Annotated in this window: 54 protein-coding genes and 1 pseudogene; 42 read left to right on the top strand and 13 right to left on the bottom strand. The window is 71.3% G+C overall.

Annotation, left to right across the window (positions count from 1 at the left end; translation table 11 throughout):
• Positions 1-132: 132 nt before the first annotated feature.
• Positions 133-1,713 (bottom strand): NlpC/P60 family protein, encoded by a 1,581-nt coding sequence (locus ACWCHM_RS26775; RefSeq protein ID WP_454220298.1) that lies wholly within the window; start codon positions 1,711-1,713, stop codon positions 133-135.
• A 246-nt stretch (positions 1,714-1,959) separates the two neighbouring features.
• Here ACWCHM_RS26775 and mqnE point away from each other — a divergent pair, with 246 nt between their 5' ends.
• From mqnE to ACWCHM_RS26760, 3 genes are all read left to right on the top strand, one after another.
• Positions 1,960-3,129: an aminofutalosine synthase MqnE gene (gene mqnE / locus ACWCHM_RS26770; protein ID WP_204958637.1), complete on the top strand. Its 1,170-nt coding sequence runs from the start codon at positions 1,960-1,962 to the stop codon at positions 3,127-3,129.
• Between the two features lie 23 nt (positions 3,130-3,152).
• A complete protein-coding gene (locus tag ACWCHM_RS26765; RefSeq protein ID WP_204958638.1) occupies positions 3,153-3,593 on the top strand; it encodes a hypothetical protein in 441 nt (146 codons plus the stop codon).
• A gap of 115 nt (positions 3,594-3,708) precedes the next feature.
• Complete coding sequence (locus tag ACWCHM_RS26760) at positions 3,709-3,996, top strand: DUF4229 domain-containing protein (RefSeq protein WP_454220296.1); 288 nt, start codon at positions 3,709-3,711, stop codon at positions 3,994-3,996.
• Between the two features lie 153 nt (positions 3,997-4,149).
• On the opposite strand, the gene ACWCHM_RS26755 is transcribed toward ACWCHM_RS26760, so the two are convergent.
• Positions 4,150-5,544, bottom strand: a complete 1,395-nt coding sequence (locus ACWCHM_RS26755; RefSeq protein WP_454220294.1) for a C39 family peptidase — start codon at positions 5,542-5,544, stop codon at positions 4,150-4,152.
• Positions 5,545-5,748: 204 nt separating this feature from the next.
• On the opposite strand from ACWCHM_RS26755, the pseudogene ACWCHM_RS26750 reads away from it, so the two are divergent.
• The 4 genes and pseudogenes from ACWCHM_RS26750 to ACWCHM_RS26735 form a co-directional block, all read left to right on the top strand.
• A pseudogene (locus tag ACWCHM_RS26750) lies at positions 5,749-7,056 on the top strand (M14 family zinc carboxypeptidase); the annotation flags it as partial.
• 360 nt (positions 7,057-7,416) lie between these two features.
• Positions 7,417-8,358: an ABC transporter substrate-binding protein gene (locus ACWCHM_RS26745; protein WP_421489642.1), complete on the top strand. Its 942-nt coding sequence runs from the start codon at positions 7,417-7,419 to the stop codon at positions 8,356-8,358.
• Positions 8,359-8,455: 97 nt separating this feature from the next.
• The gene (locus ACWCHM_RS26740; RefSeq protein WP_204958959.1) at positions 8,456-9,490 is read left to right on the top strand and encodes a FecCD family ABC transporter permease; all 1,035 of its coding nucleotides are present in this window, start codon (positions 8,456-8,458) and stop codon (positions 9,488-9,490) included.
• Complete coding sequence (locus tag ACWCHM_RS26735) at positions 9,487-10,278, top strand: ABC transporter ATP-binding protein (protein ID WP_204958643.1); 792 nt, start codon at positions 9,487-9,489, stop codon at positions 10,276-10,278. The genes ACWCHM_RS26740 and ACWCHM_RS26735 overlap by 4 nt, the downstream gene beginning before the upstream one ends.
• A gap of 14 nt (positions 10,279-10,292) precedes the next feature.
• Here the strand turns inward: ACWCHM_RS26735 and ACWCHM_RS26730 are convergent, their stop codons facing one another.
• The 6 genes from ACWCHM_RS26730 to ACWCHM_RS26705 all read right to left on the bottom strand — a co-directional run bounded on the left by ACWCHM_RS26730 (position 10,293) and on the right by ACWCHM_RS26705 (position 16,057).
• On the bottom strand, positions 10,293-11,054 hold the full coding sequence (locus ACWCHM_RS26730; RefSeq protein ID WP_454220293.1) for a VOC family protein: 762 nt from the start codon (positions 11,052-11,054) through the stop codon (positions 10,293-10,295).
• Positions 11,055-11,147: 93 nt separating this feature from the next.
• The gene (locus ACWCHM_RS26725; RefSeq protein ID WP_204958645.1) at positions 11,148-11,885 is read right to left on the bottom strand and encodes an ABC transporter permease; all 738 of its coding nucleotides are present in this window, start codon (positions 11,883-11,885) and stop codon (positions 11,148-11,150) included.
• Positions 11,886-11,897: 12 nt separating this feature from the next.
• Positions 11,898-12,821 carry an ABC transporter ATP-binding protein gene (locus tag ACWCHM_RS26720; protein ID WP_454220291.1) on the bottom strand — a complete coding sequence of 308 codons (924 nt, stop codon included), beginning with the start codon at positions 12,819-12,821 and terminating at the stop codon, positions 11,898-11,900.
• Positions 12,818-13,129 carry a transcriptional regulator gene (locus ACWCHM_RS26715; protein WP_454220290.1) on the bottom strand — a complete coding sequence of 104 codons (312 nt, stop codon included), beginning with the start codon at positions 13,127-13,129 and terminating at the stop codon, positions 12,818-12,820. Before ACWCHM_RS26715 ends, ACWCHM_RS26720 begins: the two co-directional genes overlap by 4 nt.
• Positions 13,126-13,752 (bottom strand): transporter, encoded by a 627-nt coding sequence (locus tag ACWCHM_RS26710; protein WP_454220289.1) that lies wholly within the window; start codon positions 13,750-13,752, stop codon positions 13,126-13,128. Before ACWCHM_RS26710 ends, ACWCHM_RS26715 begins: the two co-directional genes overlap by 4 nt.
• Before the next feature lie 109 nt (positions 13,753-13,861).
• Entirely contained in the window at positions 13,862-16,057 is a 2,196-nt protein-coding gene (locus tag ACWCHM_RS26705) for a HelD family protein (protein WP_454220287.1), read from the bottom strand.
• Positions 16,058-16,273: 216 nt separating this feature from the next.
• Between ACWCHM_RS26705 and ACWCHM_RS26700 the strand changes: the two genes are divergently transcribed.
• Positions 16,274-16,831, top strand: coding sequence for a Uma2 family endonuclease (locus ACWCHM_RS26700; RefSeq protein ID WP_281901219.1), 558 nt, complete (start codon positions 16,274-16,276; stop codon positions 16,829-16,831).
• 110 nt (positions 16,832-16,941) lie between these two features.
• Positions 16,942-17,793: a menaquinone biosynthetic enzyme MqnA/MqnD family protein gene (locus ACWCHM_RS26695; protein ID WP_422753744.1), complete on the top strand. Its 852-nt coding sequence runs from the start codon at positions 16,942-16,944 to the stop codon at positions 17,791-17,793.
• A 34-nt stretch (positions 17,794-17,827) separates the two neighbouring features.
• Here ACWCHM_RS26695 and ACWCHM_RS26690 read toward each other — a convergent pair whose 3' ends face one another.
• Together ACWCHM_RS26690 and ACWCHM_RS26685 are read right to left on the bottom strand one after the other, a co-directional pair.
• Positions 17,828-18,778, bottom strand: coding sequence for a serine hydrolase (locus tag ACWCHM_RS26690; protein WP_281901217.1), 951 nt, complete (start codon positions 18,776-18,778; stop codon positions 17,828-17,830).
• Positions 18,778-19,761 carry a hypothetical protein gene (locus ACWCHM_RS26685; protein WP_204958651.1) on the bottom strand — a complete coding sequence of 328 codons (984 nt, stop codon included), beginning with the start codon at positions 19,759-19,761 and terminating at the stop codon, positions 18,778-18,780. The genes ACWCHM_RS26690 and ACWCHM_RS26685 overlap by 1 nt, the downstream gene beginning before the upstream one ends.
• A 368-nt stretch (positions 19,762-20,129) precedes the next feature.
• On the opposite strand from ACWCHM_RS26685, the gene paaA reads away from it, so the two are divergent.
• The 5 genes from paaA to paaE are packed head-to-tail and all read left to right on the top strand — an operon-like array spanning position 20,130 to position 23,874.
• The gene (paaA, locus tag ACWCHM_RS26680; protein WP_454220286.1) at positions 20,130-21,203 is read left to right on the top strand and encodes a 1,2-phenylacetyl-CoA epoxidase subunit PaaA; all 1,074 of its coding nucleotides are present in this window, start codon (positions 20,130-20,132) and stop codon (positions 21,201-21,203) included.
• The gene (paaB, locus tag ACWCHM_RS26675; protein ID WP_204958653.1) at positions 21,200-21,511 is read left to right on the top strand and encodes a 1,2-phenylacetyl-CoA epoxidase subunit PaaB; all 312 of its coding nucleotides are present in this window, start codon (positions 21,200-21,202) and stop codon (positions 21,509-21,511) included. The genes paaA and paaB overlap by 4 nt, the downstream gene beginning before the upstream one ends.
• Positions 21,508-22,233, top strand: coding sequence for a 1,2-phenylacetyl-CoA epoxidase subunit PaaC (gene paaC / locus ACWCHM_RS26670; RefSeq protein ID WP_454220284.1), 726 nt, complete (start codon positions 21,508-21,510; stop codon positions 22,231-22,233). The genes paaB and paaC overlap by 4 nt, the downstream gene beginning before the upstream one ends.
• A 25-nt stretch (positions 22,234-22,258) precedes the next feature.
• Positions 22,259-22,735 (top strand): 1,2-phenylacetyl-CoA epoxidase subunit PaaD, encoded by a 477-nt coding sequence (paaD, locus tag ACWCHM_RS26665; RefSeq protein ID WP_421489636.1) that lies wholly within the window; start codon positions 22,259-22,261, stop codon positions 22,733-22,735.
• On the top strand, positions 22,732-23,874 hold the full coding sequence (gene paaE / locus ACWCHM_RS26660; RefSeq protein WP_454220283.1) for a 1,2-phenylacetyl-CoA epoxidase subunit PaaE: 1,143 nt from the start codon (positions 22,732-22,734) through the stop codon (positions 23,872-23,874). The genes paaD and paaE overlap by 4 nt, the downstream gene beginning before the upstream one ends.
• Before the next feature lie 132 nt (positions 23,875-24,006).
• Here the strand turns inward: paaE and ACWCHM_RS26655 are convergent, their stop codons facing one another.
• Positions 24,007-24,369 (bottom strand): hypothetical protein, encoded by a 363-nt coding sequence (locus ACWCHM_RS26655; RefSeq protein ID WP_421489634.1) that lies wholly within the window; start codon positions 24,367-24,369, stop codon positions 24,007-24,009.
• Positions 24,370-24,551: 182 nt separating this feature from the next.
• On the opposite strand from ACWCHM_RS26655, the gene ACWCHM_RS26650 reads away from it, so the two are divergent.
• From ACWCHM_RS26650 to ACWCHM_RS26530, 25 genes are all read left to right on the top strand, one after another.
• Positions 24,552-25,400 carry a helix-turn-helix domain-containing protein gene (locus ACWCHM_RS26650; protein WP_421489633.1) on the top strand — a complete coding sequence of 283 codons (849 nt, stop codon included), beginning with the start codon at positions 24,552-24,554 and terminating at the stop codon, positions 25,398-25,400.
• Positions 25,401-25,407: 7 nt separating this feature from the next.
• Positions 25,408-25,608 (top strand): DUF397 domain-containing protein, encoded by a 201-nt coding sequence (locus ACWCHM_RS26645; RefSeq protein ID WP_421489632.1) that lies wholly within the window; start codon positions 25,408-25,410, stop codon positions 25,606-25,608.
• 844 nt (positions 25,609-26,452) lie between these two features.
• Positions 26,453-27,799, top strand: coding sequence for a hypothetical protein (locus tag ACWCHM_RS26640; RefSeq protein ID WP_454220282.1), 1,347 nt, complete (start codon positions 26,453-26,455; stop codon positions 27,797-27,799).
• Positions 27,796-28,557 (top strand): endonuclease/exonuclease/phosphatase family protein, encoded by a 762-nt coding sequence (locus tag ACWCHM_RS26635; protein ID WP_421489630.1) that lies wholly within the window; start codon positions 27,796-27,798, stop codon positions 28,555-28,557. Before ACWCHM_RS26640 ends, ACWCHM_RS26635 begins: the two co-directional genes overlap by 4 nt.
• A 31-nt stretch (positions 28,558-28,588) precedes the next feature.
• Complete coding sequence (locus tag ACWCHM_RS26630) at positions 28,589-29,281, top strand: hypothetical protein (protein WP_454220281.1); 693 nt, start codon at positions 28,589-28,591, stop codon at positions 29,279-29,281.
• Positions 29,282-29,440: 159 nt separating this feature from the next.
• A complete protein-coding gene (gene mqnC, locus ACWCHM_RS26625) occupies positions 29,441-30,631 on the top strand; it encodes a cyclic dehypoxanthinyl futalosine synthase (RefSeq protein ID WP_454220280.1) in 1,191 nt (396 codons plus the stop codon).
• A gap of 490 nt (positions 30,632-31,121) precedes the next feature.
• Entirely contained in the window at positions 31,122-32,375 is a 1,254-nt protein-coding gene (locus tag ACWCHM_RS26620; protein ID WP_454220278.1) for an LPXTG cell wall anchor domain-containing protein, read from the top strand.
• Positions 32,376-32,535: 160 nt separating this feature from the next.
• Entirely contained in the window at positions 32,536-33,246 is a 711-nt protein-coding gene (locus tag ACWCHM_RS26615) for a demethylmenaquinone methyltransferase (protein ID WP_454220277.1), read from the top strand.
• Positions 33,247-33,313: 67 nt separating this feature from the next.
• Entirely contained in the window at positions 33,314-33,535 is a 222-nt protein-coding gene (locus tag ACWCHM_RS26610; protein ID WP_204958662.1) for a hypothetical protein, read from the top strand.
• Positions 33,536-33,669: 134 nt separating this feature from the next.
• On the top strand, positions 33,670-34,944 hold the full coding sequence (locus ACWCHM_RS26605; protein ID WP_454220276.1) for a geranylgeranyl reductase family protein: 1,275 nt from the start codon (positions 33,670-33,672) through the stop codon (positions 34,942-34,944).
• Positions 34,945-35,080: 136 nt separating this feature from the next.
• Complete coding sequence (locus tag ACWCHM_RS26600; protein ID WP_067300536.1) at positions 35,081-35,446, top strand: NADH-quinone oxidoreductase subunit A; 366 nt, start codon at positions 35,081-35,083, stop codon at positions 35,444-35,446.
• A gap of 14 nt (positions 35,447-35,460) precedes the next feature.
• On the top strand, positions 35,461-36,138 hold the full coding sequence (locus ACWCHM_RS26595) for a NuoB/complex I 20 kDa subunit family protein (protein WP_067300532.1): 678 nt from the start codon (positions 35,461-35,463) through the stop codon (positions 36,136-36,138).
• The gene (locus ACWCHM_RS26590) at positions 36,135-36,866 is read left to right on the top strand and encodes an NADH-quinone oxidoreductase subunit C (protein WP_204958664.1); all 732 of its coding nucleotides are present in this window, start codon (positions 36,135-36,137) and stop codon (positions 36,864-36,866) included. Before ACWCHM_RS26595 ends, ACWCHM_RS26590 begins: the two co-directional genes overlap by 4 nt.
• On the top strand, positions 36,863-38,188 hold the full coding sequence (locus tag ACWCHM_RS26585; protein WP_204958665.1) for an NADH-quinone oxidoreductase subunit D: 1,326 nt from the start codon (positions 36,863-36,865) through the stop codon (positions 38,186-38,188). Before ACWCHM_RS26590 ends, ACWCHM_RS26585 begins: the two co-directional genes overlap by 4 nt.
• Complete coding sequence (gene nuoE, locus ACWCHM_RS26580; protein ID WP_454220274.1) at positions 38,185-39,285, top strand: NADH-quinone oxidoreductase subunit NuoE; 1,101 nt, start codon at positions 38,185-38,187, stop codon at positions 39,283-39,285. The genes ACWCHM_RS26585 and nuoE overlap by 4 nt, the downstream gene beginning before the upstream one ends.
• Positions 39,282-40,598, top strand: coding sequence for an NADH-quinone oxidoreductase subunit NuoF (nuoF, locus tag ACWCHM_RS26575; RefSeq protein ID WP_204958667.1), 1,317 nt, complete (start codon positions 39,282-39,284; stop codon positions 40,596-40,598). Before nuoE ends, nuoF begins: the two co-directional genes overlap by 4 nt.
• A gap of 40 nt (positions 40,599-40,638) precedes the next feature.
• Positions 40,639-43,065, top strand: coding sequence for an NADH-quinone oxidoreductase subunit G (locus ACWCHM_RS26570; protein ID WP_204958668.1), 2,427 nt, complete (start codon positions 40,639-40,641; stop codon positions 43,063-43,065).
• A complete protein-coding gene (gene nuoH, locus ACWCHM_RS26565; protein ID WP_204958669.1) occupies positions 43,062-44,411 on the top strand; it encodes an NADH-quinone oxidoreductase subunit NuoH in 1,350 nt (449 codons plus the stop codon). The genes ACWCHM_RS26570 and nuoH overlap by 4 nt, the downstream gene beginning before the upstream one ends.
• A 1-nt stretch (position 44,412) precedes the next feature.
• Positions 44,413-45,051, top strand: coding sequence for an NADH-quinone oxidoreductase subunit NuoI (nuoI, locus tag ACWCHM_RS26560; protein WP_067300509.1), 639 nt, complete (start codon positions 44,413-44,415; stop codon positions 45,049-45,051).
• On the top strand, positions 45,048-45,818 hold the full coding sequence (locus ACWCHM_RS26555; protein ID WP_204958671.1) for an NADH-quinone oxidoreductase subunit J: 771 nt from the start codon (positions 45,048-45,050) through the stop codon (positions 45,816-45,818). Before nuoI ends, ACWCHM_RS26555 begins: the two co-directional genes overlap by 4 nt.
• 115 nt (positions 45,819-45,933) lie before the next feature.
• The gene (nuoK, locus tag ACWCHM_RS26550; RefSeq protein ID WP_067300503.1) at positions 45,934-46,233 is read left to right on the top strand and encodes an NADH-quinone oxidoreductase subunit NuoK; all 300 of its coding nucleotides are present in this window, start codon (positions 45,934-45,936) and stop codon (positions 46,231-46,233) included.
• A 12-nt stretch (positions 46,234-46,245) separates the two neighbouring features.
• Positions 46,246-48,204: an NADH-quinone oxidoreductase subunit L gene (gene nuoL / locus ACWCHM_RS26545; RefSeq protein WP_454220272.1), complete on the top strand. Its 1,959-nt coding sequence runs from the start codon at positions 46,246-46,248 to the stop codon at positions 48,202-48,204.
• 64 nt (positions 48,205-48,268) lie between these two features.
• Complete coding sequence (locus ACWCHM_RS26540; RefSeq protein ID WP_454220271.1) at positions 48,269-49,801, top strand: NADH-quinone oxidoreductase subunit M; 1,533 nt, start codon at positions 48,269-48,271, stop codon at positions 49,799-49,801.
• A 64-nt stretch (positions 49,802-49,865) separates the two neighbouring features.
• Positions 49,866-51,419, top strand: a complete 1,554-nt coding sequence (nuoN, locus tag ACWCHM_RS26535; RefSeq protein WP_204958674.1) for an NADH-quinone oxidoreductase subunit NuoN — start codon at positions 49,866-49,868, stop codon at positions 51,417-51,419.
• A gap of 90 nt (positions 51,420-51,509) precedes the next feature.
• Positions 51,510-52,592, top strand: a complete 1,083-nt coding sequence (locus ACWCHM_RS26530) for a polyprenyl synthetase family protein (protein ID WP_454220269.1) — start codon at positions 51,510-51,512, stop codon at positions 52,590-52,592.
• 27 nt (positions 52,593-52,619) lie between these two features.
• Here ACWCHM_RS26530 and ACWCHM_RS26525 read toward each other — a convergent pair whose 3' ends face one another.
• Entirely contained in the window at positions 52,620-53,801 is a 1,182-nt protein-coding gene (locus ACWCHM_RS26525; RefSeq protein WP_421489620.1) for an MFS transporter, read from the bottom strand.
• Between the two features lie 158 nt (positions 53,802-53,959).
• On the opposite strand from ACWCHM_RS26525, the gene ACWCHM_RS26520 reads away from it, so the two are divergent.
• Complete coding sequence (locus ACWCHM_RS26520; RefSeq protein WP_088646144.1) at positions 53,960-54,742, top strand: IclR family transcriptional regulator; 783 nt, start codon at positions 53,960-53,962, stop codon at positions 54,740-54,742.
• Between the two features lie 309 nt (positions 54,743-55,051).
• Here the strand turns inward: ACWCHM_RS26520 and ACWCHM_RS26515 are convergent, their stop codons facing one another.
• Positions 55,052-55,300, bottom strand: a complete 249-nt coding sequence (locus ACWCHM_RS26515; protein WP_454220268.1) for a flavin reductase — start codon at positions 55,298-55,300, stop codon at positions 55,052-55,054.
• Positions 55,301-55,494: 194 nt separating this feature from the next.
• Between ACWCHM_RS26515 and ACWCHM_RS26510 the strand changes: the two genes are divergently transcribed.
• Positions 55,495-55,701 carry a helix-turn-helix transcriptional regulator gene (locus ACWCHM_RS26510; RefSeq protein WP_454220267.1) on the top strand — a complete coding sequence of 69 codons (207 nt, stop codon included), beginning with the start codon at positions 55,495-55,497 and terminating at the stop codon, positions 55,699-55,701.
• Positions 55,702-55,870: 169 nt separating this feature from the next.
• Complete coding sequence (locus tag ACWCHM_RS26505) at positions 55,871-56,053, top strand: hypothetical protein (RefSeq protein WP_454220265.1); 183 nt, start codon at positions 55,871-55,873, stop codon at positions 56,051-56,053.
• Positions 56,054-56,575 lie beyond the last annotated feature (522 nt).

The following is a 56,575-nucleotide window of genomic DNA, read 5'->3' as shown; positions in this document are numbered from 1 at the left end:
GATCGCCCTCCGTGCACCCTCGCATCCGCCTCCCGCGAACGGTGACCGGATGTGCCTCGTGTCACCGTGCCACATCTCGTCCCGTCGGCACAGCCGGAGTGCCGATGGGACGGTCGGGGCGGTGCCGGCCGGTCAGTTCCCGGTGCCCGCCGAGGCTCCCGCCGACGCCGGGGCGGACGCCGACCGGCTGCTCTCCACGGTGCCGCTGTCCTCCGGGTCCGGGGTGCCGGAACCGGTGAGGCTCGGCGTCGGGTCGGCGGTCCTGGTCGGCGTGGGGGTCGGCGTCGCCGTGGTGGCCGACGGCCTCGGGGTGACCGGCGGCTTCGTCGGCGCGGTGGTCGACCCGCCGGTCGGCCGGGGCGTGGGCGTGGTCGGCTTCGGTGACGCCGTGGTGGGCTTCGGAGTGGGGGTGGTGGGCTTCGGCGAGGCCGTGGTGGGCTTCGGGGTGGGCGGCGGGGGCTGGGTGACCGGGGCCCCGGGGGTGGTCACCGCGCCGACGACCCGGGTGGAGGCGTAGAGGCCGGACCACCGCACCTGGGAGATCTTGACCACGTCCCCGCTGCGCGGCGCCTGCACCATCCGACCGTTGCCGATGTACATCGCGACGTGGTGGATGGTCGTCCAGCTGCTGCCCGAGGCGAAGAAGAGCAGGTCGCCGGGGAGCAGGGCGCTCTGCGAGACAGTCCGGCCACGGGTGGCGTAGTACTGGTCGCGGGCGACCCGGGGCAGGTCGTAGTAGCCGGCCGACCGGTAGGCCGCCCACATCAGACCGGAGCAGTCGAACCGGTCCGGCCCCTCGGCCGCCCAGAGGTACGGGTCGCCGAGCTGCGCCAGCGCGTACCGCACGGCGGCGAGCGCCTGCGGGCTGGCGTTCAGGCCGCTGCTGCTCTGCCCCTCGACGTACGCCGACCCGAGCTTCTGCTCGGCGGCCTCCTGCTGCTTCTCCAGGGCGATGAGCTGGGCCTGGTTGTCGGCCCGCAGCTTGGCGATCTTGGCATCGTTGTCGCGCAGCGCCTTCTGCACCGCGGCGAACTGGTCCTCGGCCCGCCGGACCCGGTCGGTGGCGGCGGTGACCGCCTGGGCGGCGACCTGCTCGGCCGTACGGGCCCGGGAGAGCTCGCCGGAGGCCGCCGTGGTCTCGCCGTCGGCCTGCTCACCCCGGGAGACCCGTTGCAGGACGCTCAGCCCGTGCAGGTCGCGGGCGAACTCGCCGGGCGGCAGGGCGGCGGCGGCCTTGAAGGCGTCCGCGGCGACGGCGTTGGCCCGTTGCTCGGCAACGGTCAGCGCGCTCCGGGCCCGGGTCAGCTCGCCCTGCACACCGGTGAGTTGCACCCGGGCGTCGTCGCGCTGCTTTTCGAGCTGGAGGAGTTGGTCGGCGAGCTGGCCGTTCTGCGCGGTCAGGGTGTCGATCTGGGACAGCAGCGGGCTGGTCGGCAGCCCGCCGACGGGCAGCGCGGTCGAGCTGCCCGGCTGGCCCACGGTCGGGTAGCCGGGGGCCGCCGCACCGGGCAGTCGCAGCGTGCCTGTCGCCACCGGTCGGGAACCGGTGTCCGGAACGGTGTTGGGCAGTGCCGGGTCGGCGTAGACCGGGGTGGCCAGGGCCATCGCGGCGACCGCGCCGAGCAGCGCCGACCAGAGCGCCGGCCGCAGCACCGGGGAGACCACCGGGACCCTGCGTCGTCGCTGTCGTCGCCCGTGCCCGCTGTCGACCATTCCGCTCCCTGTGCCGCGTGATGGTGTCACCGCGTGAGGTGGGGCGCGGCGACCCGGAACGCCGCCGGTGTGCGCCGCGTCCCATCCTGTCTTACCGCACCGGGACAACGATGTCGATGCGGAGACGGCTTGGAGAAGCCTGGGAGTACGGGTGAGGTAGGTCGCTGGCGGTGCCCGTCCTGCCGACCTGTCGGTCGTCCGACGTAGGCTCGATCGGACCGCAGGTGGAAGGGACGTGGCTTTTCGATGGACGCCGGACTCAAGCGTGAGCTCGAAGAGAAGGTGTACGCGGGGGAGCGACTGACCCGCTCGGACGGGATCGCCCTCTATGAGAGCGACGACCTGACCTGGTTGGGCCGGTTGGCCCACCACCGGCGTACGGAGTTGAACGGCGAACGGGTGATGTTCAACGTCAACCGGCACCTCAACCTGACGAACGTCTGTTCCGCCTCGTGTGCGTACTGCTCGTTCCAGCGCAAGCCGGGCGAGAAGGACGCGTACACGATGCGGATCGAGGAGGCGGTCCGCAAGGCCAAGGAGATGGAGGACGAGCAGCTCACCGAGTTGCACATCGTCAACGGCCTGCACCCCACCCTGCCCTGGCGCTACTACCCCAAGGTGCTGCGCGAGCTGAAGGCGGCGCTGCCCAACGTCAAGCTCAAGTGCTTCACCGCGACCGAGGTGCAGTGGTTCGAGAAGATCAGCGGCCTGTCGGCCGACGAGATCCTCGACGAGCTGATGGACGCCGGCCTGGAGTCGTTGACCGGCGGCGGCGCGGAGATCTTCGACTGGGAGGTCCGCCAGCACATCGTCGACCACGCCTGCCACTGGGAGGACTGGTCGCGGATCCACGCGCTGGCCCACGCCAAGGGCATGAAGACCCCGGCGACGATGCTCTACGGCCACATCGAGGAGCCCCGGCACCGGGTCGACCACGTGCTGCGGCTGCGCGAGTTGCAGGACCAGACCGGCGGGTTCGCCGTCTTCATCCCGCTGCGCTACCAGCACGACTTCGTCGACTCGGCGGACGGCAAGATCCGTAACCGGATCCAGGCGCGCACCACCATGGCGTCGCCGGCCGAGTCGCTCAAGACGTTCGCGGTCTCCCGGCTGCTGTTCGACAACGTCCCGCACCTGAAGAACTTCTGGGTGATGCACGGCCTGTCGGTGGCCCAGCTCTCGCTCAACTTCGGTGTGGACGACCTGGACGGCTCGGTCGTCGAATACAAGATCACCCACGACGCCGACTCGTACGGCACCCCGAACACCATGCACCGTGACGACCTGCTGCACCTGATCTGGGACGCCGGTTTCCAGCCGGTGGAGCGGGACACCCGCTACAACGTCGTCCGCGAGTACGACCGGGCGCCGTCGCTTTCGTCTCGGCGTGCCGAGCCGCAGCAGGTCTGGGCCTGACCCGGCCGTATGCTCGGCACACCATGACCGGACAGCAGCCGACCGCGCAGCAGCGCAGCGGGTTTCCCCGCCGGGACGCCGAGGGACGCATCCTGACCCTGGGTGACCTGCTCGGGGTGAGCCTGGCCGGCTGGCTGATCGGCCTGCTGGCGCTGGTGCTCTTCGACTGGGCGTTCGCGGTGGCCGGCGCGGGTGACTTCGGCCGGACCAACGGCTGGCTCGCGGTGATCCTGCCGGCCTGGCTGTTCTGGGACGACTTCCGGGCCTGGGACTTCGGCGCGGCCCGGGTGGTCGCGGCGTTGTCCGCCGCGGTGGTCGCGGTGCTCGCCGGGCTGCTGGTGGCGGGCCTGGCGGCCGGGCTCGCGCCGCTGTTCACCGGCGGGCTGGCCGCGCTCGCGTTCACCGTCGGGTACGCGGTGCTCTGGTTCCAGGGCGTGCACTGGCTGGCCCGACGGACGGGCTGAGTCACACCCGACGGCGGCGTTCCGACGCCGAAGCGCAGAAGCAAGGAGTGGGCAACGTGGGCGCGAGCAGCGAGCGGGGTGTGCGAGCCCTGCGGTCGCGGATGAGGATGGTCCGGTGAGCGCGGCGGTGAAGTACACGCTGGCCCGGATCGGGCTGTTCCTGGTGGTCGTGGCGGCGTTGTGGCCGGTCGGGATGAACCTCTTCCTGAAGCTGATGGTGGCGTTGATCTTTTCCGCCGCCGCGTCGTTCTTCCTGCTCCGGGGCTGGCGGGACCAGATGGCCGAAGAGGTGGCCGCCGCCGCCGAGCGGCGACGCGCGGAGAAGGATCGGCTCCGCTCCGCCCTGGCCGGCGACGACCACCCCGGCGACGACCACCCCGGCGGGGACGCCCCGCGCCCCTGATCCCCCCCCCCCCCCCCCCCCCCGCGGACACGCCCCGCGCCCTCTCCGGCCCCCGCCCGCCCCGGTGATCAAGAGGTTTGCGTCAACTTCGATCTTCAACCTGACGCAAATCTCTTGATCACCGGGCATCAGCGACGCCTCGCCCGGCAGGGGTCACCAGTTGGTCGAGCCGGGGACGATCGGCCAGGGGCGGTCGGTCGGCTTGATCAGGTAGGCGATGCCGCCCGACCCGCCGGCCACCGTGCCGTCGGCCCGGTGCCGCTTGGTCCGCAGCCAGATCTGCTCGAACTGGTCGCGTCGGTAGACGTTGCGCACCTCGGCGTTGGACGCGGACGCCGGGTCGTTGACGATCACGTCGCCGTCGGCGGTGAAGCCGACGACCACGAACAGGTGCCCGGAGGTGCCGTAGTTGGAGCCGTCCAGCTCGGTGTCGAGGAAGGACTGTGAGGTGACCACGGGGATGCCGGCGCGGATGAAGCGTTCCACCTCGTCGAGGGAGTGCAGCCGGGTCACCCGGGCCTCGATGCCGGGGAAGCTGGCCGCGTATGCGGTGTTGAACGGCCAGTTGCCCGCGCCCTCGTACTCGTTATCCCAGGTCATCCGCGCGGCCTGGACAACCTGCGGGTCGGGGTGGGCGGGGTCGATCCAGGACAGGTCGGCCGCCGACGGGAGCCTGCCGTAGTACTCCAGCACCATCGCGGTGGACGTCGGACTGCACCAGACCTGGCCGCCGCCGCCCCACTCGGGGTAGCTGCCCCGGTGGATCATCTGGGAGCGGGCGGGCACCGGCAGTTCGGTGCCCCAGGCGATGCGGCCCCGGCTCGGCGTGACGGTGAACCGGTCCGGCACGGACGAACTCATCGCGCCGAGCATCCGGACCCGGGGTGCGGCGGCCTGGCCGGGCGCGCGGTAGAGGGTCAACCGGAGCTGGTACGACCGCAGCAGCACCCCGGCGTCGGCGTCGTCGATGGCGAACGTGTCGGTCCACACGCTGGACCAGGGGTCGCCCTGGCCGTCCAGGGTGGCCCGGGCGATGTCCCGGTCGCCGGAGGCCCAGCGGGCCATCACGTACCACGGGGTGTTCTGGCCGGTGGAGTAGGTGCCCTGGAGTTCGACCTGGAGCCAGGTGCCGGCGGGGGTGTCGGCGTTCCAGGAGGCGACCAGTTCGGTGGCGTCGAAGCCGATCGGGGTGAGCGGGGAGGTCCAGGTGGCGTATTCCCAGGTGCGGGTGGTGCCGGTGTGTTCGTCGGTGAACTCGGTGGTGCCGGCGGGTCGGCCCATGGTGAGGCCGGCGTGGTCGCCGGGTACGGCGTGGGTGCCCCGGTGGGTGCCGGCCCGCCAGTCGGGGTAGCGGGACCACTCCTGGAAGGTGATCTGCTCGTCGTGCCCACCGGCAGGCGGGCGGTCCCCGGCGGGTGGACGGTCCCCGGCAGGTGGGTGCGCCCCGGCGGGCGTGGGGCCGCCGGCCCGGACGGGTGCGGTGCTGGCGAGCAGGGTGAGGGTGGCGACGCCGACCAGGGCGACGGTGCGCAGGGCTCTGCTGGACATGGCAACTCCGCAGGGTGGGGAATCGTTGCCGTTCACTGTCCCGCCTGGCAGGAAGTTTCGCCAGAGGGTGTCGTCAGGAAAACCATTGCCGATATGACGATCCGGTCGGGATGGTGGGAGATAGTCACGGATATTGATATGACCATGTGACTGCTGGTGAAGTGGGCGCACAGCGGGATACCCCGTACCCCGAGGAGGACGTCCATGGCCTTCCGCACCTCCCCCTTCCGGCGTCGCCTGGCGCTGGCCGTCGTCGCCGGCCTCGGCCTCACCGCCGTCGCCACCGGGCCGGTCTCCGCCCGCCCGGCCCCGGAGCCCGAGCCCACCGCCGTCAGCTACCGCGTGCTCGGCCCGCGTACCCTCGCCGACCGCAACGCGGTCGCCCGCACCGGCGCGGCCATCGACTCCGCCGAGCATGGCGTGCTGTACGTCTCGGCCAACCGGTCCGAGGCCGCCGCCATCACCCGGCTCGGCTTCCGGCTGGAACGGGAGGTCGAGCCGGCCCGCGCCGAGGGTGCCCGCGCCAACGCCTTCCCGCCGGCCGACTCGAACTACCACGACTACGCCGAGCTGACCACCGTGGTCAACCAGGTGGTCGCCGACCACCCGGCGATCGCCCGCAAGATCAGCATCGGCCGGTCGTACGAGGGCCGCGACCTGATGGCGGTGAAGATCTCGGACAACGTCGGCACCGACGAGGCCGAACCGGAGATCCTGTTCAACGCCCAGCAGCACGCCCGCGAGCACCTGACCGTCGAGATGGCGATCTACCTGCTCAACCTGTTCACCGACAGCTACGGCAGCGACTCGCGGATCACCAGCATCGTCAACTCCCGGGAGATCTGGATCGTCCCCACGGTCAACCCGGACGGCAGCGAGTACGACATCGCCACCGGCTCCTACCGGTCCTGGCGTAAGAACCGGCAGCCCAACAGTGGTGCGGCGGCGGTCGGCACCGACCTGAACCGCAACTGGGGCTACAACTGGGGCTGCTGCGGCGGCTCGTCCGGCACGCCGTCGTCGAGCACCTACCGGGGGCCGTCCGCGTTCTCCGCGCCGGAGACCAAGGCGCTGCGGGACTTCGTCAACAGCCGGGTCGTCGGCGGGGTGCAGCAGATCAAGGCCAACATCGACTGGCACACCTACTCGCAGCTGGTGCTCTGGCCGTTCGGCTACACCACGGCGAACACCCCCAGCGGGATGACCGCTGACCAGTACAACACCTTCGCCACCCTCGGACAGCGGATGGCGGCCACCAACGGCTACACCCCCGAGCAGTCCAGCGACCTCTACATCACCGACGGCGACAGCCTCGACTGGATGTGGGCGACCCACAAGATCTGGGCGTACACCTTCGAGATGTACCCCGGGGAGTCCGGGGCCGGCGGCGGCTTCTACCCGCCCGACGAGGTGATCCCCGCGCAGACCTCCCGCAACAAGGAGGCGGTGCTGCTCCTGTCCGAGTACGCCGACTGCCCCTACCGGGTGATCAACAAGCAGAGCACGTACTGCTGACCCAGCTGACCTGACTCCGGGTGGGGTCCCGTAAGCCCCCGACGGGACCCCACCCACCCCCTCCGTCCGGACGATCTTCGCTGGTCGTGCGCTACCGTGACACCCGATCGACCGCAGCGAAGCCGGTGCGAAACCGGCGCTGTCCCGCAACTGTGATGACCCACCGAGGCTCCCCGCCCTGCGCCGGAGCCGCCGCGACGCCCGGCCCGACGTGGCCGGCGTCGCCGTGTGTGGGGACGAGCCAGGTCGCCTGTGGTCGGTCGCGACACGCGCTCTCGAGGAAGGGCGCCTCGCGGACGGGCGCGCACACGCTCCCTGTCGGCGAAGCACCACGCTCCTCGACCGACAGGAGGCCAGATGTTCCGACGTACCCCCCGGTTGTTCGCCGCGACCCTCGCGGTGGCGGCCCTCGCCCTCGGCGCGTGCGCCGAGAAGACCTCGGACGACACCCCCGCCACCGGCGGCAGCAGTTCAGGCGCGGCGGCCTTCCCGGCCACGGTGGGCAACCTCACCCTCGACAAGCGGCCCGAGAAGATCGTCTCGCTGTCGCCCACGGCGACCGAGATGCTCTTCGCCATCGGCGCGGGCAAGCAGGTCACCGCCGTCGACGACCAGTCGAACTACCCGGCCGACGCGCCCAAGAGCGAGCTGTCCGGCTTCCAGCCCAACGCCGAGGCGATCGCCGGCAAGAACCCCGACCTGGTGGTCCTCGCCAACGACACCAACAAGATCATCGCCCAGCTCACCGCGCTGAAGGTGCCGGTGCTGCTCACCCCGGCGGCGACCACCCTCGACGACACCTACCGGCAGCTCGCCGACCTGGGTACCCTCACCGGCCACCCGACCGAGGCCGCCGACGTCACCGCCCGGATGAAGGACGAGATCGGCAAGCTCACCAAGGACCTGCCGCAGCGGTCGACGAAGCTGACCTACTACCACGAGCTGGGGCCGGAGCTGTACAGCGCGACCAGCAAGACCTTCATCGGCTCGATCTACGCGCTGGCCGGCCTGGAGAACATCGCCGACGCCTCCGACGCCGACGGCAAGAACGGCGGATACCCGCAGCTCTCCCAGGAGGTCATCGTCAAGGCGAACCCCGACTTCGTCTTCCTCGCCGACGTCAAGTGCTGCCAGCAGAGCGCCGACACGGTCAAGGCCCGCAGCGGCTGGGCCGGCGTCACCGCCGTCAAGAACAACCAGGTCGTCGCGCTCGACGACGACGTCGCCTCGCGCTGGGGCCCGCGCGTGGTCGACCTGCTCCGGTCGATCGTCGACGCCACCGCCAAGGTGCCCGCGTGACGGTCCGGTGACCGTGCGGTCCACCACATCCGCACCGGCCGGGACGCGCGACGCGTCCCGGCCGGCCCGCGTCACCGGTACGCCCCGGCCGGCCGGCCTGCGCAAGCGCTGGCTCGCCGCCGGGGTGCTCGCCGTGCTGGTGGCCCTCGTAGCCGGAGTGTCCCTCGGGCCGGTCAGCCTGCCGCCCGGCAGCGTCGCCGCCGAACTGCTCAACCTGCTGCCCGGAGTACGCCTGGACAGCGGGCTCACCGAACGCGAGATCGCGATCGTCACCGAGCTGCGGCTGCCCCGGGTGGTGCTCGGCCTGCTCGTCGGCGGTCTGCTCGCCCTGGCCGGCGGCTGCTACCAGGGGGTGTTCCGCAACCCGCTGGCCGACCCGTACCTGCTGGGGGTGGCGGCCGGCGCGGGATTCGCGGTCACCGCGGTGATCACGCTGGGCGGCATCGGGGCGGGCGGCGCGCTGACCGGGATGCCGGTCACCATTCCGCTCGCCGCGTTCGTCGGCTCGCTCGGTGCGGTCGCCCTGACGTACCTGCTCGGGGCGGCCGGCGGGCGGGACCGCTCCCCGGCCACCCTGATCCTGGCCGGGGTCGCGGTGTCCGCGTTCCTCGCCGCCGGGCAGACGTACCTGCTGCAACGGCACTCCGACAGCATCCAGCAGGTCTACTCGTGGCTGCTCGGCCGGCTCGGCACCGCCGGCTGGGGTGACGTGCGGCTGATCCTGCCCTACTTCGTGCTGACCACCGTGGTGGTGCTGCTGCACCGGCGGGAACTCGACGTGCTCTCCGTCGGCGACGACGAGGCGAGCAGCCTCGGGCTGCACCCGCAACGCTCCCGCTACCTGCTGATCGCTGCCGCCTCGCTGGGCACCGCCGCCGCCGTCTCCGCCTCGGGGCTGATCGGCTTCGTCGGGATCATCGTGCCGCACACCGTACGGCTGCTCGCCGGGTCGAGCCACCGGGTGATCCTGCCGCTGTCGCTGCTGTTCGGCGCGGCGTTCCTGGCGCTGACCGACGTGGTCGCCCGGACCGCCGCCGCCCCCGCCGAGATCCCGATCGGCGTGGTCACCGCACTGCTCGGCGGCCCGTTCTTCGTCCTGGTCCTGCGCACCGCCCGCCGGGTATTTCCATGAGTGTGCCGGCGGTGCAGGTGCGGGGGCTGCACGTGCGGCTCGGTGGGGAGGTGATCCTGGCCGGCGTCGACCTGACGGTCGACAGCGGCGAGTGGGTCACCGTGATCGGGCCGAACGGCGCCGGCAAGTCGACCCTGCTGCGCGCCGTCGGCGGCCTGCTGCCCGCCCCGGGCGCGGTCTCCCTGTTCGGTACGCCGTCCGGCGCGCTGCGTCGCCGGGAGCGGGCCCGGGTGGTGGCGACGGTGGCGCAGTCCCCGGTGGTGCCGGCGGGGATGTCGGTGTTCGACTACGTCCTGCTGGGGCGCACCCCGTACGTCGCGCCGCTGGGCCGGGAGTCGGCGGCCGACCTGGCGGTCGTGCACGACGTCCTCGACCGACTCGACCTGACCGGGTTCCACGGGCGGGAGCTGGCCACCCTCTCCGGCGGGGAACGGCAGCGGGTGTTCCTGGCCCGCGCCCTCGCCCAGGGTGCCACCCTGCTGCTGCTCGACGAGCCGACCAGCGCGCTGGACATCGGCCACCAGCAGGAGGTGCTGGAGCTGGTCGACCAGCTCCGCCGCACGCACGGCCTGACCGTGCTGGCCACCATGCACGACCTCTCCGTCGCCGGCGAGTACGCCGACCGGATGGTGCTGCTCGCCGACGGCCGGGTCGTCGCGGCGGGCCCGCCCGACCAGGTGCTCACCGAGGAGTTGCTGTCCCGGCACTACCGGGCCCGGGTCCGGGTCGTCCCCGGCGACCACGGTCCGCTGGTGGTGCCCAGCCGACCCGGCCCACCGCGCCGCTGACCTGCGGCGCGTCGTCAGGCGGGTTCGGTGGCGGGGCACAGCAGGGAGAACCGGGCCCCTGCGGGGTCCCGCAGGGTGCTCCGGCGGCCCAGCAGGGTGTCCCGGGGCGGGGTGATTATGGTGCCGCCGAGGGTGGTGGCGCGGGCGGTGGCCATGTCGACGTCGGCCACCGCGAAGAACACCGACCAGTACGCCGGCCGCGCCGGGTCGGGGGTGGGCAGCATCCCGGCCACGATCCGGGCCCCGCACCGCCAGCCGGTGTAGCCGGGTCCGCCGGCGGGCTGCTCCTCCGGGTGCCAGCCGAAGACCAGCTCGTAGAAGACCTTCGCGCCCTCCGGGTCGGGGCTGACCAGCTCGTTCCAGCACATCGCCCCGGGCGCGTCGAGCAGTTCCGCCCCGGGCGTCCGCATCGGCTGCCAGACGCTGAACACCGCGCCGGCCGGGTCGGCGAAGACCGCCATCCGGCCGGCGTGCAGGACGTCGAACGGGGTGACCAGCACCTGCCCGCCGGCCGCCTCGACCCGGGTGCTGACCAGGTCGGCGTCGTCGGTCGCCACGTACGTCGACCAGACCGGCTCCCGGCCCGGGTCGGCAGGTGGGCCGGCACCCGCCACCGCCCGGCCGTCCCGGTGGAAGGTGGTGTAGCCAGCCCGCTCGGGTTCGGGCGCGATCCGGCCGGTCCAGCCGAACAGCTCCGGGTAGAACCGCCTGGCGGCGTCCAGGTCGGGGGTCGCCAGGTCGGTCCAGCAGGGCGTGCCCGCGGCGACGGTGCGCACGTCGGCCCCTCTCGGCTGTGGGGCGTACGGGTGGACGCCCTGCCGGCATCGTGGCACCGGGCGGCGGCCACCCGGGCCGAAGCGGCGTACAGGTCAGCTGAACCGGCGACCCTCGTCCCGCCGGTACGCCCAGCCGGAGACCGTGGCGAGCAGCACGATCCAGACCCCGAGCATGGCCAGGGCGAGCGGGTCGGGCCGCCAGTCGCCGACCGCCGCCCACATCAGTTCGACCGCGCCCCGGGTGGGGAGGAACGGGGCGATCGTCTGGATGAAGCCGGGCGCGTCGCCCGGCGCGGAGAGCAGGCCGCCGCCGAAGGCCAGCGGGAAGAAGATGACCTGCGCGACGACGATCGCCGCCTTGCTCGGCAGCGAGTAGCCGATGGCGAGCCCCAGCAGGGTGAACGGCACCGACACCACGGCCACGGTGGCCGCGCCGAGCAGCAGCCCGACCGGGGTGACCCGGGCGGCCGTGGCGACCGCCGCGATGACCACGACGGGCAGCATCGACAGGTAGGTCAGCACCAGCCCGGCCAGGATCCGCCCGGCCAGGCGGGGTCCCGGCCCGGCCGGCAGGGTCCGGGTGTACGGGTTCCACGGCTGGTCGCGGTCCTCGGCGACGCCGATCCCGTACTGGAAGATGTTGGCGCTCATCACCGCGAAGGTGACCATCGCGGCGGTGGCGTAGGTCGCGCCGGTCGGATCGTCCCCGGCGAACGGGACGACGAAGAAGAGCATCGCGGCGGCGGGGAAGAACGCGCTGCCGACCACGGCGACGGGGATGCGGAGGGTCTCCAGGAGCTGGTAGCGGGCGTGGACCAGGGTGAGCGGCACGGCGTCGACTCCTCAGGCGGTGGGTCGGGCGCCGGCGGCGGCGCTCGCGGTGGTGGCCGGGCCGGTGGTGGCCGGGTCGGCGGTGATGGCGAGGAACGCCTCTTCCAGCGAGGTGGGGCGGACCTCCAGCTCGCGGAACGTCACCCCGGCGGTGACCAGGTCGCGGACCAGTTGGTCGGCGTCGGTGGTGAGCAGGTGGGTACGTCCCTCGGTGTGTTCGGTGGCGACCACGCCGGGCAGCGCGGGCAGGTCGTCGGCGACGAGGCTGACCCGGCGGACGCCGACGATGCCCCTGATCGCGTCGGTGCTGTCGTCGGCGAGCACCCGGCCCTGCCCGAGCACCACCACCCGCTGCGCCAGCGCCTCGACCTCTTCGAGGTAGTGGCTGCTCAGCAGTACCGTCCCGCCGTCGGCGTGGAACGACCGGATGGCCTCCCACAGGGTGTGCCGGGCTTCGACGTCCAGTCCGGTGGTCGGCTCGTCGAGGACGACCAGCCGGGGCCGGCCGACGAACGCCAGCGCGACGGCGAGCCGCCGCCGCTGCCCGCCGGAGAGCCCGCCGGTCTGCCGTCGTACCTGGTCGGTGAGGCCGAACCGGTCGAGCAGTTCGTCCCGGGGCACCGGGTCGGGATAGTGCGCGGAGACGAAGTCGACGACCTCGCCGACGCGGAGGGTGCCGGGCAGGCCGGTCTCCTGCGGGGTGACCCCGAGTTGCCGCCTCGACGCCGGCCGGCGGGGGTCGCCGCCGAAGAGTTCGACCTGCCCGGCGGTGGGCCGGCGCAGCCCGACCAGCAAATTGATCAGGGTGCTCTTGCCGGCGCCGTTCGGCCCGAGCAGGCCGACGAGCTCGCCGGCGGAAACGGTCAGGTCGGCCCGGTCGAGGGCGAGGACGTCGCCGTACCGGCGGGTGGCCTGGTCGGCATGGGCGAGGATCATCGGGGCTCCCGGGGGTCGGCGGGGTCGAGCAGGGCGCGGATGTTCTCGGTGTACTCCTCGAACGCCCGCCGTCCGCGCCGGCTGAGCCGGACCAGGGTGGTCGGCGTGCGTCCGCGGTGGGTCTTGTCGATTTCGACGTAGCCGGCGTCCTCCAGCTTGCGCAGGTGGACGGAGAGGTTGCCGGCGGTCATCGCGAGCAGTTCCTGGAGGCGGGGGAAGGTGATCCGGTCGCCGTCGGCGAGGGTGGCCAGGGTGACCACCACCCGCAGCCGGGCCTGGGCGTGGATGACCGGGTCCAGTTCGTTCATCCGTGCCGCCGCCGGGCGAGCGCGCCGGCCACCAGCAGTCCGCCGCCGCCGGCCACCGACACCACCAGGGCGTGCCAGCCGGGGCCGGCGATGACGCCGACGATGTTGACGGCGGTGAGCCAGACGCCGAGGCGGAACAGGGTGCGGTCGAGCCAGATCGCGCCGCCGGCCATGTGCAGGGCACCGGTGAGCCCGACCGACAGCGCCGACCAGAGCAGCCCGGCGAGGTCGGGCGGCAGGCTGTCGGTGACCCGGCCGATCACCACGGACAGGCCGAAGAATCCGAGGCCCCAGGCGGTGCCGTACCACCTGCCGCGAAGGGCCGACTCGCCGGCGACGTGCCGGTAGGCGCGGGCGCTGCCCACGCCGAACACCACGGCGGCGGCGACGAGCAGCACGAAGAGCACGGTCAGCGGCAGCCAGGCGGGCATCGCGACGATGGTGCGGCCGTCGGGGGAGAACCGCAGGAAGTAGACCCCGAAGCCGATCAGCCAGGCGAACCCCCATGGCCAGTAGTGCACCCGGGGGTCGGGTTCCAGCCCACGGACGGTGCTGGCCTGTTGCTCGCGGATCAGCCGCATCGCGGCGGCGGCGTCGATCGGGGCGTCGTCTTCGGGGGTCATGCAAACTACTTTAAAACACAAAGTCGAGCCGTCGGCCGTCCGGGTCGGCCACCGGACAGCGGGGCTCGGGCCGGCGACGTGCGGTGGGCCGGCCGGCGGCCAGGTGCGGTCAGGCCGTCGGGCCGTCCGACGGATCGGCCAGCGGGCCGGGCAGCGGGGCGGTGTGCAGCACCGACAACCGGGACACCGCCCGGGTCAACGCCACATAGAGGCGGTGCAGGCCACGCGGTTCGGCGGCCACGATCGCGGCCGGCTCCACGACCACCACGTGGTCGTACTCCAGGCCCTTGACCAGGGACGCGGGGACCACGGTGACCCGCGCCGAGGCCGCCACGTCGTCGGCGGTCGCGGTCGGCACCCCGGCCGCGGCGAGCGCCGACCGTAGCCCGTCCACCGCGTCGTCGGCGGCGATCACCCCGACCGAACCGTCGTGCCCGAGCGCCGTGCGCACCTCGGCCACCGTCGCCGCCGCCAGATCGGTCACGGTACGCACGTCGAGCGCGCCGTCGCGACGCAACGACACCGCCGGGGGTACGTCGACCGCCAGCGCCGGCAGCAGCCGGTTGGCGAACGCGACCACCACGGCCGGCACCCGGAACCCGACGCTCAGCGGCACCACCACCGCGTCCGGCTTGCCCAGGTGGGCCAGGGACTCCCGCCAGTCGGTGGCCGCCCACGGCGCGGTGCCCTGGGCCAGGTCGCCGAGCAGGGTGATCGAACCGTGCTCGCTGCGCCTGGCGATGGCCCGGCACTGCATCGGCGAGAGATCCTGCGCCTCGTCGACGACGACGTGCCCGAACCCGACGGGCCGTTCGATCAGCCCGGCCGCCTCGTCGATCAGCACCGTGTCGGCGGCGGTCCACCGGGTCGCCTTCGGTGTGCGGCCGAGCTTCGTGCCCACCGCCGGGCCGGCCCCCGACCGACGCCTGACCGACCCGGTGCCTGCCGGTCCGGTGCCGGTGGGTCCGGTGCCCGTCGGGTCGGTGGCTGCCGGGCCGCGCAGCAGGGCCTGCTCGGCGGGGGTGAGCAGGCCGTCGGCGGCGGTGGCGAGCACGGCCGGGTCACCGAGCACCGCGTGCACCAGCCCCTCCGGGGTGAGCGCCGGCCAGGCCGCGTCGAGGAAGTCGGTGACCGGGCGGGCCTTCCCCATCCGGCGCAGCCAGGCATCGCCCGGCGACTCGGCCCGGCGGGCCTCGGCCTGCCGTTGCAGCAACCCGACCACCCGGGCCCGCACCCGCTCCCGCCCGGTGTCGTACGGCAGACCCTCCCGACGGGTCTCCTCGACCACCAGATGCAGCGGCTCCAGGCCGATCCGCCAGCGGAACGACCCGTCCGACACCATGATCGGCTCGGTCGGCGGGGTGATCAGCTGGTCCGCCGCCCGACGCAGCACCTCGGCCATCCGGGGATCATGCTTGAGCGCGGCCACCGCCGGATCGTCGACCGCCCGGACGGGCACCCGGGCGACCAGGTCCTCCACGGTGGCCTGGGCCACCTCGACCTCGCCGAGGGCGGGTAGCACCGCCGCGATGTACGACAGGAACGCCCGGTTCGGTCCGACGATCAGCACCCCGGCCCGGCGCAGCCGTTCCCGGTGCAGATAGAGCAGGTACGCGGCGCGGTGCAGCCCGACCGCCGTCTTGCCGGTGCCCGGGGCGCCCTGGACGCAGATCGAGTCAGCCAGGTCGGCCCGGACCAGTTCGTCCTGCTCGGGCTGGATGGTGGCGACGATGTCCCGCATCGGCCCGACCCGGGGGCGTTCGATCTCGGCGGTGAGGATGCGGCTGGCCGTGCCCAACTCCTCGCCCCGGTCCAGGTGCTCGTCCTCGAAGCTGGTCAGCGACCCGGCGCTGAACCCGAACCGCCGTCGTACCGCGACACCCTGTGGGTCACGGGCGCTGGCCCGGTAAAACGATCGGGAGACCGGGGCCCGCCAGTCCAGCACCAGCGGTTCGCCCCGGTCATCGGTGACGTGCCGCCGGCCGACGTGGTAGCCCCGGCCGGCGTGCTCCGGGTCGGCGGGGCCGAAGTCCAGCCGGCCGAAGAAGAGCGCGGTGGTCGGGTCGTCGGCCAGCTCGGCGACCCGTCGGGCCAGGTGCCGGCCGAGCTGCTCGGCGGTGTACGCGTCCCCGGCGACCTTGTCGCCGGTGGCGAAGAGCGACTCGGCGCGGTCGCGCATCCGGCCCAGGGCCTGCCGGGAGGTTGCCAGGTGGGCCCGCTCGGCGGCCAGTTCTGTTTCGAGGTGTGCTTGTCCGGGGTGTGCTGGTCGGGGGTGTGCGCTGCCGCGTTCTTCGGTTGCGGGCACGGTGATCCTCTTGACGGTCTCGATCGGCTCGCCCGCGTATCCAGGAAGGGTCTCCTGGCGCGTGGGGACGTCCGCTGCGGTGGCTACCTCACCACGGCCGTCGAGCGGTCAACCACACTACGCCCCGCCCTCCCTCCCGCTCCACCCGGTTTTCGGCCGTCTGCGCCGGTCCGCGTGGCACCCTTGTGACAGGATTCGTCAGGAGGTGAGTCGTCGATGAGCGTAGCCGTGCTTGAGCATGTGGGTCCGTGGCGCGAGGACGAGTATCTCGCGCTCGGCGAGACCGCCGATCGGATCGAGCTGTTCGACGGGAGTCTGCTGGTGAGTCCGGCACCCACCACACGCCATCAGCACATCTCGCGACGGCTGGCCAATCTGATCGACCCGTCGGCCGACGAGGTCGGCCTCTGGGTCTACGAAGCGGTGAACGTTCGCCTCGCCACCGGTCGGATCTTCATCCCCGACCTCGTGGTGACTCCGATCGACGACGTCACCATCATCGACGCCTCGGACGTGGTGCTGGTCGGTGAGGTGGTCTCACCAGGCAATGCGGGCGCTGACCGGTTACTGAAGATGCAGCTTTACGCCGCTGCGCGGATCGGGTGGTACCTACTCGTCGAATCCGAGCAGCCGGATTCGGTGACGCTGCGGTTGTTCCGCCTCGACGGTGGGCACTATGTCGAGCATGTGGTGGCGAAGGGCGGCGAGACGCTGACCGCCGACGGCCCGTTTCCGTTCGAGATCGACACCCGCGCCCTGCTGCGTCGCCGGTGATGTGACGGCCCCTGACGGGGCGGCCCCGGGCGCTGGCCGGTGGTGCGGGCTTGGCCACTGTCCGGGACTCCCGGTGAGCCGGTACGGGCCGGCGGGGATACGGTCGGGGCATGGTTGAGCGCGTGGCACGTCCCCGGGTCGGGCACATCCAGTTCCTGAACTGCCTGCCGATCTACTGGGGGCTGATGCGTTCCGGCGCGCTGCTCGACGTCGACCTGCACAAGGACTCGCCGGACCGGCTCAGCGCGGCGCTGGTCGCCGGTGACCTGGACATCGGCCCGATCTCCCAGGTGGAATACCTGCGGCACGCCGACGAACTGCTGCTCCTGCCGGATTTGGCGGTGGGCAGCGACGGGCCGGTGCTCTCGGTCAACGTGGTCTCCACCAGGCCGCTGACCGAGCTGGACGGCCGCCGGGTCGCGCTCGGCTCGACCTCGCGGACCGGGGTGCTGCTGGCGCAACTCCTGCTCGCCGACCGGTACGGCGTCCACCCGGAGTACTTCCGCTGCCCGCCAGACCTGACCCAGATGCTGCTGGAGGCCGACGCCGGGGTGCTGATCGGCGACGTGGCGCTGCGTGCGCTCTACGAGGCGCCGGGTCGGGGGCTGGCGGTGACCGACCTCGGGCAGGCGTGGCGGGAGTGGACCGGGCTGCCGATGGTCTTCGCCGTCTGGGCGGTCCGTCGGGACTTCGCCGCCGCCCACCCGGGCCTGGTCAAGGAGGTGCACGAGGCGTTCCTGCGTTCCCGTGACCTGTGCCTGGCCGAGCTGGACCAGGTGGCCGAGGCGGCGGCCCGCTGGGAGCCGTTCGACGCGGCGACGCTGGCCACGTATTTCCGCGCCCTCGACTTCTCACTGGGCGGGCGGCAGGTCGCCGGCCTGCGCGAGTTCGCCAGGCGGGCGGCGGCGACCGGCGAGGCCCCCGCCCTGCCCGAGGGCGGCCCGGAGTTCTTCGCCGGCTGACCCGTCGACCCGGCTCCGGACCGGCCGGTTCGGGTCAGGTGCTGGGGCCGATCAGGGCTTCGGTGATCTTCTGGCAGTTCTTCATGCCGTACTCGTAGCCCAGGTTGATCGGGTAGCGGACCATCACACCCATCGTCCAGGTGTCGCCGATGGCCAGGCAGTTGATGTGCATCTCCTGCTCGCGGGTCCGGTCGATCCAGCCGTTCTTGATGGCGATCTTCTTCTGCTGGGCGGCCGGGAACGCCTTGCGGATGCCGAAGTCACCCGAGCCCCGGACCAGCCGCATCTCGTTGAGCAGCCACTTGGTCCACTCGGGGCCGGCGGCGCGACCGTCGGCGATGCAGTTGCCGAGCCGGGCGGCGTCGCGGGGGGAGAGGTTGGTCCGGCTCCAGCCACCGTCGGCGGCCACACTGCTGTCGGTGAGCTTGCACAGCGAGATCAGCCGCTTGATCGAGGCGGACCGGCCGACCCCGTTGTAGAACTGCTCGGCCCGGGTGTTGTCGCTGTCCCGGATGATCCGGGTGGCGTCGGCGAGCTTGGCGTCGCTCGGGGTCTGCCCGCTCTCGTCGGCCCGCCGCAGGTAGTCGGCGACGATCCACGACTTGATCAGCGAGGCGGTGGTGCTGGTCTCGGCCATGTTGTCCGAGCCGATGATCGCGCCGGTGCGGCGGTCCAGCACGCTCCAGGCGTACCAGCCCTTGATGTCGAGGTCGAGGTCCCGGTCCGCGAAGGGCAGCGGGGTGAGCGAGGGGGTCGGCGACGGTGCCGGGGTCGGCCGGCTGCGGCGGTCGACGGCCGACCCGGTGGACCGGGACTCGGTGGACGCGTCACCCCAGCGTGAGGCGGCGGTGGACTCCATCGGTGAGCCGGGGAGCAGCCGCAGCGAGACGAGCACCAGACCGGTGAGGACCGCGGCGACCGCGATGATCTTCAACGGTCGGTGGTCCCGTCGGGTGGAGCGGCCGGGCCGCCGGCTGCCCGGCATCAGAGCTTCCCGAGCGGCTGGGGCACCTTGAGTGCGGCACCGGGCTGCGGGGTGACCAGTTGGGTGGCGACGCTGGCGCACACCTTGGCACCATAGGTCAACTGCTGGCGTATCGGGTAGCGCATCATCACGGCGAGGCTCCACTTGTCGGTGACGGCGAGGCAGCTGACGTGCCAGTTGCCGTCGTAGCTGAGGGGGGTCCAGCCGTTCTTCATGGCAACCGGGCCCTGCTTGGTGATCTCGTCGGGCAGGCCGTCGATGATGCCCCACCGACCGCCGCCGGCGCGGGCCAGCTGCTTGCTCACGCTGCCCCGGACCTGGGCCATCTCGTTGAGCACCCACTTGGTCCAGTGGGGGCCGGCGGCCGTGCCGTCGGCGATGCAGTCACCGAGCCGGGCGGCGTCGCGGGGGGACATCCGGGTGAAGCTCCACCAGCCCTCGTAGCCGGAGACGTTGCCGGGCTTGGTGTCCTTGAGGCCGCAGGTGGTGATCGCCCGCTTGAGCACCGGGCCGGGCTGGCCGTTGTCCAGCGCCCGGTACGAGCCGCCCGACTTCGCGTAGATCCGGTTGGTGGCGTCGTCGTTGCTGTCCCGGATGGCCAGGCTCGCGTTCTTCAACATCGCTGCCGGTGGCTTCTGGTCGCCGAGCTCGCGCAGGTAGTCGGAGACGATCCAGACCTTGAGCATCGACTCGGTGGAGCTGGTCGAGGTCATGTTCTTCGAGCCGGAGAGCTGACCGGTCTTGCGGTCCTGCAGGGCCCAGGCGAAGAACTCCCCCTTGAAGTTCACGGTGACCGGGCCGGCGGCCAGGGTGGGTGCCGGGGGTGCGGTAGGCGCGGGCGCGGGCACCTTCTCCGCCGTGCCGCCGCCGGTACCGCCTGTCGGGTCGTCGCCGGCGAGCTTGGCGTACGCGGTCGGCACCAGCAGGCCGGTGCCGAGCAGCACCGCCATGACGGCGAGCACCATGATCACGCGAGATCGCATGCGTGGGTGAACTCCAGATGTCAGGCCGGGGGGACCGGCTGCTTCCGCGGGTGTCGGCTCGACCGCCGAGGCCGGGGGAATGGCCTGTGTCTCGCTGGCGATCGTCGGTAGCCGATCGGTGGTGACCGGGGAAGTCTACGTCCGGACAGCCGACTCGCCAGAATCCGACGCACGGCAAACTGCCGGTAAGTCGAGATAAAGGCACGGTTTGCGCCCCTTGTAGGTATTCATCTTTGATCAGTGACCCAAGTCATATCTGAGCAGGTGTCCTGGTGTCGACCGAGCGCATCCACCTGGTAACGGAAGCCGCTACTCAAATCCTGTTACACCCTCTGGTGTCATCGGAGGCGAGCTGTAACACTTGACGAATGTATGGCAACGACTTCGCCCCGGAGCAGGACACGCCCGGCGGTGGCCTGCTCGGTCAGGTCGAGGCCGCCGAGGCGGCGCTGCGCGAGGCGGCGGCCCGCGCCCGGGAGGGTGCCACCACGCCCGGTGCGGATCCGGCGGCGTACTTCGCCGACGTGATCGACGCCGACCAGAAGATCGAACCCCGCGACTGGATGCCCGACGCCTACCGGCGGACCCTGGTCCGGCAGATCGCCCAGCACGCCCACTCGGAGATCATCGGCATGCAGCCCGAGGGGAACTGGATCAGCCGGGCCCCCTCGCTCAAGCGAAAGGCCATCCTGCTGGCCAAGGTCCAGGACGAGGCCGGCCACGGTCTCTACCTCTACGCCGCCGCCGAGACCCTCGGCGTCAGCCGCGACGAACTGGTGGAGCTGCTGCTCGACGGCCGGCAGAAGTACAGCTCGATCTTCAATTACCCCACCCTCACCTGGGCCGACGTGGGCGCGATCGGCTGGCTGGTGGACGGCGCGGCGATCGTCAACCAGGTCCCGCTCTGCCGCTGCTCCTACGGGCCGTACGCGCGGGCGATGATCCGGGTCTGCAAGGAGGAGTCGTTCCACCAGCGGCAGGGCTTCGAGATCCTGCACACCCTGGCGCAGGGCACCCCGGCCCAGCGGGCGATGGCGCAGGACGCGCTCGACCGCTGGTGGTACCCGTCACTGGCGATGTTCGGCCCACCCGACGGTGACTCCACCCACTCCGCCCAGTCGATGGCCTGGAAGATCAAGCGGTTCTCCAACGACGAGCTGCGGCAGCGCTTCGTCGACATGTGCGTGCAGCAGGCGGAGGTCCTCGGCCTCACCATCCCCGACCCCGACCTGCGCTGGAACGCCGAGCGGCAGGCGTACGACTTCACCCAGCCCGACTACGACGAGCTGATGCGGGTGATCAAGGGGGAGGGCCCGTGCAACAGGCAGCGGATGGAACACCGCCGCCGCGCACACGCCGACGGCGCGTGGGTCCGCGAGGCCGCCACGGCGTACGCCGCGAAGCAGCGGGCCGAGTCGCAGCGGGAGAAGGTGGCCGCGTGAGCGAGCAGAACGAACCGCCCCGGGCCTCGGCGACCTCGCCGCTGTGGGAGGTCTTCGTCCGGGCCCGACGGGGCCTGTCCCACACCCACGTCGGCAGCCTGCACGCCCCCGACGCCGAGCTGGCCCTGCGCAACGCCCGGGACCTCTACACCCGCCGGCAGGAGGGCGTCTCCATCTGGGTGGTGCCGGCCGCGGCGATCACCGCGTCCAGCCCCGACGAGAAGGACGCCTTCTTCGACCCGGCCGCCGACAAGGTCTACCGCCACCCCACCTTCTACGAGGTGCCGGACGGGGTGGCCCACCTGTGAACGGCCCCTTCGACTTCACCCTCGCCCTCGGCGACGACGCGCTGGTGGCCGCCCAGCGGCTCGGCGAGTGGGCCACCCGTGCGCCCGAGATGGAAGAGGACATCGCGCTGGCCAACATCGCCCTCGACCAGCTCGGCGCGGCCCGCCTGCTGCTGTCGTACGCGGGGGAGCTGGAGGGCGCCGGCCGGGACGAGGACGCGTTGGCGTACCTGCGCGACGACCGGGAGTTCCGCAACTGCCTGCTGGTCGAGCTGCCCAACGGCGACTTCGCGGTGACCATGGTGAAGCTGCTGCTGCTCGCGGCGTACCAGGTGCCGCTCTACACCGCGCTGGCCGGCTGTTCCGACGAGCGGCTCGCCGCCATCGGCGCGAAGGCGCGCAAGGAGTCCGCCTACCACCTGGACCATTCCGCGCTGTGGGTGAAGCGGCTCGGCGACGGCACCGACGAGTCGCACCGGCGCGCCCAGGCCGCCCTGGACCAGATCTGGCCGTACCACCACGAGCTGTTCACGGCGGACCCGGCGGCCCCGGTCGACCCGGCCACCCTGCGGGCCGACTTCGACGCCGTGGTGCACCCGGTGCTGGCCGAGGCCACCCTGACCCGGCCGGAGACCGGCTGGACGCCGGGCGGCGGCCGGGCCGGCGTGCACACCGAGCACCTGTCCTTCCTGCTGGCCGAGATGCAGGTGCTGCACCGCGCCCACCCCGGGGCCCGGTGGTGAGCCGGGCGGGCCTGGGGTGGCAGCGGTGACCGACCCGAGGGCGGCCGTGGCGGCGGTGGTGGATCCGGAGATCCGGGTGATCACCATCGACGAGCTGGGCATCCTGCGGGCGGTCGACCGGGACCGGGAGACCGGCCGGGTGGTCGTCACGATCACCCCCACCTACACCGGCTGTCCGGCGATGGACGTGATCCGGGACGACATCCGGCGGGCGCTGGCGGTCGCCGGGTATCCCGACGCCGAGGTCCGCACGGTCTTCAGCCCCGCCTGGAGCACCGACTGGATCTCCGCCGACGGCCGGGCCAAGCTCGCCGCCGCCGGCATCGCCCCGCCCGCCCCGCGCGGCGACGGCACGGCGGTGCCGGTGACCCTGGCGGTGCGCTGCCCGCGCTGCGGGTCGCCGGAGACCGCACAGCTCAGCCGGTTCGGCTCCACCGCGTGCAAGGCGCTGTGGCGCTGCCGGTCCTGTTCCGAACCCTTCGACCACCTGAAGGCGCTGTGACTGTCACGATCTCCCGCCCGGTCCGTCGCCGGCCGGCCTTCCACCCGCTTGCGGTCGCCGCCGTGGACCGGCTCACCGACGACGCCGTGGCGATCACCTTCGCGGTGCCCGAGGAGCTGCGGGCGACCTTCGCGTTCTCCGCCGGCCAGCACCTGACCGTACGGCTGCCCGCGCCGCCGTCGGACGCGGCCGGCACCGGCGGCGGGCCCGGGGCCGGTGCGGACGTGCGGCGGTCGTACTCGATCTGCTCGACGCCGGACGACCTGGCCCGGCACGGCCGGCTGCGGATCGGGGTGCGGGAGATCCCCGGCGGCGCTTTCTCCAGCTACGCCTGCGGCGCGCTGCGGCACGGCGACACCGTCGACGTGCTGCCCCCGCTGGGGCACTTCACCAGCGCGTTCGCGCCGGACCGGGTGCGGCACTACGGCGCGGTGGCCGCCGGTTCCGGCATCACCCCGGTGCTCGCGCTGGCCGCGACCGCCCTGGCCGTCGAGCCGGCCAGCACCTTCACCCTGGTGTACGGCAACCGCACGGCCGGCACGGTGATGTTCGCCGAGGAGCTGGCCGACCTGAAGGACCGCTACCCGACCCGGCTGCACCTGGTGCACGTGCTGTCCCGGGAGCCGGGCGAGTCGCCGCTGCTGTCCGGCCGGATCGACGTCGACCGGCTGACCCGGCTGCTGGACACCATCGTGCCCGGCGACGCGATCGCCGAGTGGTTCCTCTGCGGCCCCTACCAGTTGGTGCTGGACGCGAAGGCGGTGCTGACCGGCCGGGGCCTGCCCGAGTCGGCGGTGCACACCGAGCTGTTCCACGTCGACACCCCACCGGAGCCGGTCCGCCGCAGCGGCGAGTCGACCGGCGGCGCGGAAGTGACCATCGTGCTGGACGGCCGGTCGTCCCGGTTCACGATGGGCCGCGACGAGCGGGTGCTGGACGCGGCGCTGAAGGTGCGCGGCGAACTGCCGTACGCGTGCAAGGGTGGGGTCTGCTCGACCTGCCGGGCGAAGGTGGTCTCCGGCGCGGTGACGATGGCCCGCAACTACGCTCTGGAGCCGGACGAGGTGGCCGCCGGGTACGTGTTGACCTGCCAGTCCAGCCCGACCACCGACACCCTGACGGTCGACTACGACGGATAGCGTCGCCGGCCGCGCCCCGCCCCGCCCCGGCGGGCGGGCCTGTTGTCTGTTGCGGGTCCTATGGAGCTGATGACGTCAGCGACTCACCCGGGATCGACCGATCTGCACCGGTTTCGCTGTTCCCGCGACCGGTCAGCCGGGGCGGAGGTGGGCGGTCCAGTAGGTGAGGTCGGAGTGGTGCTCGGTGAGGGCGACCCGCTCGCCGCAGGCCTCCTCGATCAGCTTGACCGCCTCGTCCAGGTGTGGCGGGTTGCCGTCCCAGTCGTCGTCACGGAACAGTTGCAGCCCGACCTCGCCCCGGTCGTCACCGAGGGCCTGCGCGCCCTCGGGTGACACCAGCACCACTGTGTAGCGGGCGGCCTCCCGCTCGGCCTCGCTGGGCGGCTCCGGCTCGTCCCGCCTGCGCCGCCGGAACCGCTCCACCACCGACGGGATCGGGCCGGGCGAGTCAGCCGGATCGTACGGCCGTAGCCAGGCGGGCTGTGGAATCTGCATGACGGCCTCCAAGCTGTGCACGGTCGATAGCAACGTTGCTGCTCATGCTTGCGCGAGATCGGTCGAGAGTCAATACTCAACGTCACTGCCCATGTCGCCACGGTGATGGTGTGGCGACACGGCCGCATGTTGCCGCCGAGACCGTCGGTCGGGCGGGTCACGGTGCGATCGGAAGGATCAGCATGGCCAAGGCGGGTCAGCCCACGGTGGTCGGCCGGGGGCTCGGTGGAGAACTGCGTGAGTTGCGGGACGCTCGTCGCCTGGCGCAACGGCGGGTGGCCATCCGGCTCGGCTGGCAACCGTCCAAACTGTCGCGGATCGAGAACGGCATCCAGGGCGTCTCAGCCGCCGACGTCGCGTCCCTGCTGGTGATCTACGGGGTCACCGGGGACGCGCGCAAGCGGCTGCTCGGGATGGCCGAGCGGTCGGCCGAGGTCGGCTGGTGGGAGGCGATCGGCGGGCTCTCCGAGGAGTCGCGCACCCTGATCCGGCTTGAGGCGGAGGCGACCGCCATCGTCAACTGGGAGCCGATGCTGGTGCCCGGCCTGTTGCAGACGGCGGACTACGCCCAGGCGGTGATGGTCGGCTGCGGGGTGCCGGCCGACGAGGCGCAGGGGCGGGTGGCCGCCCGGCTCGGCCGGCAGGCGGTCCTGACCCGGCCCACCCCGCCGACCCTGCACGTGCTGCTCGACGAGATGGTGTTGCGCCGGGCGCTCGGCGGGTCCCGGGTGATGGCCCGGCAACTGCGGCATCTGGTGGAGGCGACCGACCGGCCGGGCCTGACCCTGCGGGTGGTGCCGCTGGCCGTGGGCGGGCACACCGGGCTGGACGGGTCGTTCGCGCTCTTCGACTTTCCGCGCAACCGGTCGGTGGTCTTCCTCGACCACAAGCTGACCGGGCTGTTCCTGGAAGAGGCCGCGCAGGTGGCGCACTTCCGGCGGGAGGTGGATAGGCTGGCGGAGGTGGCACTGAGCCCCGTCGATTCGGTGGAACTCGTTGCGCGGTACGCAACGGAGCACGAGCGAGAGTGAGCCTCGGATGATCATCCCCGACTTCTCCGGTGTGGCCTGGCGCAAGTCGACCCGCAGCGGCTCCAACGCCAACTGTGTCGAGGTGGCCGAGGTGGCTCAGGTGGTGGGCGTACGCGATTCGAAGGATCCGGCCGGGCCGGTGCTGGCCTTCGACCGCCGGTCCTGGGGCGCGTTCGTCGCCCATCCGCCGGTGCGTTCCGGGTTCTGACGGCGGCTGTGGGCGGTTGAGGGGTGGGGGTGCGTGATCACATTGCCTTTTTGGGCATCTTCATCGGCGTGTCTTCTCCCTTTTCCCAATCGGATCTTGAGTTTTGGGTCGGGGCGCGGCGGCGGTGTCGGCGGACGAAGGTCGGGTGGATGGTGCGCCGTTCCGGGCGGTCGAACTGATCGTGGGAACTGCCGGCCGCCGGTCGACGCGACCGAGGCGAAGCCGGCCGACCGGAGTCGCGGCGCGGGCATCGGTTCGGGCGAACCGTTCGCGTTCTTTGACTTCTGTGCACCCGGTTGATGGTCATCCTCGACGGGGTGGTGGGCAGGTGGCAGCCGGCTACGTGCTGACCTGCCAGGCCAGCCCGGTGACCGAAGCGCTGACGGTCGACTACGGCGGGTGACGGTGGGTAGGTCGGTATCGGGTCCCGGTGGGCGGACTGTGCCGCCGCCCAACGCAGTGGTGACCGGGCTCGGATCCTGGGATTGACGGAGCCAGCCGGGTGTCGGTTTGGAGACAACCCAGGCGTCTGGTGGGTCAGCCGGGCCATGGATGTGGCAGTCGGGTGTACGACTGAGGGACGGCCGTCGCGCCCATTGCCGCTGATCGGGAATGGTCTGCCGGCGTAACGGGCCGGGACGGGAGAGCCGGCGTGTCCGGTCTCCGGCGGCGAAAATCAGATCGGCGTACACATGTCAACAGTGGTGAAGAACCATGCCCGTTCGGCCATTCCTGCCCCGTACCCTCGCACGATGTTTTTCATTGACGCGTCTCGCTAGGGTTCTCCGGCAATCAAACGCTGTGTCCCAAGGCGCACACTCTGGGCGATGTGATCGGAGAGCGCGTGACGCTGAGTGAGAAGACGGCCCGTGGCAACGAGCCGTTGTCGGCGCTTGAACCTCAGCGTGAGACCGTAGGCCCGACTCGTGGCCGGCTGCGGAGCCTCGGACGGCGGATAGCCGATCTGGGTCCCTTCGCGCTCATCTTCGCGACGTACAGCCTTCTGGTCGATCACCTGCCCAATCAGTGGTTCAGCCAGGACTGGGTGCGTTATGCCTTTGCCGTGCTGGCCGCCCTCTGTATGGGGATCACCCTCAAATGGCTCGTCCAGCGACCGGGGCTGCAGAGATTCGTGGGCCCCTCGTTGGCTGCCGGCACGATGCTGCCCGGGGCCCGGGAACCGCGGCCGAGGTCGTTCGTCTCCGCACGGCAGATCATGGAGGGCACCCGGAGCCGGCTGATGGCCGATCTGCGTACCGCCAGCGGGACCCGGGGTGAGGTTTTCGGGTGGTCGCAGTTCATGGGGGAGCAGGTCCCGCCGAGCGCCATCGGGACGTCGTACGGCCTTCGTATCGCCCTCGCACTGGACCTCAGGGAGGCGCGGCTCGACCGCCGGCGGTTGGTGGACAACGTGGTGGCGCTACAACGGCCGGCAGGGGGTTGGGTCGCCCGCTCCCAACAGGATGTCGCCCGACCGGAAGTCACGGCATGGGTGCTCACCGCACTCGTACGAACCGGCCTGGATCCCGCCATCCGCTCCGAGTTGGTGGGACAACTCGAACGCATGATGACGCCGGAGGTCGACGGTGTCGGCTGGCAGCGCGTGACGGTTCTCAGCTCGGCGATCTCGGCGCTCGCCGAGGTTGCGCCCGCCTCGGCCAAGCTCGATGAGTTGACGACCCACCTGGTGGAGGGCGCCGTCCGGCAGCAGGCGGAGGGGGAGCCGGCCTGCATGGCCTGGGGCATGACGGTGAACCACGGAAGTGCGCCATCCGTACCGCACACCGCGAGAGCCGTGGTGGCTCTCCGCAAGGCCGCTCAGGCGGTTCGCGGTGACCGACGGGAGAAGCTCGACGAGTGTGTGGACGCGGGCATCGAATGGCTGATCCGAAACTCCCACTACGACGTCACTGACGAGCAGCTACGGCGGTTGACCAGTGCGGGCGACGCGATGGACACCATCATCGTCGGCCACTTCACGCCGGCCTGGGTGGCGCGGGCGCTCATGTGTCGCGCGGTCGATGAGCGGCGCCTGCCGCACCTGCAGCAGGCGGTCAGGGCAGTGCTCGACCTTCAAGAGAATGGGGTGTGGAAGTGGAAAGAGGAGCGAAAGGAGCCCACGTGGATGACCTATCAGGGGGTGCTGGTCGTACGGGACTACTCGATGCTGAATCTGCCCTGGCCACCTTGACCGATCGGATCCGGGTTGCGACCTGGAACGTCCGGGAGGGATTGCCCGCCGCCAGTGACGACGTGACCCGTCGGCCGGAGGCGCTGGCCGAGATGGTCGATCTCGTCAACGAGTTCGACATCGACGTGCTTGCCCTGCAGGAGGTGGACTTCACGACTGAGGGCGAGTCGGAGGTCCTGTCGGCGCTGCTCACCAGAACGGCGTTGCAGTATGCGGCCACCCTGCCGCTCTCCGAGTCGTCGTTCGAGCAGGGCAAGCGGGCGGGTGTCGCCATCGCCAGCCGCTACCCGGTCAGCCGGATCGGTGGAGTCGTGCTGCCCAACCCGCAGCTTTCCGCCACCAGGGGCCGCACCGTCATGGCGCTGCACGACAAGGGAATGGTGTCCTGCACGCTCGATTTCGGGTTTACCGAGGTGACCGTCGCCTCGCTGCATTCATTCCCCTTCCACCGGTTTGGTCGGGACGCTCGCGAGCCGGCGTTCTCCGGAATATGGAAGTCGGTGTCGGCAGCACTGCCCCGGTCTGTCGGGGGGCAGGTGGTCATCTGTGGTGACTTCAACACGGAGGATCGCGACCTGGTGCTGGGCTCGATGGCGAGCCCGATGGTGCGGGCGTTCGGCGAGATGGCGACGCACAACGGGATGGCGATCGACGACATTCTCTTCTCGGCCGACCTGTCGCGAGGTGCCGAGCCAAAGCTGGTGACCAATTTCTCGGATCACGAACTATGTGTGGTGGATCTCGTGTCGAGGTGGTGACATGTCGTCGCTCGTGCTGGACACAAACTCGATGTCGGCTGTTGAGCGGCAGATCATGGCGGCACTCGCCGACAGTGCGGGGCAGCCGTCCGGGTCCGCCATCAGCATCCTGCGAGGGCTGGGACGGCCGGAACGGTTGAGTGCCCTGCTCACCGAGTTGCTGGACGACGACTCCCGCGCGGACGCGGTGGCCGCTCGTTCGCATCCGCATGCTCTCGGCTTCGACAAGTTCATTCTGGCTACCTTCGGTGAATTCGGCCAGTTGCGCATGCACGTCTGGTGGCCTGGGCGGCCCAGGATGCGCGAACATGTCCACGATCACCGCTTCGACTTTTCCTCGGTGGTGGTCGCCGGTCGACTCGACTGCCGCTACTACCACCCGGCCAGGAGCGGAGCGGTCCTCACCCGCTACCGGGAGTCGAGCCGGGATGGCGAGTCGGCCTGGCGTTTCGACCTCGTGGACGTGGTGTCCGTACGGGAGACCCTGGCAGTCCAACTCACACCGGGCTCGTCCTACTCGATGCCGTACGACCTGCTGCACCGGGTGGAGGCGGCGTCGACCACCACCGTCACCCTCATGCTCCAGGGACGGCTGTCGCGTGACTGGTCGTCGGTCCTGGTGGACACCACCGAGACAGTGCCGGCGCGGGTGGGTCGGCGCACCTTCGACATCGAGGAGATGCGTGGCAGGTTGATGGCGCTGAGAAGTCATCTCGCCGCCTGATGGCGTGCGGAGCCACGGGCAGGTCACCCGGACGGGCCCGTCGGCCAGCGCCGGGCGAGGTGGGGGGCCTCCCGGCGCGCACCGGGCGCCGGTGGGGTGCTTGTCACCCGTCGCCGGTGCTGTGCGGAACCGGAGGGCTGTCCGGCGTACGCTCGGGTTGTGACGGCGAACCGGGAGATCGACGACATCCTGCAACGCGGCGCTGACGGCGGGCGGATCACGCCCGAGGAGGCGCTGCTGCTCTACACCGAGGCGCCCTTCCACGCCTTGGGCGAGGCGGCGGACGCGGTACGCCGGCGGCGCTACCCGGACAACATCGTCACCTACCTGATCGACCGCAACATCAACTACACCAACGTCTGCGTGACGGCGTGCAAGTTCTGCGCCTTCTACCGGGCCCCCAAGCACGCCGAGGGCTGGACCCACCCGACCGAGGAGATCCTGCGTCGCTGCGGCGAGGCGGTCGAGTTGGGCGCCACCCAGGTCATGCTCCAGGGCGGCCACCACCCGGACTACGGCGTGGAGTACTACGAGGAGCTGTTCTCCTCGGTCAAGAAGGCGTACCCGCAGCTCGCGATCCACTCGATCGGGCCGAGCGAGATCCTGCACATGGCGAAGGTCTCCGGCGTCAGCCTGGACGAGGCCATCGCCCGGATCAAGGCCGCCGGGCTGGACTCGATCGCCGGCGCCGGGGCCGAGATGCTGCCGGACCGCCCGCGTAAGGCGATCGCCCCGCTCAAGGAGTCCGGCGCGCGCTGGCTGGAGGTCATGGAGTTGGCCCACCGGCAGGGTCTGGAGTCCACCGCCACGATGATGATGGGCACCGGCGAGACCAACGCCGAGCGGATCGAGCACCTGCGGATGATCCGCGACGTGCAGGACCGCACCCGGGGGTTCCGGGCGTTCATCCCGTGGACGTACCAGCCGGAGAACAACCACCTCAAGGGCCGCACCCACGCCACCACCCTGGAGTACCTGCGCCTGGTGGCGGTGGCCCGGCTGTTCTTCGAGACCGTGCCGCACCTGCAGGCGTCCTGGCTGACCACCGGCAAGGACGTCGGCCAGCTCGCCCTGCACATGGGCGTCGACGACCTCGGTTCGATCATGCTGGAGGAGAACGTCATCTCCTCGGCCGGCGCGCGGCACCGGTCCAACCTGCACGAGCTGATCGGCATGATCCGTTCGGCGGACCGGATCCCCGCCCAGCGGGACACCCTCTACCGGCGGCTGGCGGTGCACCACACCCCCGCCGACGACCCGACCGACGAGCGGGTGGTGTCGCACTTCTCCTCGATCGCCATGCCCGGCGGTGGTGCCGGCCGTACGCTGCCGCTCGTCGAGGCCCGCTGAGCTGCCCCGACCGTCACCCCGAGTAACTGGTCGGGTCGTTGCGGTGACTGGCTGAACGGGTCTGGGTGTCGGCCCAGGGGATATTCGTGGTCGCCGTTCGGCCGAGGCGGCGCGGGACCAGCCCCCACAAGACGCGGCAATTGGGGCGGCGTGCGGCACGCTGGGCGGATATTCCGCAGCCGGCGCTACGGCGCGGGGGTTGGCGCGGCGCGGCGGTGCCCGCTAACGTGCGCTCGACGTACCTCCGCTGACCGCCTGCGGCGAGCGGATGACGAGTGTCGTACGTCCTCCATCGGCCCGGGAGGGCCGTTCATATAAAACGGGGGCGGGACGGGTGACCGTCCCGCCCCCGCTCCTCCTCCGTTCGGCCCCGTCTGGGACAAAAACGCACGTCACGGCTGGCGTACCGGCGTCGATCTCGGATAACGTCCGCTCGGTTCGCCACATCAGCCCCACCTTTCCCAGCAGTCCCTAGCCCCCCGGGGGATCGATGACTCTGTTCCACCGCTCGGCCCTGGCCCGCCTCGGCGCCGTGGCCCTGCTCGCCGTCGGTGGCCTGGCCACCGTCGCCGCCCCGGCCAGCGCCGCCGATCAGGCGCAGCTCGACCTCGTCCCACTCAGCTCCCAGCTGGCCCTGGGCGTCAAGGAGGCCAAGGCCAAGCCGTTCAAGTTCTCCGTGCAGAACGTCCGCGGCACGGTCGACGCCAAGAACGTGAAGGTCACCGTCGAGACCGCGGGCCTGAAGCCCAACAAGGTCGGGGTGCTCAAACCGGACGCCTGCGACGTCAGCGGCACCGCCTTCACCTGCTCCCTGTCCGACCTGGGGGGCACCACCGACGACATCGCCGCCGGCACCACCGAGGAGTTCGGCATCCCGCTGTTCGGCACCGACTCGCGCGGTAAGGCGGGCGTGCTGAAGGTGACCGTGAGCGGGTCCAACACCACGTCGGACTCGGTCGACCACGACATCATGGTCGTCAAGCCCGGCTACGACCTGACCACCTGGGTGCAGGACGTCTACGCCGACGTGGTGGTCGACGGCGACGAGGCCGGCGAGAGCGGACTGACCGGCGTCAAGCCCGGCGGGACCGCCCCGCTGGACTGGGCGGTCTACAACGGCGGCAGCCGCCGCGCGACCGGCGTCTTCTACGGGATCGCCCTGCCGGAGGGCGCCAGCTTCGTCGACCTGCCGGAGAGCTGCGTCACGCAGGACCTGGGTGGCGTGGTGGCGTACTGCGAGGACTCCGGCGCGGTGCTGCGGCCGGGCGAGTTCTACACCGCCGACGTCCGGATCAAGGTCGGCACGGGCGTCACCGAGAAGGTGCTCACCCCGGGCGTCCTGTTCGCCGCCGGGCTGACCGAGGCCGAGGGCACCCCGGAGGAGGAGCCGCAGGTCGCCAGCAAGGCGCAGCGCAAGGTCTTCACCGAGACCGACGACGGTGACAACACCTCGTTGTTCGACGTGTTCGTCGACCTGAGCACCGGCCCGAGCCCGAGCCCCAGCCCGACCGGTGAGCCGAGCCCGAGCACCAGCGGTCAGCCGAGCCCGAGCACCAGCGTCAGCCCGACGACCGGTGGCGGCACGGGTGGCGGCGACGGCGGTCTGCCGGTGACCGGTGCGCAGGCCACCCTGATCGGTGGCATCGGCGTCGTCGTGCTGCTCGCGGGCGGCGCGATGCTGATGCTCGCCCGTCGGCGTCGGCTGGTGCTGGTGGCGCCGGGCGACGAGAAGCCGCGGAGCTGACCGGAGGCAGGTTTTCCGCACCACGGCAGGACGGCGGGCGGGGTGGGCGACCACCCCGCCCGCCGCGCGTCCGCCCCGCCTTGCGTGCCGCCCGTCGCCGACCCCCGGGTCGGTCGGACCCACCGGCGGGTGGGTGGGGTCAGGCTGGCAGAGTGGAGGGGTGAGCCGTACCCCGCAGGGCCAGCGCGCCGGCCTGGACAAGTCCCCGCACGAGGTCGCCGCGATGTTCGACGGGGTGGCCGCCCGCTACGACCTGACCAACACGGTGCTGTCCTTCGGGCAGGACCGGTCGTGGCGACGGGCCACCCGGGCGGCGCTCGGGCTGCTCCCCGGTGAGCGGGTGCTGGACGTGGGCGCCGGCACCGGGGTGTCGACGCAGGAACTGGCCCGCTCCGGGGCGTACGCGGTGGGGGCTGACCTGTCGCAGGGGATGCTGCACGCCGGCAAGCGGGTCCGGCCGGAGGTGCCGCTGCTGGCCGGGGACGCGCTGCGGCTGCCCTTCGCCGACGCCTCGTTCGACGCGGTGACGATCTCCTTCGCCCTGCGCAACGTCAACGACCCCGACGCGGCGCTGCGGGAGCTGGCCCGGGTGACCCGGCCGGGGGGCCGGCTGGTGGTCTGCGAGTTCAGCACGCCGGTGAACCAGGCATTCCGGACGGTCTACCTGTCGTACCTGATGCGGTCGTTGCCGGTGGTGGCCCGGACGGTGTCCAGCAACCCCGACGCGTACGTCTACCTGGCCGAGTCGATCCGGGCCTGGCCGGACCAGGCGGCCCTGGCGGCGCGGGTCGGCGCGGCCGGCTGGGGCCGGGTGGCGTGGCGCAACCTGACCGGCGGGGTGGTGGCCCTGCACCGGGCCATCCGGACGTGACCGAGGGTGAAGCCGCTTTTTCCCTAATGTCTGTCTTTGGTCTAAATTGGGGCGTAAGCTCCCCGGCATGACCGGAGTAGTGCCCACCGACCCCGCGATCCCCGCCGACGACGATGCCGCCGAGCTGGTCGCCCAGCTCAGGGAGCTGGCCGGCGCGGACCCGGCCGAGGTCCGTCAGGTGGTGGCCGAGGTGCTGGGTGCGCTCGACCGGGCGGCCGGCGGAGCGCTGCGTGACCACCTGCCGGCGGCGGTCCGGGCCGACGACGGGCTCGACATCGCCCGGAACTGAGGGACGAACCCACCCCGACCGGCCTGTTTCCAGGAAGTTAGGTACCCCTCACCCGGCAGCTGTGTAACCACGGTCATAGACTCCAACCCGATCGGCTTGTGAAGCATTTCACGAGCGTGCGGGAGGAGGCGCAGATGACATCGGTGGAGAACGACGCCGACGTGATCGTGGTGGGCGCCGGTCCCGGTGGATCGGCGACGGCGTACCACCTGGCGCGGCACGGCGTACGCGTGCTGCTGCTGGAGAAGACCGAGTTCCCCCGCGAGAAGGTGTGCGGGGACGGGCTCACCCCCCGGGCGACCCGGCAGCTCATCCGGATGGGCGTGGACACCTCGCCCGAGGCCGGCTGGCTGCACAACAAGGGCCTGCGGGTGATCGGCGGCGGGGTACGCCTCGAACTGGACTGGCCCGACCTGGCCAGCTTCCCCAACTACGGCCTGGTCCGCACCCGGCTGGACTTCGACGACCTGCTCGCCCAGCGGGCGGTCTCCGCCGGCGCCGAACTGCAGACCAACGTCAACGTCATCGGCCCGGTGCTCGACGCGGCCGACCGGGTGGTCGGGGTGACCGCCGAGGTCGGCCCGGACCGGGAACCGGCCACCTTCCACGCCCCGCTGGTGGTCGCCGCGGACGGCGTCTCCGGCCGGTTCCCGCTCGCCCTGGGCCTGGCCAAGCGGGAGGACCGGCCGATCGGCGTGGCCGTCCGCCGCTACTACCGCTCGCCGGCCCGGCACGACGACGACTATCTGGAGTCCTGGCTGGAGCTGCGCAGCAAGGGCAGCGACGCGCTGCTGCCCGGCTACGGCTGGATCTTCGGCCTCGGTGACGGCCGGGTCAACGTCGGCCTCGGCGTGCTCAACTCCTCCTCCGCGTTCGGCAAGACGAACTACCGGCGGCTGCTGACCGACTGGCTGGCCAACACCCCGGCGGACTGGGGGATGACCGACGAGACCAACGCCGACGGCCCGATCCTCGGCGCGGCGCTGCCGATGGGCTTCAACCGGGTGCCGCACTACACCCGGGGGGTCCTGCTGGTCGGCGACTCCGGTGGCATGGTCAACCCGTTCAACGGCGAGGGCATCGCGTACGCGATGGAGTCCGGTGAGCTGGCCGCCGAGGTCATCGTGCAGGCGCTGGCCCGGCCGGCCGGGCCGGAGCGGGAGCGGGCGCTGACCGCGTACCCGCAGGAGCTGAAGGCCCGGTTCGGCGGCTATTACCGGCTCGGCGGGATCTTCGTCAAGCTGATCGGCCGGCCCGAGGTGATGCGGATGGCGACCAAGCACGGCATGCCGCACCCGATGCTGATGCGCTTCGTGCTCAAGCTGCTGGCCAACCTGACCGACCCGCGCGGCGGGGACGCGATGGACCGGGTCATCAACGCGATGACGAAGGCGGCCCCGGCCGTGTGAGGCGTGACCGGGCCAGGGCCAACGGCGGCACCGGCACGGACAGGGATCGACCCCCGCTGACGGCAGTCACGAGGGACGTGAATAGTGTGAATTTTGTCAAGCACCTGGGGCAGGGGAAGGACGAGCAGGAGAAAAGATGTCGCTCTCGCCTTACGCACCGATCATCGGGCTGTTCGCCCTCGCCGCGGCGTTCTCGCTGTTCTCCGTGGCCGCCGCCCGCTTCGCCGGTCCCCGGCGCTACAACAAGGCCAAGCTCGAGGCGTACGAGTGTGGGATCGAGCCCAGCCCGCAGCCCGTGGGCGGCGGCCGGTTCCCGATCAAGTTCTACCTGACGGCGATGCTCTTCATCGTCTTCGACATCGAGATCATCTTCCTCTACCCCTGGGCGGTCTCCTTCGACGCCCTGCCGATCTTCGGCTTCGTGGAGATGGTCCTGTTCATCGTCGCGGTCTTCGTCGCGTACGCCTACGTGTGGCGGCGCGGCGGGCTGGACTGGGACTGAGGGAGGAACGTCAGATGGGCATCGAGGAGAAACTCCCCGCCGGCGTCCTGCTCACCTCCGTGGAGAAGCTGGTCAACTGGTCGCGGAAGTCGTCCGTCTGGGGCGCCACCTTCGGCCTGGCCTGCTGCGCCATCGAGATGATGGCGGCCGGTGGCCCGCACTACGACATGGGCCGCTGGGGCATGGAGGTCTTCCGCGCCTCGCCGCGCCAGGCCGACCTGATGATCGTGGCCGGCCGGGTGAGCCAGAAGATGGCCCCGGTGCTGCGCCAGATCTACGACCAGATGGCCGAGCCCCGCTGGGTGCTCTCCATGGGCGTCTGCGCCAGCAGCGGCGGCATGTTCAACAACTACGCGATCGTCCAGGGCGTCGACCACGTCGTCCCGGTCGACATGTACCTGCCGGGCTGCCCGCCCCGCCCCGAGATGCTCATCGACGCGATCCTCAAGCTCCGCGAGAAGATCATGTACGAGCCGCTGGGCCCGAACGGCCGCAAGATGCAGGCGGCCCGGCTGGAGCGCGGTGACGTGCCCGTGGTGCCGTACGGCTCGATGCCGTCGTCGTACCGCAACGACAAGGCCCGCCGTGCCGAATGGACGAAGGCGGTCCGTGAGGGGCGCGAGGAGCAGTTGCGGATCGAGAACTGGATGAACGCCCAGAACCACCTCCAGACCCAGGCTGGCCCCAAATGAGCAACGACAGGAAGAACGACGGCGGGGTGCCGGTGCCGGTCACCCCGGCCGGTGCGACCAGCGGTGCTGCCGCCGAGCTGCCGCCGTCCAGCCCGGCCGGGCGCGGCATGTTCGGCATGCAGGGCACCGGCGACGTCTCCGGCTACGGCGGCCTGGTCCGCCACCGCACCCCGATCGAGGAGGCGCCCCGGCCGTACGGGGGCTACTTCGACGAGGTGCGCGACGCGCTGGAGGAGGCGTACCCGCAGTTCGGCGACGCGATCGAGAAGGTCGTCGTCGACCGGGGCGAGCTGACCCTGCACGTACGCCCGGAGCGGATCGCCGAGGTGTGCCAGGTGATGCGGGACGACCTCGCGCTGCGCTTCGAGCTGTGTTCCTCGGTGTCCGGGGTGGACTACCTCGGTGCCGACGAGCGCCGGCTGCACGTGGTCTACCAGCTCACCTCGATGACCTACCGGCGGCGGGTCCGGCTGGAGGCGGCCGTCTCCGCCGAGCACCCGCACCTGCCCAGCGTCACCGCCGTCTACCCGACGGCCGACTGGCAGGAGCGCGAGGCGTACGACATGTTCGGGGTCATCTTCGACGGCCACCCCAACCTGACCCGGGTCCTGATGCCGGACGACTGGGAGGGCCACCCGCAGCGCAAGGACTACCCGCTCGGCGGCGTCCCCGTCGAGTACAAGGGCGCGGAGATCCCGCCGCCGGACCGTAGGAGGTCATACCAGTGACCACGTCCAACTACGCGACCGAACGGGAGACCACCGAGGGGCGGGTCTTCACCGTCACCGGTGGGGACTGGGACCAGGTCGTCTCCGGCACCGACCCGATCAACGACGAGCGGATCGTCGTGAACATGGGTCCGCAGCACCCGTCGACGCACGGCGTGCTCCGGCTGATCCTGGAGCTGGAGGGCGAGACGGTCCGCGAGGCCCGCTCGGTCGTCGGCTACCTGCACACCGGCATCGAGAAGAACCTCGAGTACCGCAACTGGGTGCAGGGTTCGACGTTCGTGACCCGGATGGACTACCTCGCCCCGATCTTCAACGAGACGGCGTACAGCCTCGCGGTGGAGAAGCTGCTCGGCATCACCGACGACATCACCGAGCGGGCCACCACGATCCGGGTCCTGATGATGGAGCTGAACCGGATCTCCTCACACCTGGTCTGGCTGGCCACCACCGGCATGGAGCTGGGCGCGATCTCGATCATGCTGTACGGCTTCCGCGAGCGGGAGTACATCCTCGACATCTTCGAGACCATCACCGGCCTGCGGATGAACCACGCGTACGTCCGGCCGGGCGGGGTGGCGCAGGACGTCCCGGACGCGGCGATCGCCAAGATCCGCGACTTCCTCGCGATGATGCCGAAGAAGCTCAAGGAGTACGAGGACCTCCTCTCCGGTCAGCCGATCTGGACCGAGCGCACCCAGGGCGTCGCGGTGCTCGACGTGACCGCCTGTGTCGCGCTCGGCGTCACCGGCCCGGTGTTGCGCTCCGCCGGCCTGGCCTGGGATCTGCGCAAGACCATGCCGTACTGCGGCTACGAGACGTACGAGTTCGACGTGCCGACCCACCCGGACGGTGACGTCTGGGGCCGCTACCTGGTCCGGCTCGCCGAGATCCGGGAGTCGCTCAAGCTGGTCGAGCAGGCGTTGGACCGGTTGAAGCCGGGCCCGGTGATGGTCGCCGACCGCAAGATCGCCTGGCCGGCGCAGCTCGCCATCGGCGTGGACGGCATGGGCAACTCGCTGGAGCACGTCGCCAAGATCATGGGTCAGTCGATGGAGTCGCTGATCCACCACTTCAAGCTGGTCACCGAGGGCTTCCGGGTCCCGCCGGGCCAGGTGTACGTCGGCATCGAGTCGCCCCGGGGCGAGCTGGGCGTGCACGCGGTCTCCGACGGTGGCACCCGGCCGTACCGGGTGCACTACCGGGAGCCGAGCTTCGTCAACCTCCAGGCCCTTCCGGCGATGGCCGAGGGCGGCCTGATCGCCGACGTGATCGCCGGTGGCGCCTCGCTGGACCCCGTGATGGGTGGATGTGACCGATGACGACGTTTACTGAAGAGACCCGGGTGCGGGCGCGGGAGATCATCGCCCGCTACCCGGCCGACCGGTCCCGCTCGGCGCTGCTGCCGCTGCTGCACCTGGTGCAGGCCGAGGAGGGCTACGTCTCCCCGGCCGGGGTGGCGTTCTGCGCCGAGGTGCTGGGGCTGAACAAGGCCCAGGTCGGCGCGGTGGCCACCTTCTACACCATGTACAAGCGCCGGCCCACCGGTGACTACCTGGTCAGCGTCTGCACCAACACGATGTGCAACGTGCTCGGCGGGCAGGAGGTCTACGACACGCTCGTCGAGCACCTGGGCGTCGGGCACGACGAGACCACCGCCGACGGGAAGATCACCCTGGAGCACGCCGAGTGCCTGGCGGCGTGCGACTACGGCCCGGTGATGACCGTCAACTACGACTTCTTCGACGGCGTCGACCCGCAGGGCGCGGTCGGTGTGGTGGACGAGCTGCGCGCCGGGGGCCGGCCGATGCCGACCCGGGGTGCCCGGCTCTGCACGCTCAAGGAGATGGCCGTCCAGCTCGCCGGCTTCGCCGACGAGCGCGACGGCGCGGTCGCCGACGGCGGGCCGGGCGAGGCCACCCTGCGTGGCCTGCGCCTGGCCGAGCAGCACGGCATCACGGCACCGGGCTACGACCCGAAGACCCCGATCCGCAGCAAGGCCGAGGCCGACCGGGCCGCCGCCGAGGCCAAGGCGAAGGCCGAGGCCGCCAAGGCCCCCGCCCCGGCCGCTCCGGCGGCGAAGCCGGAGCAGGTCACCGGCAGCACCGCGCCGGACGTGAAGGCCCCGGACGACAAGTCGCCGCAGGTGCGTACCGCCGAGACCCGGCAGCCCGACGCGGCCACCGCCGTGCCGGACGCCCCCGGCACCAAGGTCCCGACCGACGGCACGCCACCGGCGTCCCGCGACGCGCAGGCGGCGCAGGCGGCCGGGGTGGCCGCGAACGCCCCCGCCGGTGACGGCAAGCCCGCCGGCGACGAGGCCGGCGCGCAGGAGCGCAACCTCAAGGAAGCCGAGGCGGAAACGGGCGCTGCGGGCGCGGGCTCCGCCGTCGCGAGCGAGACGGGGGCCCAGAAGTGACCACTCCCCGGCCGGAGACCCTGGCCAAGCTGACCCCGGTGCTGACCCGCCGCTGGCTGTCCCCGGACGCCTGGCGGATCGGCGGCTACGAGAAGCTCGACGGCTACGCCGCGCTGCGCAAGGCCCTCAGGGCCCACCCGGACGACCTGATCCAGCTGATCAAGGACTCCGGCCTGCGCGGCCGGGGTGGCGCGGGCTTCCCCACCGGCCTGAAGTGGGGCTTCATCCCGCAGGGCGACGGCAAGCCGCACTACCTGGTGGTCAACGCCGACGAGGGCGAGCCGGGCACCTGCAAGGACCTGCCGCTGATGACCCACGACCCGCACTCGCTGGTCGAGGGGGTCATCATCGCCTCGTACGCGATCCGGGCCAGCCGGGCCTACATCTACATCCGGGGCGAGGCGGTGCACGCCGCCCGCCGGCTGCGCAACGCGGTGGCCGAGGCACAGGCCAAGGGCTACCTCGGGCGCAACATCCTGGGCACCGGGTTCGACCTGGAACTGGTCGTGCACTCCGGCGCGGGGGCATACATCTGCGGCGAGGAGACGGCGCTGCTGGACTCGCTGGAGGGGTTCCGGGGTCAGCCCCGGCTCCGCCCGCCGTTCCCGGCCACCCACGGCCTGTACGCCAGCCCGACGGTGGTCAACAACGTCGGCACCATCGCCAGCGTCCCGTACATCGTGCTGGGCGGCGCGGACTGGTGGAAGTCCATGGGCACCGAGAAGTCGTCCGGGCCGATGATCTACTCGCTCTCCGGGCGGATCGTCAACCCGGGCCAGTTCGAGTGCGGCCTGGGCGTCACCCTGCGCGAGCTGATCGAGCTGGCCGGCGGGATGCAGCCCGGTCACCAGCTCAGGTTCTGGACGCCCGGCGGATCGTCCACCCCGCTGCTCACCGCCGAGCACCTGGACGTGCCGCTGGACTTCGAGGGGGTGGCGGCGGCCGGCTCGATCCTGGGCACCACGGCCACCCAGATCTTCTCCGACCAGGACTGCCCGGTCTACGCGACCTACCGGTGGCTGGAGTTCTACCACCACGAGTCGTGCGGCAAGTGCACCCCGTGCCGGGAGGGCAACTACTGGATGGTCCGGGTCTACCGGCGCATCCTGGCCGGCCAGGGTACCCACGAGGACCTGGACACTCTGCTCGACACCTGCGACAACATCCTCGGCCGCTCGTTCTGCGGTCTGGGTGACGGCGCGACCAGCTCGGTGACCTCGTCGTTGCAGTACTTCAAGCAGGACTACCTCGACTACATCGAGGGGCGTACCGCGCCGAAGCTGTCGGACAAGCAGCTGGTGGGGGCGCACTGATGAACGCGAGTCCTGTAGTCGCGAAGGGAAGGCGACTCTGATGACCGACGTAGCCAAGCAGACCGAGACGGTCACGCTCACCATCGACGGCGTCGAGGTCACCGCCCCCAAGGGGGCGCTGCTGATCCGGGTCGCCGAGCAGCTGGGCACCGAGATCCCCCGGTTCTGTGACCACCCGCTGCTGGCCCCGGCCGGCGCCTGCCGGCAGTGCCTGGTCGAGGTGGAGGGGCAGCGCAAGCCGGTCGCCTCCTGCACCCAGACCGTCGCCGAGGGCATGGTGGTCCGCACCCAGCTCACCTCCCCGGTCGCCAAGAAGGCGCAGGAGGGGGTAATGGAGCTGCTGCTGGTCAACCACCCGCTGGACTGCCCGATGTGCGACAAGGGCGGTGAGTGCCCGCTGCAGAACCAGGCGATGTCCACCGGCCGTACCGACTCCCGCTTCCACGAGCACAAGCGGGAGTACGTCAAGCCGATGGAGATCAGCACCCAGGTGCTGCTCGACCGGGAGCGCTGCGTGCTCTGCCAGCGCTGCACCCGGTTCTCCGAGGAGATCGCCGGCGACAAGTTCATCGATCTGATGGGCCGGTCGTCCGCCGAGGAGATCAACATCTACCGGGACGACGCCTACGGTGCCGAGGGCGACTCCGGCGACGTCCCCTTCAACTCGTACTTCTCCGGTAACACCGTGCAGATCTGCCCGGTCGGCGCGCTCACCGGGGCGCAGTACCGGTTCCGGGCCCGCCCGTTCGACCTGGTCTCCAGCCCGAGCGTCTGCGAGCACTGCTCGGCCGGCTGCGCGCAGCGCACCGACTGGCGACGGGGCAAGGTGCTGCGCCGCCTCGCCGGGGACGACCCGCAGGTCAACGAGGAGTGGAACTGCGACAAGGGGCGGTGGGGCTTCCAGTACACCCGCGCCTTCGATCGGCTCACCACCCCGCTGGTGCGTGACGAGAAGTCAGGTGAGCTGCGGGAGGCGTCCTGGAGCGAGGCGCTGACCCGGGCCGCCGACGGGCTGCGGGCCGCCCGCGACGAGGGTCGCGGCACGGCGGTGCTCACCGGCGGCCGGCTGACCGTCGAGGACGCCTACGCGTACGCGAAGTTCGCCAGGGTCGCCCTCAACACCAACGACATCGACTTCCGGGCCCGGCCGGTCTCCCGCGAGGAGTCCGACTTCCTGGCCAGCACCGTCGCCGGGGTCACCGACGTGACCTACGCCGACGTGGAGAAGGCGTCCACGGTGGTGCTGGTCGGACTGGAGCCGGAGGAGGAGTGCCCGATCCTCTTCCTGCGGCTGCGCAAGGCGTACCTGAAGAAGAAGCTGACGGTCTACGCGATCGCCCCGTTCGCCACCCGCGGCCTGGAGAAGCTCGGGGCCAAGCTGGCCCGGGTGGTGCCGGGCGAGGAGGCGAGCGTGCTCGCCGAGCACGACACGGTGGCCGAGGCGCTGAGCGCCGAGGGCGCGATCCTGTTCGTCGGCGAGCGGCTGGCCGGCGTGCCGGGTGGCCTCTCCGCCGCCGCGGACGTCGCCAGGCGTACCGGTGCGAAGCTGGCCTGGGTGCCGCGGCGCGCGGGTGACCGGGGTGCGGTCGACGCGGGTTGCCTGCCCAACCTGCTGCCCGGTGGACGTCCGGTGACCGAGCCGTCGGCCCGTGCCGAACTGGGTGAGGCGTGGGACATTCCGGCCGGGGTGATCCCCAGCCAGGCCGGTCGGGACACCGACCAGATCCTGGCCGCCGCCGCGAACGGTCAGCTCGGCGCCCTGGTGGTGGCCGGCGTGGACCCGGCCGACCTGGCCGACCCGAGGCTGGCCGAGCAGGCGCTCGACGCGGTGCCCTTCCTGGTCAGCCTGGAGCTGCGCAACTCGGCGGTGGCCCGCCGGGCCGACGTGGTGCTGCCGGTGGCCCCGGTGGTCGAGAAGGCCGGCAGCTTCCTCGACTGGGAGGGCCGGCTGCGCACCTTCGAGGCGGTGCTGCACACCACCGCGATGACCGACGCGCGGGTGCTGGACGCGATCGCCGCGCAGCTCGACGTCCGGCTCGGCACCGGCGACGTGTCGAGCATCCGCCGGGAGCTGGGCGCGCTGCCGCCGACCCGGGCGGACCGGCCGGTCAGCCCGTCGGTGGCCCCGGCGACCGTGCCCCAGCCGGGTGCGGGCGAGGCGGTGCTGGCGACCTGGCACCAGCTGATCGACCTGGGCAGCCTCACCGACGGCGACGAGCACCTCGCCGGCACCGCCCGTCCGCCGGTGGTCCGGCTGGGCAAGGGCACCGCCGAGACGCTCGGCGTGGCCGACGGTGACCCGGTCACGGTGGGCACCGACCGGGGTGCGGTCACCCTGCCGGCGGCCATCACCGAGATGCCCGACGGTGTCGTCTGGCTGCCGACCAACTCGCCCGGTTCGACCGTACGGCGCAGCCTCGGCGTCGCGTCCGGCACGGTGGTCCGGATCTCCGGAGGTGCACAGTGAACACCCTCCTGGCGCAGGACCCGACACTGGCGGACTTCGGCAGGGACCCGTGGTGGCTGGTCCTTATCAAGATCGTCTTTGCCTTCGTCTTCGGTCTGCTCGCCACCCTGCTCGGCGTCTGGTTCGAGCGGCGGGTCGTCGGCTACATGCAGGTCCGGCCCGGCCCCAACCAGGTCGGCCCGTTCGGCCTGCTGCAGACCCTCGCCGACGGCCTCAAGATGGCCTTCAAGGAGGACATCCTCCCGAAGGCCGCCGACAAGGTGGTCTACTTCTTCGCCCCGGTCATCTCGGTGGTCTGCGCGGTCACCGCGCTGTCGGTGATCCCGTTCGGCCCGATGGTGAGCATCTTCGGCCACCGGACCCCGTTGCAGGTCACCGACGTGCCGGTGGCGGTGCTGGTGCTGCTGGCCTGCTCGTCGCTGGCCGTCTACGGCATCGTGCTCGGTGGTTGGGCCTCCGGCTCGACGTACCCGCTGCTCGGCGGCCTGCGCTCCAGCGCCCAGATGATCTCGTACGAGGTCGCGATGGGGCTGAGCATCGTGGCGGTGTTCATGACCGCCGGCACCATGTCCACCAGCGGGATCGTCGCCGCCCAGGGGGACGCCACCCGGCTCACCATCGCCGGCACCGAGATCCCCGCGCCGGGCTGGTACGCGATCCTGCTGCTGCCCAGCTTCATCATCTTCTTCATCGCCACCGTCGGGGAGACCAACCGGGCGCCGTTCGACCTGCCCGAGGCGGAGTCGGAGCTGGTCGCCGGCTTCATGACCGAGTACAGCTCGCTGAAGTTCGCGCTGTTCATGCTCTCCGAGTACGTCGCCATGGTGACCATGTCCGCGGTGACCACGACGCTGTTCCTCGGCGGCTGGCGGGCCCCCTGGCCGATCACCCTGTGGGCCGACGCCAACACCGGCTGGTGGCCGATGCTCTGGTTCTTCGGCAAGGTGCTGATGCTGGTCTTCGTCTTCGTCTGGCTGCGGGGCACCCTGCCCCGGCTGCGCTACGACCAGTTCATGCGCTTCGGCTGGAAGGTGCTGCTGCCGATCAACCTGGTCTGGATCCTCGTCCTGGCCGGGCTGCGCTCCATCGAGGACTGGCAGTCGCGGGACCGGCTGCTCGCCACCGCCATCGGTGCCGGTGTGCTGCTGCTCGCGACGCTGCTGTGGCCGAGCCGCAAGCCGGCCCCGAAGCCGACCCCGCAGGAACAGGCCGACAGCCGGCCGTACGGCAGCTTCCCGCTGCCCCCGCTGGATCTACAGGTACCACCGAGCCCGCGCACCAAGCGCGTGGTCGCCGAGCGGGAGCCGGCCAACATCGCCACCGGCTCGGACTCCAGGGAGGTGTGACGTGGGCGCGATCACCGGAACGTTCAAGGGCTTCGGGGTCACCTTCTCGCACATGTTCAGGAAGGTCGTCACCACCGACTACCCGTTCAAGCCGCCGGTTTCGGCGCCGCGCTACCACGGGCGGCACATCCTCAACCGGCACCCGGACGGCCTGGAGAAGTGCATCGGCTGCGAGCTGTGCGCCTGGGCCTGCCCGGCGGACGCGATCTACGTCGAGGGTGGCGACAACACCGACGAGCAGCGCTTCTCGCCGGGCGAGCGGTACGCCAGCGTCTACCAGATCAACTACGCCCGGTGCATCTTCTGCGGGCTCTGCATCGAGGCCTGCCCGACCCGTTCGCTGACCATGAGCAACGAGTACGAGCTGGCCCGGGACAACCGGCAGGACCTGATCTTCACCAAGGAGCAGTTGCTCGCTCCGCTGCTCGAAGGCATGGAGCAGCCGCCGCACCCGATGCGGCTCGGTGACAGCGAGAAGGACTACTACGTCGGCGCGCTGACCAACCCGGGCACCTCGGCCGGTGCCGAGCAGTCGCCGATGGGGCCCGGCCGCTACCGGGTCGAGGAGCACCCCGGGGTGACCTTCCCGGGTGCCGAGCAGGCGGCTCAGCGGGCGGCGGGCAAGGGAGCCGGAGCATGAACACGTCCACGGTGCTCGCCGCGGCGGGCCAGGTGTCCGGGGGTGAGGAGGTCACCTTCTGGATCCTCGCCCCGCTGGCGCTGATCGGCGCGATCGGCATGGTCTGGGCGCGCAACGCCGTGCACTCGGCGCTGTTCCTGGTGCTCACCATGCTCTGCCTGGGCGTGTTCTACGTGCTCCAGGCGGGGCCGTTCATCGGCATGGTGCAGATCATCGTCTACACCGGCGCGATCATGATGCTGTTCCTGTTCGTGCTGATGCTGGTCGGTCGGGACGCCTCCGACTCGCTGATCGAGACGCTGCGCGGCCAGCGGGTCGCCGCGGTGGTGCTCGGGCTCGGCTTCGCCGGGCTGGTCGGCACCGGCCTGTACCGGGCGCTGGACGGGGTCACCGCCGTCGGTCTGGAGCAGGCCAACGCGGAGGGCAACGTGCAGGGCATCGCCCGGCTGCTGTTCACCAAGTACGTCTTCGCCTTCGAGCTGACCTCCGCGCTGCTGATCACGGCGGCGATCGGGGCGATGGTGCTGGCGCACATCGAGCGGCGCAAGGAAGACAAGATGGACCAGGTCGCCACGATGAAGGCCCGGTTCCGCCCCGGCAACTACCCCGGCCCGAAGCCCGGTCCGGGCGTCTTCGCCACCTCCTCCTCGGTGGCCACCCCGGCCCGGCTGCCCGACGGTCGGCTGACCGACCGCAGCACCCCGGCGATCCTGCCGCAGCGGGAGCTGACCGCCGAGGAAACCACCCTGAAGGGGACGGAACGGTGAGCGCGAGGAGTGCAGCGAAGCGGAGCCCCGCAGTCGCGAACGGCGGCGTGGCCTCGGTGAGCGCGAGGAGTGCAGCGAAGCGGAGCCCCGCAGTCGCGAACGAAAGGTCGGTCCGGTGACCCCCGACTACTACCTGATCCTGGCCGCGGTGCTGTTCACCGTCGGCGCGGTCGGCGTGCTGGTGCGGCGTAACGCGATCGTGCTGTTCATGTGCGTCGAGCTGATGCTCAACGCGGCCAACCTGACGCTGGTCACCTTCAGCCGGATCAACGGTGACCTCAACGGACAGATCATGGCGTTCTTCGTGATGGTGGTGGCGGCGGCCGAGGTCGTGGTCGGGCTCGCGATCATCATGTCGATCTTCCGGACCCGACGCTCCGCGAGCGTCGACGACGCCAACCTGCTGAAGTACTAAAGGGGCCCTGCGGTGGATGAGATTCTGACGTACGCCCAGGCAGAGCCGACCGGTGCCGTCACCTACGCGGCGGCGGACGGCCTGCTGAGCAGCGTCTGGCTGCTGGTGGCGATCCCGTTGGCCAGCGCGGCGATCCTGCTGCTGCTCGGCCGGCGGGCCGACCGCTGGGGGCACTGGCTGGGCGTGGCGGCGATCGGTGCCGCGTTCGTGCTGGGGCTCACCTCGTTCTTCCAGCTGCGCGGGCTGGAGAACAAGTCCGTCGAGCTGAGCCTCTGGGACTTCATCACGGTCGGCAACCTGCGGGTGGACTTCGGTCTGCTCTTCGACCCGCTGGCCGCGGTTTTCGTCCTGCTGATCACCGGGGTGGGTTTCCTGATCCACCTCTACGCGGTCGAGTACATGGCGCACGACGAGGGCCGGCGACGGTTCTTCGCGTACTTCAACCTGTTCGTCGCCGCGATGCTGCTGCTGGTGCTCGGCAACAACTACGTGATGCTCTACTTCGGCTGGGAGGGCGTCGGTCTGGCGTCGTACCTGCTGATCTCCTTCTGGTACGGCCGGCCGAGCGCGGCCACCGCCGGCAAGAAGGCGTTCCTGATGAACCGGGTCGGCGACGCCGGCCTGGCGATCGGCATCTTCATCCTGTTCGCCACCCTCGGCACCACCCAGTACGACGAGGTCTTCTCCTCCGTGGGCGGGCTGGCCAGCGGCACGGTGCTGGTGCTGGGCCTGCTGCTGCTGCTCGGTGCGGCCGGCAAGTCCGGCCAGTTCCCGCTCCAGGCGTGGCTGCCGGACGCGATGGAGGGCCCGACCCCGGTGTCGGCGCTGATCCACGCGGCCACCATGGTCACCGCCGGCGTCTACCTGATCGCCCGCTCCAACCCGATCTTCTCGGCCAACGAGACGCTCCAGCTCGTGGTGGTCAGCGTCGGCGCGTTGACCCTGCTGATGGGCTGCGTCATCGGCGCGGCCAAGGACGACATCAAGCGGGTGCTGGCCTGGTCGACGGTCAGCCAGATCGGCTACATGTTCCTCGGCGTGGGCCTCGGCGGCGCGGCGTACGCGCTGGCCATCGTGCACCTGCTGGCGCACGGCTTCTTCAAGGCCAACATGTTCCTCGGTGCCGGCTCGGTGATGCACGGCATGCACGACCAGGTGGACATCCGCCGCTTCGGCGGGCTGTCGAAGTACATGAAGACCACCTGGATCACCTTCATGATGGGCTGGCTCGCCATCATCGGCATGTTCCCGTTCTCCGGCTTCTTCTCCAAGGAGCCGATCATCGTGGCCGCGTTCGAGCGGGAGGGCTGGACGGCCTGGCTGTTCGGCGGGGCGGCGCTGCTCGGCGCGGGGCTGACCGCGTTCTACATGACCCGGTTGTTCGTGCTGACCTTCCACGGCCCGAAGCGGTGGACCGAGGACATCGAGCACCCGCACGAGTCGCCGAAGCTGATGACCATCCCGCTGATCCTGCTGGCGGTCGGCTCGGTCGGTGCCGGTTTCCTGCTCGCCACCTCGGTGCCGGACTGGCTGACCGCCACCGCCGGGCTGGGCGGCGAGCACGCCGAGCACGCGGCGGTCCTGCCGCACTGGCTGCTGACCACGCTGTCGCTGGTGGTGACGGTGCTCGGCGCCGGGCTGGCCTGGGCGCTGTTCCGCAACGGCACGGCCGTCGCGCCGCAGCCGGCCGGGGTGCTGGTCACCGCCGCCCGACGCAACCTCTACACGGACGCCTTCAACGAGGTGGTCTTCGAGAAGCCGGGCATCTTCCTCACCCGGGCGCTGGTCTTCCTCGACAACCGGGGCGTCGACGGGCTGGTCAACGGCCTGGCCGCCGGGGTCGGGGGCGGTTCGGGTCGGCTCCGGCGGTGGCAGACCGGCTTCGTCCGGTCGTACGCCACCTCGATCCTGACCGGCGCGCTGCTCGTGGTGGCGGCGTTCCTGGCGGTGCAGGCGGGGTGGCTGGCGTGATCGACCTCAATGCGACAGCCCCCGCCGGCGGGCCCCGCATCCACGACGGAGGTAAGGCCGCATAATGTCCAACTTCCCGTTCCTCTCGGTGCTGACGGTGGCACCGCTGGTCGGTGCCCTGGTCGTGGCCTTCCTGCCGCGTCGCCGGCCCGACCTGGCCAAGCAGGTGGCGTTCGGCTGGTCGCTGCTGGTGCTGGCGCTGTCGGTGGTGATGTGGGTCACCTTCTCCGCCGACGGTGACCGGCTCCAGTTCCACGAGTCGTACCCGTGGATCCCCACCTGGGACGTCAAGTTCACCTTCGCGGTCGACGGCATCGCGCTGGTCATGCTGATGCTGATCGCGGTGCTGGTGCCGCTGGTGATCCTGGCCTCCTGGCACGACGCCGACGCCTCGAAGCGGTCGGTGCCTGCCTACTTCGCCCTGCTGCTCGTCCTCGAATCCACGATGATCGGCGTCTTCGCCGCCGCCGACGTCTTCCTGTTCTATGTGTTCTTCGAGGTCATGCTGGTGCCGATGTACTTCCTGATCGGCAGCTACGGCGGCCACCAGCGGCAGTACGCGGCGGTGAAGTTCTTCCTCTACTCGCTGGTCGGCGGGCTGTTCATGCTGGCCGCGGTGATCGGCCTGTGGGTGGTCGGCGGCAAGACCTTCGACTGGCAGGCGCTGACCCAGGTGGACATCTCCACCGGCACCGAGCGCTGGCTGTTCCTCGGCTTCTTCCTCGCCTTCGCGATCAAGGCGCCGTTCTTCCCGTTCCACACCTGGCTGCCGGACGCCGGTCGGGCCGCCCCGGCGGGTGCCGCCGCGCTGCTGGTCGGCGTGCTGGACAAGGTCGGCACGTTCGGCATCCTGCGGTACTGCCTGCCGCTGTTCCCGGAGGCGTCGAAGTGGTTCGCGCCGTGGGCGCTGGCGCTGGGCCTGATCGGCATCCTCTACGCCGCGTTGCTCGCCGTCGGCCAGTCCGACCTGAAGCGGCTGGTGTCGTACACCTCGATCGCGCACTTCGGGTTCATCGGGGTCGGCATCTTCGCCTTCACCACCCAGGCGGGCACCGGCGCGGTGCTCTACATGCTCAACCACGGGCTCGCCACCGGCCTGCTGTTCCTGGTCGTCGGGATGCTCATCGCCCGCCGGGGATCGTCGCTGATCTCCGACTTCGGCGGGGCGGGCAAGCTGGTCCCGCTGCTGGCCGGGGTGCTCTTCTTCGCCGGTCTGGCCTCGCTGGCGTTGCCCGGCACCGCGCCGTTCGTCTCCGAGTTCCTGGTGCTGATCGGCACGTTCACGGTCAACAAGCCGGTCGCGGTGATCGCCACGCTGGGCATCATCCTGGCCGCCGCGTACGTGCTGTGGATGGTGCAGCGCACCACCCAGGGCACGCTCAACCCGGAGTTGACCGAGGTCAAGGCGATGCACCGCGACCTCACCCTGCGCGAGAAGGCCGTGGTCGCTCCACTGATCGCCCTGATCGTGCTGCTCGGCTTCTATCCGAAGCCGGTCACCGATGTGATCAACCCCGCCGTCCAGGCGACCATGCAGGACGTCGGCAAGACCGATCCCGCCCCCGAGGTCGGCAGCGTCCAGGAGGCTGCACAGTGAGCGTGAGGAGCGAACGGGCGCAGCGAGTGAGCCCCGCAGTCGCGGGCGAAAGGCAGCATCTGCGATGACCGAACTCAAGTTGCCGTCGATCGACTACGCGGCGATCGCCCCGATCCTGATCATGCTGGGGGTCGCCCTGCTCGGTGTCCTGGTGGAGGCGTTCGTACCGCGCCGCCGCCGGCACCTGGTGCAGCTGACGCTGTCCCTGGTGGCGGTGCTCGCCGCGTTGGTGATGGTGGTGCTCAGCGCCGACGCCCGGCTGGTGACGGCGGGCGGGGCACTGGCGGTGGACGGCCCCACCCTGTTCCTGCAGGGCACCATCCTGGTGCTCGCCGCGATGGCGTTGCTGCTGATCGGCGAGCGGTCGGTGGAGCGCGGCGGCGCGTTCGTCGCCCAGGCGGCGGTGACCGCCGAGTCGGCCGACGACCGGAAGCAGGCCGAGGGACGCAACGGGGCGACCGAGGTCTACCCGCTGACCAGCTTCGCGATCGGCGGCATGCTGATCTTCGTGGCGGCGAACGACCTGCTGACCATGTTCATCGCGCTGGAGGTCTTCTCCCTGCCGCTCTACCTGCTCTGCGCGTTGGCCCGTCGCCGGCGGCTGCTGAGCCAGGAAGCGGCCATGAAGTACTTCCTGCTCGGCGCGTACGCCTCGGCGTTCTTCCTGTTCGGCGTGGCGCTGGTGTACGGCTTCACCGCCGGCATCCCGGGCCGGTCCGCAGGCGTCGACTTCGCCACCGTGCACGCCGCGGTGAAGGAGTCCCCGTCCAGCGAGGTGCTGCTGTTCGCCGGGATGGCGCTGATCGCCATCGGCCTGCTGTTCAAGGCCGCCGCCGCCCCGTTCCACGTCTGGACCCCGGACGTCTACCAGGGCGCGCCCACCCCGGTCACCGGCTTCATGGCGGCCTGCACGAAGGTGGCCGCGTTCGGTGCCCTGCTGCGGGTCTTCCACGTGGCGTTCGACCAGGCGGCCTGGGACTTCACCCCGGTCCTCGGGGTGGTGGCGGTGCTCACCATGCTGATCGGCGCGGTGCTGGCGGTCACCCAGACCGACATCAAGCGGCTGCTGGCGTACTCGTCGATCGCCAACGCCGGGTACCTGCTCGTCGGGGTGCTCGCCCCGACCGGCGCGGGCGTCTCCGGCACGATGTTCTACCTGGCCGCGTACGGCTTCTCGGTGCTCGCCGCGTTCGCCGTGGTGACCCTGGTCCGGGACGCCGACGGGGAGGCCACCCACCTGTCCCGCTGGGCCGGGCTGGGCCGCCGTTCGCCGTTCTACGCCGGGGTCTTCACCTTCATCCTGCTGGCCTTCGCCGGTATCCCGTTGACCAGCGGCTTCATGAGCAAGTTCGCGGTCTTCGGCCCGGCTCTGGAGAGCGGGCACGCCTGGCTGGTGGTGGCCGGTGTGCTGACCAGCATGGTGCTGGCCTTCCCGTACCTGCGGGTCGTGGTGATGATGTGGCTCTCCGAGCCGGGCGAGAGCACCCCGACCGTCGCGGTGCCGGGCGGCCTGACCGCCACCGCGCTGATGATCGGGGTGGCCGCCACCCTGATCCTGGGCGTGCTGCCGGCGCCTCTGCTCGATCTGGCGACGGACGCGGCGGCATTCGTCAGGTGATCCGTCCGGTACGCCCGTGGGGCCGGTACGCGCAGGCGTGCCGGCCCCACGGCCGTATCCCCCGTCCGGAGCAGGTCGAACGGGTGTGGCATGGTTGATGGCGTGGTGAATCCGGCGGGGGAGCGTTCAGGTGCCGTCGGCTCCGGTGGTCGTCGGGGCCGGGCGGGCAGGGGTCAGGTCGGCGCACTCGGCGTGCACCTGGCCGATCCACGGGTCGAGGCGTCCGTGCTGGGCCTGCTGGACGACGTCGAGGTGGAGTTGCGGGCCAACGTGTCCAGCGCCGACCCGCTCGTCACCGAGGCTGCCCGGCATCTGGTCGAGGCGGGCGGCAAGCGGTTCCGGCCGTTGCTGGTGGCACTGGGCGCGCAGTTCGGCGACCCGGCGGGCCCGCAGGTGGTGCCGGCGGCCGTGGTGATGGAGCTCACCCACCTGGCCACCCTCTACCACGACGACGTGATGGACGAGGCCGCCGTGCGGCGGGGCGCGCCCAGCGCGAACTCCCGCTGGACCAACTCGGTGGCCATCCTGGTCGGCGACTACCTCTTCGCGCGGGCCGCCGACATCGCCGCCGACCTCGGCCCCGAGGCGGTACGCCTCCAGGCGCGCACCTTCGCCCGGCTCGTGCACGGGCAGATCGCCGAGACCGTCGGCCCCCGCACGCAGGACCCGGTCGACCACTACCTGCGGGTGATCGCCGACAAGACGGGTTCGCTGATCGCCACCTCGGCCCGGTTCGGCGGCATGTTCGGCGGGGCGACCGGGGAACACACCGAGGCCCTGGCCGGCTACGGCGAGACCATCGGGGTCGCCTTCCAACTCTCCGACGACCTGCTCGACATCGCCTCCGAATCGGTGCAGTCGGGCAAGACACCCGGCACCGACCTGCGGGAGGGGGTGCCGACCCTGCCGGTGCTCTACGCGCTGGCCGGTGACGACTCCGACGCGGCGTCGGTGCGGCTGCGGGAGATCCTGGCCACCGGCCCGCTGGTCGACGACGCGCTGCACGCCGAGGCGCTCGGCCTGCTCCGGGAGTCCCCGGCGCTCAAGCGGGCCCGGGAGACCGTCCGCAGCTACGCCGAGGACGCCCGCGCCCAGTTGACGCCGCTGCCCCGGATTCCAGCCCGGCAGGCGCTGGAGTCGCTCTGCGACTACATCGCCGACCGCACCAGCTGAATCCCGCGCCACCCGGGTCCGGCCCGCTCAGGGCGTCGCGGAGCGGCGCAGCAACCGGCTGCCGGTGAGCATGAGGACGGCGGCGAGGAGCATGGCGACCCCGGCGGTCAGCCACATCACCGGGTAGCCGCCGGTCCCGGCGAGCGCACCGAGCCCGAGCGGGCCGAGGCAGCCGCCGGCGTACACCCCGGTCTGGGTGATCGAGGTGGCGGCGGCCGGGGCCTGCGGGTGCAGCCGGACCACCGCGAAGTTCAGCAGGCCGGGCCACGCCCAGCCCAACCCGAAGCCGAGCACCACCCCGACGGTCAGCGGCACCGCCCCGGCCACCGCCAGCAGCCCCAACCCGACGGCCCCGACCACCAGCATCGCGGCGATCAGCGCGACGTGACCGGTGTCCCGCCGGTCGGCCAGCCAGCCGACGCCGATCCGGGCCGCCACGCAGACCGCGCCGCCCAGGGTGAGCACCAGTCCGGCCGGGCCGGGGGCGAGGCCCCGGTGCACCGACGAGTCGACCACGAACGTGCCCAGCGCGTTGGCGGCCCCCGCCGCGAGGGTGGCCGCCACGCCGACCACCACCAGCGCCGTGGTGGCCCCGCCGCCGCGTTCCGCCGCACGCTCCCGTACCGGTCCGGCCGGCTGCGGGGGTACGGCCGGCAGCGCGGCCAACGCGGCCCCGGCGGCGGCCACGAACGCCCAGCGCCAGCCGGCGGTGAGGGCGATCGCCGGCACCGCCGCACCGGCCAGCAGGGTGGAGGCGGGGATGGCGGCCTGCTTCACCCCGAACGACAGGCCCTGCCGCCGGGCGGGCACGTGCCGGGCCAGCGCGGCGTTGCTGGCGAGTTGACCGAGCGCGTTGGCGGCGGCGCTGAGCGCGAGCAGGCCGAGCAGCACCGGGTACGAGCGGGCCAGCCCGGCGATGGCGAGCAGGCAGCCGGCGGCGAGTCCGACGGCGGCGCGGGCCACCACGGCCGGGCCGACCCGCTCCACCAGCCGGCCCGACGGCACTGCGGCGAGCGCGCTGACGCCGAAGTAGACCGATACGGCCAGCCCCAGCCCGGCGGGGGAGAAGCCCAGATCGTCGCCCATCTGCACGGCGAGCCCGCCGACCAGGAAGACCGGCAGGACGCTGGCGATGGTGGTGGCGACCGCCCCGCTGCCGGCCCGCAGCGGGCGGACGGCCGGCGTACGGCTGGGGGCGGTGTGGGTCATCGTGGGCCCAACCTACGCGAGTCGTGTTCCTGACAACGCTCGGCGTGTCGCCTGGGAACCCGCCGTATACCGCCTGATCTGGCATCCACCACCCGAACGGGCGTTCCGTCTCGGCCGGGTTTTTCATATGGTGTAAGTCCCCGGCTGCGGAGGTGGTTGTGCGTGACCCCCTGGCGGAACCTTCGGATCTGATCCGAAGTGTGTCCCGCGCGCTACGCGTGCTCGAGTCGGTCGGTCGTGCCCCGAAGGGCCTGACCGTCAAGCAGATCGCCCGGCGGTGCGAGCTGACCGTCGCCACCACGTACCACCTGGTCCGCACCCTGGCCTACGAGGGCTACGTGATCCGGCGGGAGGACGGCACCTACATCGTCGGCCTGGAGATCGCCGACCGGTACCGGGAACTGGTCACCGCGTTCCGGGGCCCGGCGGCGGTCGGCGAGTCGCTGCGGCGGGCCGCCGTCGACACCGGGTGGAGTCACTACCTGGGCCGGTTCGTCGGCGGCCAGGTGGCGGTCACTGCCGTCGCCGAGGGGGCCCGCTCGCCGTACCTGGAGGACATGGTCCCCGGCTTCGACGAGGGTGCGCACGCCACCGCCCTGGGCAAGGCGCTGCTGGCCACCCTCACCACCGAGCAGCGCCTGCGCTACCTGCGCGACTACGGCATGCGGCCGTTCACCACCGCCACCCTCACCAGTCCCGAGGCGTTCGAGGCGGATCTGGCCGCCGGCGACCGGCGGGGCATGCAGTTGGAGCTGGGGCAGTTCCGGCAGGGGGTGGCGTGCGCCGCCGTCCTGGTCACCCCGGACAAGGACATGGAACGACGGGTGGTGCTGGCCTGCGCCCTGCCGGCCAGCGAGATGATGACCTCCGCCCGGGTGGTGCGCGCCAAGCTGCTCACCGCCGCCCGTGCGGTCGCCGACGGCATCGCCGCCGACCTCTGACGCCGTGGCGTCACTGTCGGCGTGGGCGGTGTCTCCGGCGCTGGGCATGGCTCGGCCCCCGGCCTTTTACACCGGGGGCCGAGCCGAGCGCACTATCTGCGGCCAGGGCAGACGACGGGGTAGCGGTCGGTCGGCTCGTTCAACATCGCTAGGCGGTGTCGTGGCTGCCAACCCTGCGGTCTCTGCGGCTCGACCATCTCGCGGGTCCGACGGAGGTTGGTCCTGGCCGCCCGACCCCAACCCCAGGCGAGCCAGCAGCCGGCAGCCTGGGCGGCCAAGGCGACCACCAGCAGCCCGGTACCGACCGGGTCACGCACGGGGCACCGTCCTTATCCACCCGAGAAACCGGCTGTAGGTGGCAAGCGGATCGGGTGGCTCGGGGCAGATCCTGGTGAGGTCAGCCATCGCTTCCCGGAACAGCTCGGCGAGGTCAACAGCGAGGTTGACCCGTTCCCCCTCGTAGTGGGTGACCAGTTCGAGCCGGGCTTGTTCACAGGGCCAGGGCAGCGCGTCGGCCGTGCAGACCCAGATCGGTTTGAGCGGTGCGTGCCTCTGCATCTACGCCTCCGGGGTGGGGTCGGGTTTTACGGCACCCCGCCCCGCCGGGCTCAGCCTCCACCGAGGCGGGGGTACCGCGTGATCCAGCGAACACCGGCCATTACCCGCGTGTCAATAATCTGGGGACCCCCGATTGGGTACCCCCTGGCGGGGACCCCCATCCGGGGAGCCTCACCCTTGCCTAAGTTCGGTTCATGGGTGACGGGCCAGGCGAACTGATGGGGCCGTGGGAGATCTGCCAACGGTTGAACGTCAGCCGGTCCCGCTTCCAGCAGATCGCACTGCGGCCTTCGTTCCCGAAGCCCTATCAGGAGCTGCGGGCTACGAAGGTTTGGTTGGCTGCCGACATCGAGGCGTGGATTGCCGCCCACCGGCCGACCCGCCCCACGGACGAGGACTAGACAGGGCACCTCGGAGCCACGGGGAGAAATGAGGGAGCCCCGCCCGGCACCTACACCAGGGCGGGACTCAGAAGCCTCTGTCCGAATCGAGGTCAGTCTGCTGGCTGACAGGCGTGGTCCTCTGCGAGGTTGTGCAGCGAACGGGCCTGGTCGTCGTCCACACCCCGATTTGAATCCGACCGAGGCAGTGTGGTCGCACCTCAAACGCAGCATCGGCAACCTCGCCGTCACTGGCGTCGATCACCTCCAGGCGATCATCAAACACTGTCTCAAGAGCATCCAGTACCGCAACGACCTACTCGACGGCTTCCTCGCTCACACCGGCCTGACACTCGAACCCGACACAACCTGACCATTCAAGATCTGTAGCGCCAGGTCCAGCGGCCCCGGGGGCGGTACATCAGACCCCGAGTGATCCGCCGTTTGACGTTCCTCGGGCCGGCGCAGCACGGACACCCGGGCTCACCGGGTCGGTATGGAGTGCGGGGTCGGGTGCTCTTCCTGGTCATGCCGCAGCCCTCCCGGAGTGGGAGGCAAGCACTTCGGCCAACTCGAACAGGGGGGTGGTGGGTCTGATCCGCTCCAGCAGCTCGGGAGTGTATTCGACGGCGAGGCTGTACACGTTCCCCCACCTCCATCCGTTGCTTGCGCCGGACGATGCCCTCCTTCACCAGCCGGGGCAGGGCTTCACGGGCAACCCTGCGGAACTCGTGGGTGCCGGAGATGAGGACGTGGACGCGGGTGGGACCGTCTCGATGTAGCAGCCTGACGAGGGTTACGGCGGTGAACGCGGTGTCATCGTTGATCATGCGGCATTCGACCACGCCGTTTAGGCGGCAAGCAGCACGACGCACTCTCCCAGGGTCGCCCAGCA

The organism is Micromonospora sp. SCSIO 07396, assembly GCF_053667945.1.
Note: the sequence above shows the minus strand (reverse complement) of the source record. Positions and strands in the feature narration are given on the sequence as shown.

Excerpts from the sequence above, each read along its gene's own strand:
- ACWCHM_RS26775 (WP_454220298.1), bottom strand. The coding sequence starts at position 1,713 with ATGGTCGACAGCGGGCACGGGCGACGACAGCGACGACGCAGGGTCCCG.
- mqnE (WP_204958637.1), top strand. The coding sequence starts at position 1,960 with ATGGACGCCGGACTCAAGCGTGAGCTCGAAGAGAAGGTGTACGCGGGG.
- ACWCHM_RS26765 (WP_204958638.1), top strand. The coding sequence starts at position 3,153 with ATGACCGGACAGCAGCCGACCGCGCAGCAGCGCAGCGGGTTTCCCCGC.
- ACWCHM_RS26755 (WP_454220294.1), bottom strand. The coding sequence starts at position 5,544 with ATGTCCAGCAGAGCCCTGCGCACCGTCGCCCTGGTCGGCGTCGCCACC.
- ACWCHM_RS26745 (WP_421489642.1), top strand. The coding sequence starts at position 7,417 with ATGTTCCGACGTACCCCCCGGTTGTTCGCCGCGACCCTCGCGGTGGCG.
- ACWCHM_RS26735 (WP_204958643.1), top strand. The coding sequence starts at position 9,487 with ATGAGTGTGCCGGCGGTGCAGGTGCGGGGGCTGCACGTGCGGCTCGGT.
- ACWCHM_RS26720 (WP_454220291.1), bottom strand. The coding sequence starts at position 12,821 with ATGATCCTCGCCCATGCCGACCAGGCCACCCGCCGGTACGGCGACGTC.
- ACWCHM_RS26715 (WP_454220290.1), bottom strand. The coding sequence starts at position 13,129 with ATGAACGAACTGGACCCGGTCATCCACGCCCAGGCCCGGCTGCGGGTG.
- ACWCHM_RS26710 (WP_454220289.1), bottom strand. The coding sequence starts at position 13,752 with ATGACCCCCGAAGACGACGCCCCGATCGACGCCGCCGCCGCGATGCGG.
- ACWCHM_RS26700 (WP_281901219.1), top strand. The coding sequence starts at position 16,274 with ATGAGCGTAGCCGTGCTTGAGCATGTGGGTCCGTGGCGCGAGGACGAG.
- ACWCHM_RS26695 (WP_422753744.1), top strand. The coding sequence starts at position 16,942 with ATGGTTGAGCGCGTGGCACGTCCCCGGGTCGGGCACATCCAGTTCCTG.
- ACWCHM_RS26690 (WP_281901217.1), bottom strand. The coding sequence starts at position 18,778 with ATGCCGGGCAGCCGGCGGCCCGGCCGCTCCACCCGACGGGACCACCGA.
- ACWCHM_RS26685 (WP_204958651.1), bottom strand. The coding sequence starts at position 19,761 with ATGCGATCTCGCGTGATCATGGTGCTCGCCGTCATGGCGGTGCTGCTC.
- paaA (WP_454220286.1), top strand. The coding sequence starts at position 20,130 with ATGTATGGCAACGACTTCGCCCCGGAGCAGGACACGCCCGGCGGTGGC.
- ACWCHM_RS26655 (WP_421489634.1), bottom strand. The coding sequence starts at position 24,369 with ATGCAGATTCCACAGCCCGCCTGGCTACGGCCGTACGATCCGGCTGAC.
- ACWCHM_RS26650 (WP_421489633.1), top strand. The coding sequence starts at position 24,552 with ATGGCCAAGGCGGGTCAGCCCACGGTGGTCGGCCGGGGGCTCGGTGGA.
- ACWCHM_RS26645 (WP_421489632.1), top strand. The coding sequence starts at position 25,408 with ATGATCATCCCCGACTTCTCCGGTGTGGCCTGGCGCAAGTCGACCCGC.
- ACWCHM_RS26630 (WP_454220281.1), top strand. The coding sequence starts at position 28,589 with ATGTCGGCTGTTGAGCGGCAGATCATGGCGGCACTCGCCGACAGTGCG.
- ACWCHM_RS26620 (WP_454220278.1), top strand. The coding sequence starts at position 31,122 with ATGACTCTGTTCCACCGCTCGGCCCTGGCCCGCCTCGGCGCCGTGGCC.
- ACWCHM_RS26610 (WP_204958662.1), top strand. The coding sequence starts at position 33,314 with ATGACCGGAGTAGTGCCCACCGACCCCGCGATCCCCGCCGACGACGAT.
- ACWCHM_RS26605 (WP_454220276.1), top strand. The coding sequence starts at position 33,670 with ATGACATCGGTGGAGAACGACGCCGACGTGATCGTGGTGGGCGCCGGT.
- ACWCHM_RS26600 (WP_067300536.1), top strand. The coding sequence starts at position 35,081 with ATGTCGCTCTCGCCTTACGCACCGATCATCGGGCTGTTCGCCCTCGCC.
- ACWCHM_RS26595 (WP_067300532.1), top strand. The coding sequence starts at position 35,461 with ATGGGCATCGAGGAGAAACTCCCCGCCGGCGTCCTGCTCACCTCCGTG.
- ACWCHM_RS26590 (WP_204958664.1), top strand. The coding sequence starts at position 36,135 with ATGAGCAACGACAGGAAGAACGACGGCGGGGTGCCGGTGCCGGTCACC.
- nuoE (WP_454220274.1), top strand. The coding sequence starts at position 38,185 with ATGACGACGTTTACTGAAGAGACCCGGGTGCGGGCGCGGGAGATCATC.
- ACWCHM_RS26570 (WP_204958668.1), top strand. The coding sequence starts at position 40,639 with ATGACCGACGTAGCCAAGCAGACCGAGACGGTCACGCTCACCATCGAC.
- ACWCHM_RS26555 (WP_204958671.1), top strand. The coding sequence starts at position 45,048 with ATGAACACGTCCACGGTGCTCGCCGCGGCGGGCCAGGTGTCCGGGGGT.
- ACWCHM_RS26540 (WP_454220271.1), top strand. The coding sequence starts at position 48,269 with ATGTCCAACTTCCCGTTCCTCTCGGTGCTGACGGTGGCACCGCTGGTC.
- nuoN (WP_204958674.1), top strand. The coding sequence starts at position 49,866 with ATGACCGAACTCAAGTTGCCGTCGATCGACTACGCGGCGATCGCCCCG.
- ACWCHM_RS26530 (WP_454220269.1), top strand. The coding sequence starts at position 51,510 with ATGGTTGATGGCGTGGTGAATCCGGCGGGGGAGCGTTCAGGTGCCGTC.
- ACWCHM_RS26525 (WP_421489620.1), bottom strand. The coding sequence starts at position 53,801 with ATGACCCACACCGCCCCCAGCCGTACGCCGGCCGTCCGCCCGCTGCGG.
- ACWCHM_RS26515 (WP_454220268.1), bottom strand. The coding sequence starts at position 55,300 with ATGCAGAGGCACGCACCGCTCAAACCGATCTGGGTCTGCACGGCCGAC.
- ACWCHM_RS26510 (WP_454220267.1), top strand. The coding sequence starts at position 55,495 with ATGGGTGACGGGCCAGGCGAACTGATGGGGCCGTGGGAGATCTGCCAA.